Raw genomic sequence first — 49490 nt, 5'->3', positions numbered from 1 at the left:
CGAAGCCTGCGAGAAGGCCGCCAGCAGTTTATGTGTCGACTGGGTTTCGTAGATGACCTTACCGGGCACCCGCTCGCCGCTCATGCCGCTCTTGCCGTCGTAAATCGGATGGAAGTTGGTGTAAGGCACCCAGGCGGAGTCGAAGTGGATCGATGGCACCTCCAGCGTCTGCTTGATGTAGTCGGTGTTGTACAGCAGGCCGTCATAGGTGGAATTGGTGATCACCGCATGCACCGGCCAGGTGGCGTTCGGGGTCTCCTGCACCCGGGCGTCGATGCTGGCGCGGGTAAACTCGCGCTGCGGAATGCCGCCGAGAATGCCGTAGGCGTTGCGCAGCGGGCGCAAATAGATCGGTACGATATCGCTCATCATCAGCAGGTGGCACAGCGATTTGTGGCAGTTGCGGTCGATCAGCACCGTGCTGCCCGCCGGCGCTGAATACATGCCGACGATTTTGTTGGCGGTGGAGGTGCCGTTGGTGACCAGGTAGCTCTGCTCGGCGTTGAAGGTGCGCGCGATATACTCTTCGGCCTCGAGGTGCGGCCCGGTGTGATCCAACAGCGAGCCGAGCTCGGTGACCGAAATCGAAATGTCGGCCTTCAGGGTATTGGCGCCGAAAAAGTCATAGAACAGGCAGCCCACCGGGCTTTTCTGGAACGCGGTGCCGGCCATGTGGCCCGGCGTGCAGAAGGTGTACTTCCCTTCGCGCACGTAGTTGAACAGCGCCTTGGTCAGCGGCGGCGTAATGGTATCAATATATTCTGCGGTGTACTGCTGGATGCGCTGCGCGATATCGTCCGCCGCATTCAGGCCATACTCGAAGAAATAGAGCACCATGCGCATTTCATGCAGGCTGACGTCGAAGGTGGAGTGGGTATTGATAAAGGCGTACAGCGGTAGGTATTCGTTCAGCTCGTTGATCTCGCTGCACAGCTCCAGGCTGTAGTCGTCCCAGTCGAAGATCACCCCACAGATGCGGGCATTGGCTTCGATCAGCTTCAGCAGGTCACCGCTGTTTTTGGGGTACACCAGTTGGAAACCCATGGTGGCCAGCGCAGCGTGGAGCTCGCGGATCGGCTCATCTTTGTAGTAGACGCCCGTCGGGCCCATGATGGCGATGATATTCATCGGCAGCTCCTGTCAGTTAACGGCCAAGTCTCTATAACACCACGAAAATCCGGCGGTGTGTAGCCAAAAAAAAACCGCCCGGAGGCGGTTTCTTGCAGCGAAGAACAGAACTCAGCAGTAGCCGTAGTTCATCAGACGCTGGTAGCGACGGTTGAGCAACTCTTCGTCGTTCAGACCATCCAGATCTTTCAGATCGGCCAGCAGCTGCGCTTTCAGCGCGGCAGCCATCGCCGGCACGTCGCGGTGTGCAGAACCCAGCGGCTCCGGGATCACCGAGTCGATCAGCTTCAGCTCTTTCAAACGCGGTGCGGTAATGCCCATCGCTTCTGCGGCCAGCGGCGCCTTGTCGGCGCTCTTCCACAGGATAGAAGCACAGCCTTCCGGCGAAATCACCGAGTAGGTGCTGTACTGCAGCATGTTCACCTTATCGCCCACGCCGATCGCCAGCGCGCCGCCGGAGCCGCCTTCGCCGATGACGGTGCAGATGACCGGGATGTTCAGACGCGACATCTCACGCAGGTTGCGCGCGATGGCTTCTGACTGGCCGCGTTCTTCCGCACCCACGCCCGGATAAGCACCCGGGGTGTCGATAAAGGTGATCAGCGGCATCTTGAAGCGGGCGGCCATTTCCATCAGGCGCAGCGCCTTACGGTAACCTTCCGGCGCCGGCATGCCGAAGTTGCGGCGGATCTTCTCTTTGGTTTCACGGCCTTTCTGGTGCCCGATGATCATCACCGGGCGGCCATCCAGGCGCGCAATGCCGCCGACGATCGCTTTGTCGTCAGCGTAAGCGCGATCGCCCGCCAACTCTTCGAAGTCGGTAAAGATGTGTTTGATATAATCCAGGGTATAAGGACGGCGCGGGTGGCGTGCCAATTGGGCAATCTGCCAAGCCCCAAGATCGGCAAAAATCTTGCGCGTCAGCTCAACGCTCTTTTCACGCAGGCGCTGAACCTCTTCGTCCAGATTAATATCCAATTTTTCGTCTTGACGGCTGACTGCAGTCAGCGAGTCAATTTTCGCTTCCAGCTCTGCAATCGGCTGTTCAAAATCAAGAAAATTCAGACTCATAGCATTCCTATTTTAGTCAAATTCCAAGTCCACCTGCTCATTGCCTACCAACGTCCGCAAGTCTATCAACAAGCGGTCGGTGGGCGTCACGCGCCAGGTTGCGCCAAAACGCAGCTTGGCTCGTGCATCTTCCCGTTGATAGTAGAGATGCACTGGAATCGTCCCCGATCGATGGGGTTCCAACGACTGACGGAGACGGTTCAAAAGCTGGTCATCAATTTGCCTGTCAGTCAGCGAGATAGCAAGCCCGCGAGCGTATTTTTCCCGGGCTTCACTGATGTCCATTACCTCGCGGGCCATCATTTTAAGCCCACCGCTAAAGTCATCAAAGCTGACCTGTCCACTGGCGATAAGGATACGGTCTTTTTCCAACAAATGCTGGTATTTTTCTAACGCTTCGGTGAATAGCATCACTTCCAGACGGCCCGAACGGTCATCCAGCGTGCAGATGCCGATACGGTTGCCGCGCTTGGTCACCATCACCCGCGCGGCGACCACCAGCCCGACGGCGGTAGTCATTTTGCCCCGATCCGTCGGGTGCATGTCTTTCAAACGCTGGCCACCGGCGTAACGTTCGATTTCCTTCAGGTACTGGGTGATCGGGTGGCCGGTCAGGTATAGCCCCAGCGTCTCCCGTTCACCGTCCAGCACCACCTGCTCCTGCCAGGGGGCGATATTGGCGTAGGACTGCTCCACCTGCTCCGGCGCCTCCGCCAGCACGCCAAACATATCCACCTGGCCGATAGCTTCGGCTTTCGCATGCTGATCCGCCGCTTTCAACGCGTCGCCGAGCGAATTCATCAGCGCGGCGCGGTGCGGCCCAAGGCGATCGAACGCCCCGGACATGATCAGTTTTTCCAGAATGCGGCGGTTCAGTTTCTTGATGTCGGAGCGCGCGCAGAGATCGAACAGGTCTTTGAAGTAACCCTGTTCGCCGCTGTTGCGCGCCTCGATAATGGCCTCGATCGGCCCCTCCCCCACGCCCTTGATGGCGCCGATGCCATAAACGATCTCGCCGTCGTCGTTGACGTGGAAGTGATACAGGCCGCTGTTGATGTCCGGCGGCAGGATCTTCAGCCCCATGCGCCAGCATTCGTCCACCAGCCCCACCACTTTGTCGGTGTTGTCCATATCGGCGGTCATCACCGCCGCCATAAACTCGGCCGGATAGTGCGCCTTCAGCCACAGCGTCTGATACGACACCAGCGCATAGGCGGCGGAGTGCGATTTGTTGAAGCCGTAACCGGCGAACTTCTCCACCAGGTCGAAGATTTTCACCGACAGTTCGCCGTCGATGCCGCGCGATTTCGCGCCGTCTTCAAAGCCGCCGCGCTGCTTGGCCATTTCGACCGGGTTCTTTTTACCCATCGCACGGCGCAGCATGTCCGCGCCGCCCAGGGTATAGCCGGCCAACACCTGGGCAATCTGCATCACCTGTTCCTGATACAGGATGATGCCGTAGGTCGGTTCCAGCACCGGCTTGAGCGACTCGTGCTGCCACTGAATGTCCGGGTAGGAGATCTCTTCGCGGCCGTGCTTGCGGTCGATGAAGTTATCCACCATCCCCGACTGCAGCGGCCCCGGACGGAACAGCGCCACCAGTGCGATCATGTCTTCGAAGCAGTCGGGCTTCAGACGTTTGATCAGATCTTTCATGCCGCGCGATTCAAGCTGGAACACCGCCGTAGTTTCCGAGCGCTGTAGCATGTCGAAGCTTTTCTTGTCATCGAGCGGGATGGCGGCGATGTCGATCGGTTCCAGCCCGGTCTTGGCGCGCCGGGCGTTGATCATTTCCAGCGCCCAGTCAATGATGGTCAGGGTACGCAGGCCGAGGAAGTCGAATTTCACCAGCCCGGCGTATTCCACGTCGTTCTTGTCGAACTGGGTCACCGGGTGGTGCCCTTCGGCATCGCAGTACAGCGGCGCGAAGTCGGTGATCTTGGTCGGCGCGATCACCACGCCCCCGGCGTGTTTACCGGCGTTGCGCGTTACCCCTTCCAGCTTGCGCGCCATGTCGATCAGCGCCTTGACCTCTTCGTCGGCCTCGTAAATCTCCGGCAGCTGCGGTTCGGCGGCGAAGGCTTTTTCCAGCGTCATGCCCGGATCCGGCGGCACCAGTTTGGAGATGCGATCGACGAAGCCGTACGGGTGCCCCAGCACCCGGCCTACGTCACGGATAACCGCTTTCGCCGCCATGGTCCCGAAGGTGATGATCTGCGATACCGCTTCGCGGCCGTACATCTCCGCCACGTGCTCGATCACCTGATCGCGCTTCTCCATGCAGAAGTCGACGTCGAAGTCGGGCATCGAGACACGTTCCGGGTTCAGGAAGCGTTCGAACAGCAGGTCGAACTCCAGCGGATCGAGATCGGTGATTTTCAACGCGTAGGCCACCAGAGAACCGGCGCCGGAACCGCGCCCCGGGCCCACCGGCACGTTGTTGTCCTTCGACCACTGGATAAACTCCATCACGATCAGGAAGTAGCCGGGGAACCCCATCTGGTTGATCACCTTCAGCTCAACGTCCAGACGCTCGTCGTATTCCGGGCGGCGCTGCGCACGCACTTCGGGATCGGGGAACAGGAACTCGAGACGCTCCTCCAGCCCCTCTTTCGATTTGAGTACCAGGAAATCCTCGGTGCTCATGTCGCCAGTCGGGAACTGCGGCAGGAAGTATTCGCCGAGGCGAATGGTGACGTTACAGCGTTTGGCGATCTCGACGCTGTTCAGCAGCGCTTCCGGGATGTCGGCGAACAGCTCGCACATCTCGTCTTCGCTGCGCATGTATTGCTGCGGGCTGTAGTTACGCGGCCGTTTGGGATCGTCCAGCGTAAAGCCGTCGTGGATGGCGACGCGAATTTCATGGGCGTCAAAATCGTCTTCCACCAGGAAACGCACGTCGTTGGTGGCCACCACCGGCAAGCCGCGCTCGGTGGCCAACGTCACCGCCGCATGCAGATAGTTCTCTTCGTCCGGGCGGCCAGTGCGGATCAGTTCCAGGTAGTAACAGTCCGGAAAGTGCTGCTGGTAGAAGTCGAGGCATTGCTCCACCTGCGCCTGGTTGCCGCGCAGCAGGAATTTGCCGACGTCGCCCTGACGCGCGCCGGAAAGCAGAATCAGCCCTTCGCGATGTTCAATCAGCCAGTCGCGATCGATGGTTGGGCCGGCGGCGCCGTAGCCACGCTGATAGGCGCGGGAAATCAGCAGCGTCAGGTTCTGGTAGCCTTCGTTGTTGCTGGCCAGCACCGTCAGCTGAGCCAGTTCGTCGCCCAGCTCTTCGCTTTGCACATGGAAATCCGCGCCGATGATCGGTTTGATCCCGGCGCCGTGCGCGCTGCCGTAGAACTTCACTAGCCCGCACAGGTTGGTGAAATCGGTGATTGCCAGAGCAGGCATGGCTAACGCGGCGGCTCTTTTCACCAACGGCGCGGTCTTGGCCAATCCATCAATCATGGAGTAGTCACTGTGGACGCGCAGGTGAATAAAACGAGGTTCGGCCATCTCCAGATACCTGATTGAAGGGGCTCAGCAGGCTGAGCCCGGGTTAATGCTATCGTCGAGCCTGGTCAACCAGGCCCGCAGACTACAGCGCCAGCGCCCTTTTCACCGGCGCGAAGCTGCGGCGGTGGTGCTCGGTAGCGCCCAGCGCGGCCAGCCGCTCTAGGTGGAGGGCGGTCGGGTAGCCTTTATGCTGCGCGAAACCGTAGTCCGGGAACTCGCTGTCCAGCTCGGCCATTTCGCGATCGCGCGTGACCTTCGCCAGAATGGACGCCGCGCTGATCTCCGCCACGCGGCTGTCGCCCTTCACCACCGCCTGCGAACGCATCGGCAGCTTCGGGCAACGGTTACCGTCGATTAAAACCATGTCCGGCGCGATATGCAACCCGGCCACCGCGCGCTGCATCGCCAGCATGGTGGCGTGCAAAATGTTCAGCTGGTCGATTTCCGCCGGCTCGGCGCGCCCCAGGCTCCAGGAGAGCGCCTTGGCAACGATTTCGTCATACAGCGCCAGGCGGCGTTTTTCACTGAGTTTCTTGGAGTCCGCCAGCCCGACGATCGGCTGTGCCGGATCGAGGATTACGGCGGCGGTAACCACCGCGCCAACCAACGGGCCACGGCCCACTTCGTCCACACCGGCAATCAGCGTGGCAGTGGGATAGATAAAGGGTTCAATCATGCTTTCGCCAGCTCCAACACAGCCTGAGCGGCCTGTTCGTCAGCACCGCAACGGATGCTTTGGTGCAAGGTAAGGAAAGTCTGTTTCAGCGCTTCGGTTTCCGGGCTCTCTTCGAGCAGCGGCATCACGGCGGCGGCCAGCTTGTCCGGCACGCAGTCATGCTGCAGCAGCTCGGTGACGATTTCGCGCCCCGCCAGCAGGTTCGGCAGCGAAACGTAAGGCGTTTTCACCAGCTTCTGCGCCAGCCAGAAAGTGAACGGCTTCATGCGATAGCCCACCACCATCGGACACTTGGCCAGCATGCACTCCAGCGCCGCGGTGCCGGACGCCAGCAGCGCCGCGTCGCTGGCGATCATCGCCTCGCGCCCCTGGCCGTTCAGCAGGTGTACCGTCAGATCCGGCGCAACTTCCGCCTTGATGCGCTCAAACTGCTCGCGCCGTTTGGCGTTAACCAGCGGCACCACCACTTCCAGCTCGGGATACCGCGTGCGCAGCAGCTGCGCGGTTTTGAGGAAGTCGGCGCTCAGCATCTCGACTTCGGCACCGCGGCTGCCCGGCAGCAAGGCCAGGCAGCGCGCCTGCGGAGCGATACCCAGTTGAACGCGCGCCGCCAGCCGATCGGGCTGCAGCGGCATGGCGTCCGCCATGGTATGGCCGATAAACCGGCAAGGCACGTTGAAGCGATCGTAAAACGCTTTTTCGAAAGGGAGAAAGGCCAGCACCAGATCGGTGGCTTTGCCAATTTTGAAAACGCGCTTTTGCCGCCAGGCCCACACGGAAGGGCTGACGTAGTGAATGGTGCGGATGCCGCGCTGCTTGAGGCGACCTTCCAGCGTGATGTTGAAGTCCGGCGCGTCGATGCCGACAAACACGTCCGGCCGCAGTTCGCCGAAGCGGCGGGTGAGATCCTTGCGGATCTTCAACAGGCGTGGCAAGCGTTCGAGCACTTCCACCACGCCCATGACCGCCAGCTCTTCCATTTCGTACCAGGCTTCGCAGCCTTCGGCCTGCATCAGCGGGCCGGCGACGCCAACGAAACGCGCGTCGGGGATCTGCGCCTTGAGCGCGCGGATCAAACCGGCGCCGAGAATGTCACCGGAGGTTTCTCCGGCGACCAATCCGATAGTCAATGGACGATTCGACATAACTCAGCGAATGATGCCGCGGGTAGAACGGGTGAAGAAATCGAGGTACTGCTGCACCACCGGCTGCTCTTTGGCCAGGGCTTCGATTTCCGCTTTCGCTTCATCCAGCGTTTTCTCGCTGCGATACAGGATTTTGTAGGCATTGCGGATCGCCTGCATTTCATCCTTGTCAAAACCGCGACGCTTCAGGCCGACCGCGTTGACGCCGAACGGCGTCGCGTGGTTGCCCTGCGCGATGACGAAAGGAGGCACGTCCTGAGCGACGCCGGAACAACCGCCTACCATCACATGCGCGCCGATAATGCAGAACTGATGGATCGCCGTCATGCCGCCAATGATGGCGTGATCGTCGATTTCCACATGCCCCGCCAGCGTGGCATTGTTGGCCAACACGCAAGAATTGCCGACCACACAGTCGTGGGCAACGTGCACATTGACCATCAGCAGGTTATCGTTGCCCACTTTGGTCAGGCCGGTGCCCTGCGCGGTGCCGCGGTGAATGGTGACGCTTTCGCGGATGCGGTTGCGATCGCCCACTTCAACGCGCGTCGGTTCGCCTGCGTATTTCAGATCCTGATTCACTTCACCGATGGAAGCGAACTGATAAATCTGGTTATCGCAGCCAATCTTGGTAATGCCGTTCACCACCACGTGGGATTTCAGCACCGTGTCGGCGCCGATTTCCACCTGGGAGCCGACATAGCAGAAAGGGCCGATATGCACGTTGGCGCCGATCACGGCGCCCTCTTCGACTATCGCGCTAGGATGGATAAAGGCGGTTTGGTCAATCACGGATTAAGCCTCCCGGCTGCGGGCACACATCATGGTTGCTTCGCAGACAATTTTACCGTCAACGGTCGCTACGCCTTTGAAGCGAGTCAGGCCGCGGCGAGTTTTCTCGAAGGTGACTTCCATGACCATCTGATCGCCTGGCACCACTGGGCGCTTGAAGCGTGCTTCGTCGATACCGGCGAAGTAATACAGCTCGCCCGGCTCCAGTTTACCGACGCTTTTAAACGCCAGGATACCGGTGGCCTGCGCCATGGCTTCCAAGATCAATACGCCTGGGAAAATCGGTTTGCCAGGGAAGTGGCCCTGGAAAAACGGTTCGTTCACCGATACGTTCTTCACCGCACGCAGATATTTGTGCTCTTCAAACTCGAGGACGCGGTCGACCAGCAAGAACGGGTAACGGTGAGGAAGCAGATCCAAAATTTCTGCAATATCCAGAGTATGAGTGTCAGTAGTCAAAATACTCTTCCTGTCTCTAAAAACTGATGGCATCAACAACACGGCCTGCGCTGACCCCAAAAGGAGATCATCATGCAGGCCGCAAATTAACATCTCTTTGCGCTTTTGGTCTCACGACCAACGCGTTTCGTTTTGTACCCGCCAGGGCGGGCGGCAATGATTAGTCTTTTCCGACTTTACGTTCGACAGCTTTCAAGCGTTTGCTGATCTCATCGATATTCATCACCAACGCAGCGGTTTTACGCCAAACCTTGTTAGGCTGCAACGGAATGCCCGAAGAGTATACCCCAGGTTCGGTGATTGGTCGCATAACCATTCCCATTCCGGTAACAACAACCTTGTCGGCAATTTCCATGTGACCGTTGATCACGCTGGCACCGCCGATCTGGCAGTAGCGGCCGATTTTCAGGCTACCGGCCATGATCACACCGCCGGCGACGGCGGTATTGTCGCCAATCACAACGTTATGTGCAATCTGGCATTGGTTGTCGATGATAACACCATTCCCGATTTGGGTGTTATCCAAAGCGCCGCGGTCAATGGTGGTGCAAGCGCCGATTTCGACGCGATCGCCGATAATCACCGTGCCCAGTTGAGGGATTTTGATCCACTCGCCGCGCTCATTCGCATAGCCGAAACCGTCTGCGCCGATCACGGTGCCCGACTGGATCAGGCAACGCTGGCCGATTTCAACCGCATGATAAATCGTGACATTCGCCCACAGACGCGTTCCCGCACCGATGCGTGCATGTTTGCCGATGAAGCAGCCCGGGCCGATAACCACGTTATCGCCAAGCACCGCACCCGACTCAATCACCGCGTTCGCCCCAATGGCGACGTTCTGCCCCAGCTGCGCTTCAGGCGAGATCACCGCACTTGGCGCGATATCCTGGGCCGGCGACGGCGTGGTGTCCATCAGCTGCGCCATGCGCGCATAGGTCAGGTAAGGGTTCTTAACCACCAGCGCCGCAGCACGGCAGTGTGGTAAATCCGCTTCGGTAAGCACCACGGCGCTTGCCTGGCAGGAAGACAGCTGCTCTTGATAGCGGCTGTTTGACAAAAACGTGATTTGGCCAGGCTGTGCCGAATGCATAGAAGCAATGCCGGTGATGACGAGATCGCCATCACCGTGCAATTGTGCATCCAACTGCTGCGCTAAATCAGCCAGTCGAATTGAAAGCATGTGTTATTTAACCTGTTTCAGCACGTCAGCAGTGATATCTTTGGAAGAGTCTGCATAGGCAACGGCGTTGGCATCGATCACCACGTCATAACCGCCTTTGCTGGCGACAGATTTCACGGCATCCTGGATACGGCTCAGGATTTTGTTACGCTCTTCCATCTGGCGACGACGGTTGTCCTGCTCGAAAGCCTGCGCTTTCTGAGAGAACTGCTCGCGCTGCGCCATCACGTCTTTTTCCAACTTGCTGCGGTCGCTGGCTTTCATGGTAGCGCCGTCACGCTGCAGACGTTGCATTTTGGTCTGCAGGCTACGTTCCATGTTCTGGAGTTCGCTTGCGCGGCCTTTAAACTCGTTTTCCAGCTGTTTAGCGACCGCTTCGCGGGCCGGCAGCTGTTGGAAAATGCTGGAGACGTTAACGACAGCGATCTTATCTGCTGCCTGAACGCCAGCTGAAGCAGCCATTGCTAAACCGAGGCCTGCGGCACACAACCACTTTTTCACTATAAACTCCTTACCATCACCCATTTGTGTCATATGACACTGAAGTACACAATTTGCCAGACTTATCCCACCACACAATGAGAATCATCTCCCTCTGCCGGCAGGCGCCTGGCCATTGCGATTCTTAATAACTGTTATGCCCAGAGGCGAGACCCGTTACCAGGTCTTACCGATGTTAAACTGGAACTGTTCGGACTTGTCGCCTTCGTATTTCTTGATCGGGTTGGCGTAAGAGAACACCAACGGCCCCAGCGGTGACATCCACTGCAGCGCGATACCGGCGGAGGAACGAATATTGCCCGCTTTGCTGTAGTCAGGCACGCCGTACATCAGCGTTTCGTCGGTATTCTTCCACTTGGTATCCCACACGGTACCCGCATCGATGAACAGCGACGTCCGCACGGAATTGGCGTATTTCTCGCTGATGAACGGCGTCGGAGTGATCAGCTCCAGGCTGGCAACTGCCATGGCGTTACCGCCCACCGCGTCATCCGAGCTACAGATGCTCTGACGCGCGGTGGTGCTGCCGGCGTTGAACTGGCACTGGTACGAATTGGAGTTGTAGTACACCGCCTTCGGACCAATGGTGTTGGACTGGAAGCCACGCACGGTGCTTGAACCACCGGCATAGAAGTTCTCGTAGAACGGCATTTCCTTGCCGCCCAGCCCATCCGCGTAACCCAGACGGCCGCGCCCCAACAGCACCCAGGTGCGATCGTCGTTGATCGGCACGTACTGTACGCTGTCCAGCGTCACCTTGTAGTATTCGTTGTCCGAGCCCGGAATGGTGACCTTGCCGTTCAACGTGGTGCGGTTACCCGACGTCGGGAAGTAGCCGCGGTCCAGGTTGTTGTAGGTCCACCCCAGGTTCAGGGTAAAGTCGTCCGTCGAGTAGCTGGCGCGGTCAGTCTTGTTCGCATCCACGCCCATCGAGTCGAGATAACGCCACATGGCGATCTGCGGCTGCATGTTCGACAGACCGTTGTGGACGTAGCCCAGGCCGGTACGCAACGAGTTGTTTTCGTTGATCGGGAAGCCCAGCGTGCCGTCAACACCGTAACTCTTGTTGGTGTAGTCGGACAGGTCCGCGTTATCCGCTTTAAAGTCGTTGTAGAATACACGGCCGCCCAGGCTCACACCGTCAACGGTGAAGTACGGGTTGGTGACCGAGAATTCGGTATAGGTTTGGTAGTCGTTCTTGGTGCCGCTGATGCCGACCGAGTAGCCGGTACCCAACCAGTTGTCCTGCTGCACGCCGGCCTGGAAGCTGACGCCGCTCTCGGTGCCGTAGCCGACGCCGAAGTTAAAGGTACCGGTGTTGCGCTCTTTCACCTTGTAGGTTACGTCGACCTGATCGGCGGTGCCCGGCACGCGCTGGGTTTCCACGTCAACCGTTTCGAAGTAGCCCAAGCGGTTCAAGCGTTCTTTACCCTGCTCGACCTGTTCGTTGCCGAGCCAGGCGCCTTCCATCTGGCGCATTTCGCGACGCAGTACGGAATCCTTGCTGGTGTCGTTGCCTTCAAACTTGATGCGACGCACATAGAAGCGGTTGCCCGCGTCGACGTTGACGTGCAGCTTGACGGTTTTATCCGCGTCGTTGATCTCCGGCTGAGTGCCGACGCGCGGGTAGGCGTAACCATAACGGCCCAACATCGTTTTGATGTTGTCTTCCATTTTGGTCACCTTGCTGCCGTTATACAGCTCGCCCGGTTCGATCTTGGTGATCTGAGCAACTTCCGCCGAGTGGCCGGCCAGGTTGCCGTTCACGACAACATCGGAAAGCTTGTACTGATCGCCTTCGGTGATGTTGATGGTGATGTAGATGCCTTTTTTATCCGGCGTCAGGCTCACCTGGGTAGAATCGATGTTGAAGCGGGCATAGCCGCGATCCAGATAGAAGCTGCGCAGGGTTTCGAGATCGCCCGCCAGTTTTTGCTTCTGGTATTTGCGATCGCCGACCAGGTTCCACCACGGCACCTCATCACGCAGCTGGAAGCGCGAGATCAGTTCGTCGTTGGTGAAGGCATGGTTGCCGACGATGTTGATTTGTTGAATCTTGGCGGAGACCCCTTCCGTGAACACCAGCTTCAGGTCGACACGGTTGCGCGGCAGCGGCGTGACCACGGCTTTCACCGAGGCGCTGTATTTACCGACGCTGTAGTAGAAGTCTTCCAGCCCTTTTTCAATGCTGGAGATCGTGGTGCGGTCGAGCGCCTCGCCCACCCGGACGCCGGAGGCTTCCAGGTTCTGCTTGAGCATGTCATCCTTCACCGACTTGTTGCCGGAGAAGGTGATGCTGGCGATGGTAGGACGTTCCTTCACCTGCACGATCAACGTATTACCATCGCGCAGTACGCGCACGTCCTCGAAGTTGCCGGTGGCAAACAAGGCTCGGATAGTATTACTGATGTCATCGTCAGTGACGGTATCGCCGACGCGAACCGGCATGTTGAGTAACGCCGCACCGACGGCGACTCGCTGCAGGCCTTCGAAATGAATATCTTTCACTACGAACCCGTCTGCACCGTATACGGTGGCGCTGCCAAACAGCAGCGACGCTATGAGCAACTTTTTCATCGCCATCGTTGTTATGCGTTCTTCCTAACCTATCCCCGCCCCTAAAGGCGGGAAAAATCATTGAAAAGTGCAAGACCCATCAACAACACCAGCACGATCGAACCTATGCGGTAGCTGTAGTCCTGTACTCGCTCGGAAACCGGCCCACCCTTCAGCTTTTCTATCGCCAGGAAGAGGAGATGCCCACCATCTAACACCGGTAATGGGAACAGGTTGATGATCCCCAGGTTGACGCTAATCAACGCCAGGAACATCAGATAATACACGAACCCGACTCCGGCTGATGCCCCTGCTCCCTGTGCAATCGAGATCGGGCCACTCAGGTTGTTCAGCTTTACATCACCGGTTATTAATTTGCCCAGCATGTTGACCGTCAGCCGCATTAGCTGCCAGGTCTTGTCGCCGGCCTGATACAGCGCCGGGAACGGTCCATACTGGCGAATCGTCTTATACTCGTCCGGCAGCGGCAACACCTTTGGAATGATGCCTGCAAACCCCACCGATTTGTCTTTTCCCACCGGCTTTGTATCCGGTATCAGCGTCAAAGACAAGGGGGCGCCGTTTCTTTCAATCTCCAAAGCCAGCGGTTGCCCCGGGCCATCGTGGATACGCTTCACCAGCGTCTGCCAACGACCCAACGGCTGACCATCGACTTTAACGATCCTGTCCCCCGCTTGTAAACCCGCCTTTTGCGCCGCCGAGTCAGGCTGCACTTCCGCCAACACGGATTCAATCTGCGGGCCGCGCGGCATAATGCCCAGCGCAACAACGGGATCCTGCTTGTCCGGCTCAAAGTTCCACTGGCGCAAATCCAGGGTTTTGGTCACTACCTGCGAAGAGCCGAATGGCGCAACGCCGACTTCGGTTTGCGCATCGCCAATCTTCGCCACCAGCGCCAGACGAACTGACTCCCAATCAGGCGTTTCGATGCCGTCAACCGACTTTAGTTCCATGCCAGACGAAATTTCGGCCCTGGCGGCGATCGATTGCGGCGCGATTTCGCCGATCACCGGGCGGAAACTCGGCACGCCGATGATGAACACCAGCCAGTAGGCAAGGATAGCAAACAGGAAGTTGGCGATGGGACCGGCGCTGATGATGGCCGCGCGCTGCCAGACGGTTTTGTTGTTGAAGGCCTGATGGCGCATTTCCGGCGCCACCGACTCCACGCGCTCGTCCAGCATCTTCACGTAGCCGCCGAGCGGAATCAAGGCGATGACGTACTCGGTGCCCTGGCGATCGGTGCGGCGCCACAGCGCGCGACCGAAGCCGATGGAGAAGCGTTCAACGCGCACGCCGCAACGGCGGGCAACCCAAAAGTGTCCGAACTCGTGCACGGTTATCAAGATACCGAGCGCAATCAGAAACGCCACCAGGTTCCAAAGCACGCTGACCATCATCCCTCACTTTCCGTCATCGACGGATTAAAACACCAACAGCATCAGGCAGGCAAACACCGGCACCGCCGCGGTCAGGCTGTCGATACGATCCAGTATGCCGCCATGACCGGGGATCAAATGACCGCTGTCCTTGATGCCCGCCTCGCGTTTGAACATGCTCTCGGTCAAATCGCCCAGCACCGAAGCCAGCGCGGCGAGCACCGAGCAGACCAACAGGGTGGTCGGCACCACGTTCAGTGGCGCATAGCGGCCGAACAGCCAGGAAATGACCGCCGACGTCAACAACCCGCCGATCAGCCCTTCCCAGGTTTTGCCCGGCGAGACCTTCGGCGCCAGCTTATGCTTGCCGAACAGCTTGCCGAACAGATAGGCGCCGGAATCCGCGCCCCACACCAGCAGCATCACGTACAGCAGCCACCAGGCACCGGTAAACGGGTTTTGCTCGTAGCCGTACTGGCGCAGCGCCAGCATGCCCCAAAAGAACGGCACGATGGTCAGCAGGCCGAACAGCAAGCGCAGCGGGCGCGAGTTGCGCCAGATGGCGGCCGAACCGGGGTAAAACAGCACCAGCAGCAGCGCTGCCAGCCACCAGACCAGCGACAGCCACAGCGAGCCGCTTACCTGCGGCACGGATTGATGGTACGCGGGAACGCTGAGCATCATCAGCGCCAGTAGAAAACCGCACAGTATCGCCAGCCAGATGCGCTGCGAACGGGAGGTAAAACCGGCCAGTTGGCCCCACTCCCAGGCTGCTAACATGCACACGACGAGCGTTACCAGAGCAAAGGCCAGCGGCGGCAACAGGAACAGCGCCGCGATAACGATCGGGATTAAAATCAGAGCAGTTATGAGGCGATACTTCAGCAAAAGTTCTCCCTAGGACGCATCGGCGCCGATAGGTGTTGTTCCCCCGAAGCGGCGCTCACGTTGTGCAAATGCATTCAGCGCACCTTCAAAGACAAGTTCATCGAAATCAGGCCAGAGCACATCAGTAAAGTAAAGTTCAGCATAGGCGATTTGCCACAGCAGGAAGTTACTGATGCGATGCTCGCCACCGGTGCGGATAACCAGATCCACCGGCGCCAGGTCGCTCATGCAAACCCGCTCGCTCAATAATTCCTCGCTGATCTGATCCGGGTGCAACTCCCCTACCCGTACCCGTTCGGCCAGTTCCCTTACTCCCTGAATGATATCCCAACGGCCGCCGTAGTTGGCAGCGATATTGAGCGTCAGGCCATCGTTATTTTCCGTCAGCGCTTCAGAGCGGCGGATCCGCTCCTGCAAACGCGCGCTGAATCGGCTGATATCGCCGATCACTCGCAACCTGACGTTATGTTTATGCAGGCTTTTTACTTCACTATCCAAAGCGCGGACAAAAAGCTCCATCAGTGCGGAGACTTCCTGCACCGGACGGTTCCAGTTTTCGCTGCTGAAGGCATAAAGCGTGAGTGCATCTAAATGGTGGCTGGCGGCAAAACTGACCGCGCGGCGAACCGATTTCACCCCTGCTTTATGACCGAAGACACGTAACTTGCCCTGACGTTTGGCCCAGCGTCCGTTACCGTCCATGATAATGGCGACATGGCGCGGCCCCGGGGAAGATGGATTAGCCTCTTGTTGGTTTGCGGACGACATAACTCGTACTTATTTCCTCAATAGAAATATAACTGCCTTTCCGGAACATCAGGCCCTTACGCGCAAAAAAAGCCGTGTGCCCGACACGGCTTTCAACCAGCCCTCGCGATACCCGACACCGCCGGATCGCCATTGGCGCACAGAGCGCCAATCGGGCCATAATTCAACGGTATAACCGCTGACAGGTGGCGCAGACTATACCACCTCAGCGGGGCATGAACAAACGACCCCGCTGCGGCATACGCGAATTACGAGCAAAATCGGATAATCGCCGTGCTCAACTGCACAACGCGCGAACGCGCTGCTCGGCGACGGCGCGCGCCTGGCGGTCAATGTCTAAGACCGCTTCGATGCACGTCGGTTCCTGCAGCGCGAGGCGCTCGACGACCTGGCGGTTGACCGCGGCAATGTCGGTAAAGCGAATCTGCTGCTGCAAAAATGCCGCCACGGCAATTTCATTGGCCGCGTTCAGTGCGGTGGTCGCCGCCTGGCCGGCGTCGAACGCTTCGATTGCCAAATACAGGCAAGGATAACGTTCGCGTTCCGGTTCGGCGAAGGTCAGCGAACCGATGCGGCAGAAGTCCAGCGCTTCCACGCCGGAGTTTACACGCTGCGGATACGCCATCGCGTGAGCGATCGGCGTGCGCATATCCGGCGTACCCAGTTGCGCCAGCACGCTGCCATCGGCGTAGCGCACCATCGAGTGAATCACCGACTGCGGATGCAGGATCACTTCCATTTGCTCGGCCGAGGCGTTAAACAGCCAGCGGGCCTCAATGTATTCCAGACCTTTGTTCATCATGGTGGCGGAATCCACCGAGATCTTGCGGCCCATCGACCAGTTCGGATGGGCACAGGCTTGATCCGGGGTCATCGCGGCGAACTGCTCCAACGGCGTAGTGCGGAACGGGCCGCCAGAGCCGGTAAGCACGATGCGCGAAACGCCATGACTGTCCAGTGAAGAGTATCCCAACTGACGCTGAATGTTCTCAGGCAAACTCTGAAAAATCGCGTTGTGCTCGCTGTCGAGCGGCAGCAGCTGCGCCTGGCTTTGCCGCACCGCGTCCATAAACAGACGGCCGCAGGTGACCAGCGACTCTTTGTTGGCCAGCAGTACCTGCTTGCCTGCGCGGATCGCCGCCAGCGTCGGCAACAGCCCTGCGGCACCGACGATGGCCGCCGTCACTTGATCGACGTCATCCAACGCCGCCAGTTCGCAGGCCGCTTGTTCTCCGGCCAAGACCTCGGTAGCGACGCCGTTTTCCGCCAGAATGGCGCGCAGCTCGCGCGCGGCGCTTTCCTCTGCCATCGCGGCGAAGGCGGGCCGGAATTCCATGCATTGCTGCGCCATGACCGCGACGTTGCGGCCGGCCACCAGTGCTTTGATCGCAAAACGGTCGGGATTCGCCCTGACCACGGCCAGGGTGCTGGTCCCTACCGAGCCGGTCGAGCCAAGAATGGTCAGTTGCTTCATGAGTTCACTCTGAATAACTGTCTGATGAGATCGGAGGTGCTCCAGTGTGGAACCTTGGACACCGCTTGTCCATGATCTTTCAGTACGATGAAACGGGATCTGCGCCACAAAAAACAAAGCGCCGCCCAGGCGACGCTTTTTTTCTGCGCGATGCTGATTAGAAATCCATCAGCTCTTTTTCTTTCTCCGCCAGCGCGGCGTCGACCAGCTTGATGTAAGCGTCGGTCATTTTCTGAATGTCGTCTTGTGAACGACGTTCTTCGTCTTCGCTGATCTCTTTGTCTTTCAGCAGCGCCTTGACCTTGTCGTTGGCGTCGCGACGCACGTTACGCACCGCTACGCGACCCTGCTCGGCTTCGCCGCGCACGATCTTGATCAGATCCTTACGACGTTCTTCGGTCAGCGGAGGCAGCGGAACGCGAATGTCAGAACCGGCGGAAGACGGGTTGAGGCCCAGATCGGAGCTCATGATCGCTTTCTCAACGGCCTGGCTCAGGCTGCGATCGAACACGTTGATTTTCAGCGTGCGGGAGTCTTCCACGGTCACGTTGGCCAGCTGGCGCAGCGGCGTAGCGGCGCCGTAGTATTCCACCATGATGCCGTCCAGAATGCTTGGAGAAGCGCGGCCGGTGCGGATCTTGCTGATTTGGTTTTTGAATGCTTCTACGCTTTTTTCCATGCGTGAATCAGCATCTTTTCTGATTTCATTAGTCACGTTGCAAACCCTTGGAAGCTGGTTACTTGGCAGGCGATACTCAAGTATAGCCCGTAATCGTACTCGGAGAGCGCGCGGCGCCTGGCGTCACGCGCGCCGAAAAAGGGGTGTGAACAGCCTTATTTGCTGATCAGCGTACCTTCGTTCTCACCCATCACCACGCGGCGCAGTGCGCCAGGCTTGTTCATGTTGAACACGCGGATCGGCAGACCGTGATCGCGGGCCAGCGTAAACGCCGCCAGATCCATCACTTTCAGCTCGCGCTCCAGCACGTCCTGATAGGTTAATTGTTCATACAGCGTCGCATCCGGGTTTTTCACCGGATCGGCGGAGTATACGCCATCCACTTTGGTGGCTTTCAGCACCACGTCCGCTTCGATTTCGATACCGCGCAGGCAAGCGGCAGAATCGGTGGTGAAGAACGGGTTGCCGGTACCAGCGGAGAAGATCACCACGCGGTTGTTGCGCAGCAGGCTGATAGCCTCTGCCCAGCTGTAATTATCACATACGCCGTTCAGCGGGATCGCTGACATCAGGCGGGCGTTCACATAGGCACGGTGCAGTGCATCACGCATAGCCAGGCCGTTCATCACGGTAGCCAGCATTCCCATGTGGTCGCCCACTACGCGGTTCATGCCGGCTTGCGCCAGGCCCGCGCCGCGGAACAAGTTCCCGCCGCCAATAACTACACCGACCTGAATTCCCAGTTCGACCAGCTCTTTCACTTCCTGAGCCATGCGATCCAAAACGCTGGCGTCGATACCAAAACCTTCTGCACCTTGCAGGGCTTCGCCACTCAGTTTAAGCAGAATACGCTGATATACGGGTTTTGCATTGGTTGCCATGGTGTTCTGTCCTAAGAAGCAGTATTAGTATTGGGGATTTCAGCCGATGAAATGCGCCTGAGGTGAGTATCACGCTGCAGGGCCTGCCACCGGTGTAATTCTGGCTGGATAGTATGGAACCGCCAGACGGCGGTTCCATCGACAGTCATTAAGACTGTTTGCTCATCGCGGCAACTTCAGCAGCGAAGTCGGTTTCGACTTTCTCGATGCCTTCGCCCACTTCGAAGCGAATGAAGTTGGTCACGTCAGCGTTGTGCTCTTTCAGCACCTGAGCAACAGATTTGCTCGGATCCATAACGAAAGGCTGACCGGTCAGAGAAACTTCGCCGGTGAATTTCTTCATGCGGCCTTCAACCATTTTCTCTGCGATTTCTTTTGGCTTGCCGGACTGCATGGCGATGTCCAGCTGAACCTGGTACTCTTTTTCTACCACTTCAGCAGACACGTCTTCTGGCTTCACGAACTCTGGCTTGCTTGCCGCAATGTGCATTGCGATTTGCTTAACCAGCTCTTCGTCAGCGCCTTTAGCCGCAACCAGTACGCCGATACGCGCGCCGTGCAGGTAGCTGCCCAGCACGTCGCCTTCCAGGGAAGCAACGCGACGAATGTTGATGTTTTCGCCGATTTTTGCCACCAGCGCTACGCGCTCTTCTTCGAACTGTGCTTTCAGCACGTCAACGTCAGTGATTTTGCCGGCCATAGCGGCATCCAGCACTTTGTCGGCGAACGCCTGGAAACCGGCGTCTTTTGCTACGAAGTCAGTCTGGCAGTTAACTTCCAGAATGATGCCGTAGTTGCCTTCGATCTTGGTTTTGATCACGCCGTCAGCAGCTACGTTGCCTGCTTTTTTAGCGGCTTTGATCGCACCGGACTTACGCATGTTTTCGATTGCCAGTTCGATGTCGCCGTTGGATTCAACCAGCGCCTTCTTGCAATCCATCATGCCAGCGCCGGTACGCTCGCGCAGTTCTTTTACCAGGGCAGCGGTAATATCAGCCATTTATTTTTCCTCGGTTATCTCGCGTGGAGACAGTTCTCATTCAGATAAGCAAAGGGGGCCTTTACAGGCCCCCCTAACCAACATATGTCAATACCTGGTTAATAAGGGCTCAGTGACGAGCTTGCCTTATTATTCAGCTTCTACGAAGCCTTCTTCCGCCTGAACGGCCAGATCTTGAGAACGACCTTCACGCACAGCGGCAGCAACGGCAGTCAGGTACAGGTTTACTGCACGGATTGCGTCGTCGTTACCAGGGATGATGAAGTCAACGCCGTCTGGGTTGGAGTTGGTATCAACGATAGAGAATACCGGGATACCCAGGTTGTTGGCTTCTTTGATCGCGATGTGCTCGTGATCGGCATCGATAACGAACAGTGCGTCTGGCAGACCGCCCATATCCTTGATACCGCCCAGGGAGTTTTCCAGCTTGGCCAGTTCACGAGTGCGCATCAGCGCTTCTTTCTTGGTCAGCTTGTCCAGGGTGCCGTCTTGAGACTGGATTTCCAGGTCTTTCAAACGTTTGATGGACTGACGAACGGTTTTCCAGTTAGTCAGCATGCCACCCAACCAGCGGTGGTTCACGAAGAACTGGTCACAGCTGTTCGCAGCGTCTTTTACCGCTTCGCTTGCTGCACGTTTGGTACCAACGAACAGGATCTTGCCTTTACGGGAAGAGATCTTGCTCAGTTCAGCCAGAGCGGCGTTGAACATTGGTACGGTCTGCTCCAGGTTGATGATGTGAACCTTGTTACGAGCGCCGAAGATGAAAGGCTTCATTTTCGGGTTCCAGTAACGGGTCTGGTGACCAAAGTGAACACCAGCCTTGAGCATGTCGCGCATGGAAACAGTTGCCATGATTAAACCTCTATAGATTAATTGGGGTTATGCCTCCACGTATCCCATAACGCCGACCCTGGCGGCGACAAGTCACCTCAGGGCACCCCGGCGGATGTGCCGATACGTGTGTGTTATTTACACAAAATGAGTGCAGTTAAAGTATTTTCGGCCAATTCCTGCCAGGTCACAAGAACCAAGTCGCGGATCGCCGGCGCGCTTTATACCATAAACCCGCTGCAGACACCAACTTTTGTTGCTTTACGCCGGGCATCGGGAAATGAAATTTGGCAGCCTCCGGCCGGGCTGATACCATAAGTCACTGCTTCTTATTGTCGACGATAACGACACCTGCGGACGAATTTCATGGCAATCTCAATTAAAACACCTGATGACATCCAAAAAATGCGCGTGGCCGGCCGCCTGGCCGCCGAAGTGCTGGAAATCATCGAGCCGCACGTCAAACCTGGCGTGACCACCGGCGAACTGGACCGTATCTGTCACGAGTACATCACCAACGAACAGCAGGCCATTTCCGCCTGCCTCGGCTACCACGGCTTCCCGAAATCCGTGTGCATCTCGGTGAACGAAGTGGTGTGCCACGGCATCCCGAGCGACGACAAAACGCTGAAAGACGGCGACATCGTCAATATCGACGTGACCGTGATTAAAGACGGCTTCCACGGCGACACCTCAAAGATGTTCATCGTCGGCAAACCGACCATTCTGGGCGAGCGCCTGTGCCGCGTCACTCAGGAAAGCCTGTATCTGGCGCTGAAGATGGTCAAGCCGGGCATCCGCCTGCGCACCCTGGGCAAGGCTATCCAGCAATTCGTCGAGGCCGAAAAGTTCTCCGTGGTGCGCGAGTACTGCGGCCACGGCATCGGCGAAGTGTTCCATGAAGAGCCGCAGGTGCTGCACTATGATGCCGATGACGGCGGCGTAGTGCTGCAGGCTGGCATGGCCTTCACCATCGAACCGATGGTCAACGCCGGTGACTACCGCATCCGCACCATGAAAGACGGCTGGACGGTAAAAACCAAAGATCGCAGCTTGTCGGCGCAGTATGAGCATACTATTGTGGTCACTGATAACGGCTGCGAGATAATGACGTTGCGCAAGGATGACACCATCCCCAACATCATTACGCACGAGATGTAAGCACCGCGGTGAACGCCGCGTGCAGAATATCACCAGGCCGGCTTTTGCCGGCCTTTTTTATGGGCTGCGCACTATGTCTGACAATCTCCTTCAACAGGCGGCCCCGGCCGTGCCGATGCCACCCGTCTCTCCCAGCGCCTACGGCGACGACGAGCTCACCTGCCCGGTGCTGAAACAGCGGCTGGAGCAGTTCCAGCTGTGGCTGGCGGCGGCATTCGACGCCGGCGCCAGCGCCGAAAGCCTGGTGGCGGCGCGCAGCGACTTCATCGATCGCCTGCTGCGCCGGCTGTGGACCTTCTACGGTTTCGAAGATATCCCGGAAACCGCGCTGGTGGCGGTCGGCGGCTATGGCCGCGGCGAGCTGCATCCGCTGTCGGATATCGACGTGCTGGTGCTCAGCCAGCGCCGGCTGACTGAGCACCAGTCGCAGCGGGTGGGCGAGTTCATCACCCTGCTGTGGGATCTCAAGCTGGAGGTCGGCCACAGCGTGCGCACCCTGGAAGAGTGCCTGCTGGAGGGATTGGCGGATCTGACCGTGGCCACCAACCTGATCGAGTCGCGCATGATCTGCGGCGACGTCGCGCTGTTCCTGCAGATGCAAAAACATATCTTCAGCGACGGCTTCTGGCCTTCGCCACAGTTTTTCCACGCCAAGACCAACGAGCAGCAGGAGCGCCACCAGCGCTACCACGGTACCAGCTATAACCTGGAGCCGGATATCAAAAGCAGCCCCGGCGGCCTGCGCGACATCCACACCCTGCTGTGGGTGGCGCGCCGCCACTTCGGCGCCACCTCGCTGGACGAAATGGTCGGTTTCGGTTTCCTCACCCAGGCCGAGCGCAACGAACTGAATGAATGCCAGAGCTTCCTGTGGCGCATCCGCTTTGCGCTGCATCTGGTGCTGCCGCGTTACGACAACCGTCTGCTGTTCGATCGCCAGCTCAGCGTGGCGCAGCTGCTGCGCTATGAAGGCGAAGGCAACGAGCCGGTCGAGCGCATGATGAAAGACTTCTACCGCATGACGCGGCGCGTCAGCGAGCTGAATCACATGCTGCTGCAGCTGTTCGACGAAGCTATTCTGGCGCTGGACGCCACCGAGAAGCCGCGCCCGCTGAACGACGATTTCCAGCTGCGCGGCGATCTGATCGATCTGCGCGACGAAACGCTGTTCATCCGCGAGCCGCAAGCCATCATGCGCATGTTCTACCTGATGGTGCGCAACCGCGAGATCAAGGGCATTTACTCCACCACCGTGCGCCAGCTGCGCCACGCGCGCCGCCACCTGAAACAGCCGCTGTGCACCATCCCGGAAGCGCGCGATCTGTTTATGGCCATCCTGCGCCACCCCGGCGCGGTATCGCGCGCGCTGGTGCCGATGCACCGTCACAGCGTGCTGTGGGCCTATATGCCACAGTGGGGCAAGATCGTCGGGCAAATGCAGTTCGATCTGTTCCACGCCTATACCGTCGATGAACACACCATCCGCGTGCTGCAAAAGCTGGAGAGCTTCGCCGATGCGCAAACCCGGCCACGCCATCCGCTGTGCGTGGAGCTGTACCCGCGCCTGCCACACCCGGAACTGCTGCTCCTGGCGGCGTTGTTCCACGATATCGCCAAAGGGCGCGGCGGTGATCACTCGATCCTCGGCGCGGAAGACGTGGTGGAGTTCGCCGAACTGCACGGCCTCAACTCGCGAGAAACCCAACTGGTGGCCTGGCTGGTGCGCTGCCACCTGCTGATGTCGGTCACCGCGCAGCGCCGCGACATCCAGGATCCGACGGTGATCCAGCAGTTCAGCAGCGAAGTGCAGAGCGAAACCCGGCTGCGTTACCTGGTGTGCCTGACGGTGGCCGACATCTGCGCCACCAACGAAACCCTGTGGAACAGCTGGAAGCAGAGCCTGTTGCGCGAGCTGTACTTCGCCACCGAGAAGCAGCTGCGCCGCGGCATGCAGAACAGCCCGGATCTGCGCGAACGCGTACGCCATCACCGCCTGCAGGCGCTGGCGCTGCTGCGCATGGACAACATCGACGAAGAGGCGCTGCATCGCATCTGGAGCCGCTGCCGCGCCGACTATTTCCTGCGCCACTCGCCGAATCAGCTGGCCTGGCACGCCCGCCATCTGCTGGCCCACGACTCCACCCAGCCGCTGGTGCTGGTCAGCCGCCAGGCGACGCGCGGCGGCACCGAGATCTTCATCTGGAGCCCGGATCGCCCTTACCTGTTCGCTGCCGTCGCCGGGGAGATGGATCGCCGCAACCTCAGCGTGCACGACGCACAGATCTTCACCAACCGCGACGGTATGGCGATGGACACCTTTATCGTGCTGGAACCGGACGGCAGCCCGCTGGCGCAGGATCGCCACGCGGCGATCCGTCAAGCCTTGCTGCAGGCTATCACCCAGCGGGAGTATCAGCCGCCGCGCGTGCGCCGGCCCTCTTCCAAGCTGCGCCACTTCAGCGTGCCGACCGAGGTCACTTTCCTGCCGACCCACACCGACCGTCGCAGCTACCTGGAGCTGACCGCGCTCGACCAGCCCGGCCTGCTGGCTCGGGTGGGCGAAGTGTTCGCCGACCTGGGGCTGTCGCTGCACGGCGCGCGCATTTCCACCATCGGCGAGCGGGTCGAGGATTTGTTTATCCTGGCAGACGGCGAGCGGCGCGCGCTCGACCAAGAAACGCGCAGAAAGTTGGAGCAACGGTTGACAGAGGCCCTCACCCCCAACGATAAAATGTGATACAAGTAACTTTTTACCGACAACATCAGGAAAGAGAACAGCATGCAGCAATTACAGAACGTTATTGAAAGCGCCTTCGAGCGCCGTGCGGACATCACCCCGGCGAACGTAGACACCGTAACGCGCGAAGCGGTAAACCAGGTGATCGGCCTGCTGGACAGCGGCGCCCTGCGCGTCGCCGAGAAGATCGACGGTCAATGGGTCACCCATCAGTGGCTGAAGAAAGCCGTGCTGCTCTCTTTCCGCATCAACGACAACAAGGTGATGGACGGCGCGGAAACCCGCTACTACGACAAGGTGCCGATGAAGTTCGCCGACTACGACGAAGCGCGCTTCCAGAAGGAAGGTTTCCGCGTTGTGCCGCCGGCCACCGTGCGCCAAGGCGCGTTCATCGCGCGCAACACCGTGCTGATGCCGTCTTACGTTAACATCGGCGCCTACGTCGATGAAGGCACCATGGTCGACACCTGGGCCACCGTCGGTTCTTGCGCGCAGATCGGCAAAAACGTTCACCTGTCCGGCGGCGTCGGCATCGGCGGCGTACTGGAGCCGCTGCAGGCCAACCCGACCATCATCGAAGACAACTGCTTCATCGGCGCGCGCTCCGAAGTGGTGGAAGGCGTGATCGTGGAAGAAGGCTCGGTGATTTCGATGGGCGTATACCTCGGCCAGAGCACCCGCATCTATGACCGCGAGACCGGCGAAATCCATTACGGCCGCGTGCCGGCGGGTTCGGTGGTGGTTTCCGGTAACCTGCCGTCGAAAGACGGTTCTTACAGCCTGTACTGCGCGGTGATCGTCAAGAAAGTCGATGCCAAAACGCGCGGTAAAGTCGGCATTAATGAGTTATTGCGTACTATCGACTAAATTGAAATAGCGGGTGATTCACCCGCTATTTTTTTGTCTGCGTTTCGCTGGCAGTCACAGTCGCAGATCTCGCTTTCCGCCATAATTGCAGTCGTGGAATATAACGATCACATCTAAAGAGGGCGCAGTATGTACGATAACTTGAAGAGTTTGGGCATCAATCAACCGGAAGACATCGATCGCTATAGCCTGCGTCAAGAGGCCAACAACGACATCCTCAAGATCTATTTCCGCAAGGACAAAGGCGAGTTCTTCGCCAAGAGCGTGAAGTTCAAGTACCCGCGCCAGCGTAAAACCGTGGTGGCGGACAACGCCGGCCAGGGCTACAAGGAAATTCACGAGATCAACCCGAACCTGCGTTACGTGATCGACGAGCTGGATCAGCTGTGCCAGCGCGATCAGGTGGAAGTGGATCTGAAGCGTAAAATCCTCGACGACCTGCGCCATCTCGAAGGCGTGGTGTCGCACAAGATTGCCGAGATCGAATCCGATCTGGAAAAACTCACCCGCGGCAAGTAATGCGGATCGGTTGACCCGCATCATCGCCAAGGCGCCCTTTCGCGGCGCCTTTTTACATTATGACTGCAGCAACGTGCCCCACTGCTCGACCCACGGACAAGCGGCCACTTCCGGCTCCGGCTGTTCCATCGCATCGATCTCCAGCACTTCGCCAACGCGGGTGGCGCCCTGCTCTTGCAGCAGCGCGTCAAACGTGCGCCCCGCGCCACAGAAGTTGTCATAGCTGCTGTCGCCGAGGGCAATCAGCCCGTAGCGCAGTTCCGGCTGATAGCCAACCTGATCGCGAATGGCGTGGAACAGCGGCGCGATGCTGTCCGGCAAATCGCCCTGCCCGGTAGTGGAGGTGATCACCAGCGCGTAGTGCTGACGATAAAACTGCCAGGCCTCCAGCGTGCCCTCTTCGAACAGTTTGACCTCATGGCCCTGCTCGCTGAGGATGTTTTGCGCCTCTTCCGCCACCAGCAGCGAATTGCCGTAGACCGTTCCCACGAAGATACCAACCTGAGCCATGGCTCCTACTCCCTTCATTACCTTTAAAAATTGTCAGCTATCCTGACCGTTAGCCGCGCTAAACTCAACCCCGGCAAGTTCAGGGAATACCCCCGCCCAGCCGAACTGCGTCATCACCCCTTGCCAGTCTTCGTCCCAGCGCGCCGTCACCTGCAGCGGCTCGCCGGTCACCGGGTGCGTCAGCTGCAGATGGCTGGCGTGCAGCATCAGGCGCGGGCAGCCGAAATGCTGTGCCATCCCGCGGTTCTGCCGCAGATCGCCGTGCTTGCTGTCGCCGATGATCGGATGGCGAAGGTGCGCCATGTGGCGCCGCAATTGGTGCTTGCGGCCGGTTTCCGGCTGCAGTTCCACCAGACTGTAACGTGCGCTGTCGTAGCGGCCGACGGCCACCGGCATCTCTACCTGCGCCAACGGCCGGTAGTGCGTCACCGCCGGCTGCGGCCCCTTGTCGGCATCGGCATGTTTATCGGCGATTTTGTCCAGCTCCGCCGTCAGCGGGTAGTCGAGGGTCGCCCCCTCCTGCACGTAACCGCGCACCACCGCATGGTAGGTTTTCTGCACCTGATGCTGCTCGAACTGCTGCGACAGCAGACGCGCCACCTCGCTGGAGAGCGCCATCAGCAGCACGCCGGACGTCGGGCGATCGAGACGGTGCACGGTAAAGACGTGCTGCCCGAGCTGATCGCGCACCGTTTGCATCATGAAGCGAGTTTCATGACGGTCCAGCCAACTGCGGTGCACCAACCAGCCCGACGGTTTGTTCACCGCCACCAGGTGTTCATCCTGATACAAAATCTCAATCACATCGCTTTCCCAGATAAATAGCCGTTTCGGGCGCGAGTATAACAGGCGTGCGGCTCAGCGCTAGTTCACCCATTCGATGGTCACCAGACGCGTATCGGCGCGGCCGCGATCGTCCACCGCCCGAATGCGATAGCGCCCGTTGTTGATCGGCCGCCAGTCGATCGGCTTTTTGCTGGCGCTACTGCCGAGATAAATATCGTCAACGAACCAGTACACCGTCTTGCTGTCGGCGTCCGTTACCGCATTGAAGGCAATTTTGTCCCGCCCCTGCTGCGACTGGCGCAGGGTGTAGGTGGTATTTTTCAACGGCGAGGTGATGCGCGGCGCGTTGCCGCCGACGGCGATGCCGTTGTCCTTGCAGCGGTTGACCGGCGGTGCCCGCTTCGGCAGCCCGGCCTGGGCGAACACGTTGGCCAAATCGGAAGGCCAGAATTCAAAAATTTCGGTGCGGGTCTGCGCCGCGTCATACGGCGGACAGACGACCTCGCCACTGTGAATATCCAGCACCACCGGCCGATAGACGCTGTCTACCTTGATCGGCGACTTGCCGGGAATGAACCAGGTCTTGCCCTTCTGCTGGCACCACGGCGTTGGCAAATCGCCGCTGGCGAGACAAATCTCTACCCGCCGCAGCCGTTTGGGGAACGGATGTTTCGGTTCACGCAGGCCAGGGTAGCTGGCATTGACGCTGTCGATGATATTAAAGAACAGCGGCGCGGCCGCCTCGGCGCCGACCAACGCATTGTTGCCGCGCCCGTCGAAGTTACCTTCCCACACCACCAGCACGTAAGGGCCGAAAATCCCGACGCTCCAGGCGTCGCGAAAGCCCCACGAAGTCCCGGTCTTCCAGTACACCGGCAGCGAAGTAGAACGCTGTGCCAGCGTATCGCCCGGCCGCCGGTGCTGGCGCAGCATATCCAGCGTGATGAAACTGGCCTCCTCGCTCAACAGCCGAATCGGCGTCGGTTCGGTCTCGTTCAGCTGCATGCGAAGCGGCCGCAGCTCGCCGCGATTCGCCAACAGCGCATACAGCTTCGCCAGCTCCTGCGCCGTTACCTCGCCGCCGCCCAGCACCAGCGACAACCCATAGTGGCTCTCATTGGCCATATTGGCGACGCCGGTCAGGCGTAAGAACTGATAAAAAGTCGGCTGGCGCAGCTGCGAGGCGACATACACTGCCGGAATGTTGCGGCTGAAATTCAGCGCATCGGTGGCGGTCACCGGGCCGAGAAAGCGCCGGTCGAAGTTTTCCGGCGCATAGGCGCCGAACGACGAAGGCACGTCTTTCAGGATGGTCATCGGATGCAGCACGCCCTGCTCCATGCCCAGCGCGTAGATGAACGGCTTCAGCGTCGAACCCGGCGAGCGCTTGGCGTTGGTACCGTTTACCTGCCCCTGGATCGGCCGATGGTAATAGTCCGCCGATCCCACCAGCGCACGCACCCCCATATCGCGGCTGTCCACCAGCAGCACCGCGGCGTTTTGGATGCCGCGGCTGCGGTTGCGGGCGATAAACGCGTTGACCTGCCGCTCGACCAGCCGCTGCAACCCGGCGTCCAACGTGGTATCGACGCGCGTATCGCGCTGCACCAGTTGCTGCGTCTGCAGCCGTAACTGCTCGATAAAGTGCGGCGCGATATAGGGCACTTGCTCAGGCTGTCGCAGCGCCAGCGGCAGGCGGAACAGCGTTTGCTGGCTGGCGTCGGTGGGGTAAACCCGCTGCCAGCGCTGGAACAGACGGTTGCGCGCCTGCGTCAATGCAGCGCCGAGCACGCCGGTTTTCGGCTCCAGACGGTAGCTGGGCGACTGCGGCAGCACCGCCAGCGTCAGCGCCTCCGGCAGAGTCAAATCCTTCGGCGACTTGGCGAAATAGATCAGGCTGGCAGCGCCGATGCTTTCGATGTTGCGGCCGTAAGGGGCGTAATTCAGGTAGGCTTCCAGGATATCGTGCTTGGAGTAGCTGAGCTCCAGCTGCACCGCGCGCAGCACCTGCAGCAGCTTGCCGCCCGGCGTGCGGGTGTTGAGATGCCAGCGCATGCGCGCCAGCTGCATGCTGATGGTCGACCCGCCCTGCATTTTGCCGCCGGCGACATAGCTGCGCCAGAAGCCACGCATCAGGCTAACGGGGTTAAAGCCGGGGTTGTAGTAGAACCAGCGGTCTTCGTGCAGCAGCAGCCCACGCACCGCCAGCGGCGACACCTGCTCCAGCGGGGTCCACAGCCGGTAGCGGTCGTCGTTGGCCAACGTGATACGCAGCAGCGCGCCGTGCCTGTCGTAATAGACGGAAGACTGCGGCAGCCCCTGCCACAGGGGCGGATGCGGCCACAGCCGAATCGCGGTCAGCAGCAGCGCCAGTAAAAACGCCGCCATCAAGCCGTTTTGCAGCACGCGCCCGGTCAGGATCTTCATACGTTATCACCGCCCCGGCGCCAGACGCTGGCCTGGCGCCGGATCCGGCCTAGTCGTTGCCCGCCGGCACCACCACCAGCTTGCCGCCGCCGGCCGACATGGCCTGCACTTCTCGGTCATACATGGCTTCGCCATAGGCCGGTGGAATAATAAAGCTGCCGGTATTGGTGGCCTTGATCTGATAGACGAACTCCTGCACCTCGGTGCCGGCGCTGCCGTAGATAATCACCCGATCTTCACGGATATCGCTGTAATCCGGCGCCCAGGTGGAGCCGGTAGCGGCCAGCGGCGACTGCCAACCGCCGCGGCCTTCGCTCTCCTCGCCGGCGTCGGCCGGTTCCGGCGGCGTCTGCTGCACCACTTCGAACCCGCCCGGAAGCAGATCGACGATCGCCAGGTTGCTCTGCCCCTCTTTCGAGTTGGCGCGCACCTTCAGATGGACGTTGATCTTCTGCCCCAGCGTCACCTGCGTCACCGGTTTGCCCTGTTCGTCGGTGTAATCGCGAACGATCTCAATCCCGCGCGACAGCGCTTTTTGCGGCGCATTCAGGTCGTAACCGGCCTGCGTCACCACATACCAGGCCGGCGCATTGCCGCCGTTGGTGAAGCGCACAGCGGTAGCATCGGCGTTGAACTGCCCCTGCACGAACAACCCCTGCAGCTCACTGATGCGCTGCGGCTCGCCGCCGGCTTTGCCTACCTGCACGATGCCCAAGGCATCCGCATTGGCGGATTGCGCCGCCACCTGGGCCGAATAGCTTTCCAGCGCCAGAATGCTCATCGCGGAAGAGTAGGTGGTGTAACGCTCTTCTTTCAGCGCCTTGACCATATTCTCCAGCACCTGCGGCGGGATCGACGCCACTTTCTCCGGGAAGTGACGGGTAATCAGATACAGCCGAGTCGCATCCTGCACCAGCGGATCGAAATAATTCTGCGTCCACCAGGCACTGTCATACGCCTTGCTCAGCTGCTGCCAGCTCGGTTGCAGCAACGCGGCGGCTTCGTCGTCCATCTTCAACAGACGGTAGGAAGAAGCCAGATACAGCGCGCTCAGATCGGTTTTCCACCCTTCGCCATAGCGTTTTTGCAGCGTATCCTGCACCGCCGCCAGCGAGTTGGTGGTCACTTCGCCCTGCAGCGTCAGCAGGTAAACCGCCCAGCTGCGCAGGCGCAGCAGATACAGATCGTCGAATCCGCTGGCCGCCAGCTCGCGCAATGCGCCGTTGGCCTCGTCCAGCATGCCTTCCGGCAGGGCGTAGCCCGCCGCTTTGGCTTCGAGCAGATATTGCACCACATAAGGCGTGACGAAAGGATCGGCATCCGGCGACGAACGCCAGGCGCCGATCGCTCCGCTGTCGTTCTGGCGCGCGCGCAGCACGCCAAGCAGGTTGCGCAGCTGCTTGCTGACTTCCGCCTGGCTCAGGCTGCTTTTCATCTCTGGGTGGCGGCTCTGCAGCATCAGCGGAATGGAGCGGCTGACGATCTGCTCGGAACAGTAATACGGGTAATCCGCCAGGTATTGCGCCAGCCCGCTGGTCAGCACCAGCGGCGAATTCGACACCGCCGCCCGGCGCTGCGCGAAAGCGTCGAACATCTGGCGCAGGCCATCGACATTCTGGCTGCTGCCGCTCATGCGCCCCATCACCGACTGGGTGCGGTACGGCGCCGCCGGCCGCACCGAGGTGCTGACGGTGCGGCGGCTGGCCTGGTCGCCGTAACGGGCGTCGAACACCAGCGGTGCATCGCCCAGCGCGGATTTGGCGCGCAGACGGAAAGTGATCACACCCTCGCGTTTTTCCGCCAGCGTCAGGCTTTGCGTCGCGTTGCCCACCACCTCCAACTGCGGCGGCGGCGTCAACAGAACGTTGATGGCCACCGACTGGCCGTTCAACCCTTCGAGGTTGTTGCTGACGCCCACGCTGACGTCGAACTCGTCGCCCGGCGCCACCATCGCCGGCACGTTCGGCGTCATGATGAAGCTGTCGCGCACCGTGGCGGCGGTTTGCGCCTTGCCGATTTTCTCCGGCGTCACCGAAATCGCCATCACGCGGATCTTGCCGTTAAAGTAGTCCGGCACCGGGTAGACGAACTGCTTCTCGCCGCTGACCTCGGTAATGCCGGACCAATAGGCCACCGGCTTGTCGCGTTTGCGCTTGAACGGGTTGAGGTTGAGATCCAGCCCTTCGCCCGCGTCGCCGCCCGGCGCCGCGGTCAGCGCCATCAGCTTGCTGAACTCCGGCAGGATCAGGTCGAGGATCTGCGAGCTGCTCACGTTCAGTTCACGCTTGCTGAAGAAGAACTCCAGCGGATCCTTCAGGCGGTAGCGCGCCACCTGCAGAATGCCCTCATCGACGGCAAACAGCGCCACCTGCTGCGGCGCGTCGGTCTTGACCGTCATCGTCAGATTTTGGCCCGGCTTGATGACTTCCGGCGCCGTCACCTCGAGGCTGTTTTGCCGCGCCTGGGTGCTGATCTTGAACGGCATCACGCCATAGCTCAGCGGGCTCATGAAGATCTCGCTGGAGTTGATGTCGCGCACGAACTGCACGTTGATGTAGCCGTTGCCCTCCATGCCGGCCGGCACGCGGATCTTCTGCACCGAGCTGGTGGTGTCGGTGTGGAACCACTGCCAGGCGTAAACCTTGTCCTTCTCGATGGTGATCAAGCCGCTGCCGGTATAAGGCGCGTTGATCGCCACCTCGATCTCCTCGCCCGGCTGGTATTCCGCCTGGTTCAGTTTCAGCTTCAGTTCGGCGTTGCGATCCAGCGAACGGCTCAGGTTGGCGTTGCCGGCCACGCTGTAGGCGACGCGGTTAAGCGTCTTACCCTGCGCATCTTCAATCACCAGCACGAAGTCGCCCGGCTTATCGGTCGCCAGCCGCAGATCCGCGCCCTGCTCGCTCAGCGCCAGCGGCTGTTCCGACAGCTGCACTTCCTTCATCTTCGACTGGTATTTGTAAACGCCCGAATCCTGTTTGGTCAGCACCGAAATGTATTTCTGTTCGATCAGCACCTGCTTCAGATTCGGCATGGCGATCTGTTTCAGGGCCGGATCGATGGCGATCACATTCAGATGCCGCTCCGCGTCGCGATTGATGTAGCCCAGATCGCCGTCGGCCTTCACCCCAATCAGATAATCGTAAGGCGAAACCAGCGTACGGGCGGTAGCCGCCACCGAACGCCCGCCGCCGGCGACGAACGCCTCCGACAACAGCTGCAGCTGATAGGTCGCATCGGCGTAGGATTTCAGATCGAGCGGAATATCGGCCGCGCCATGCTCATCGGTGGTGCGATCTTCCAGCTCGGTTTCGAACCCGTCGCTGTTTTGCCGGTTTTCGTAGAACGCATAATCCGGGAAGCGATCGAAACTCGGATACATCGGCCGCAGCGTCAGCCTGGTGGTCACGCGGCGATCTTGCGCTGGGGTGCCGAACAGGTTCTGCACGTCGATGCTGGCCTTCAGCTCAGACGGTTTTACCCAGCCTTGCTGGCGGTCCGGCGTCAACGCCAGCTTCACTTTCAGCTGATCCGGTTCGAACTCCTTCACATTGACCGCGGTATGGCCGAGCAGCGTGGAGGTATCGTTGTTTTTGCCGATCAGATACAGATAGACGTTCCACTCGCCGGTCGGTGAGTTTTCATCGGTGGTATAGCTCAGCTCGTTGAAACCGCTGGCGCCCAGCGTCAGCGGTACGGTGGACATCAGCTTGTCGCGCGGATCGCGAATTTCGGCACGCACCGGCACGCCGGCCAGGCCAACGCCCCAGTCGGCGGCGCGGGTGATCAGGCCAATATTGAAAGTATCCCCAGGTCGATAAACGCCGCGATCGGAGAATAGATAACTGCTGAGGGTGCGCGGATCGGTCGGCGTTTGTTCACCGGCGACGTCGAAGCGCGAGAAGTCCAGCCCGCGATCGTTATAGCTACCGGTCGGCAGGAAGGAGACATCCCCTTCCTTTTCCACCAGGAACATCACCGGCTGGCGCTCGTTGGTGTACACGTCGAGCGCCGGGAAACGCACGTGGCCGTCGGCCCCGGTGGTTTGGCTGAGCAGCGTCACGCCGTTTTTGGCCACTACCGACACGGTGGCGCCGCTGACCGGTGCGCCGCTTTGGATCGACTGCACAAAAACATCGCGCGTCTTATCCTGCGAGCTCTTGGCGACGATGCCCAGATCGGTCACCACCACAAAGCGCGAATCGCCGACGTCGGGCTGATCATCCCCGGTGTTCTCGTCCGGTTCCTGTTCTGGCTCGGCGCCCGCCTCTTCCGCCGCCGGTTTCCGGTTCGGCTGCCATTCAGACAGCGTCAGCAGGAACACCCCGCGATGGGAGCTGGCGTTGGTGGAGAGATAACGGGAAAGATCGATGCCCTGATAGTTCACTTCCCCCGGCCGCTCGTTATTGAGCGCCGTCTGGTATTTGAAATGCTCGGTGAAATATTCGTCGTTGAGCCGGTTGAATTCCGTGGACGAGTAGTCCCGGCTTTTGAAGGAGACGATGTGCTGCAGCTGGCTCGGGATCACCCGTTTGATGTCCAGCCGCAGGCCCGCCACGTTGCGCGCCGCCACGCTGATCTGTTTGTCGCCGTTAACCGAGAGCAGCGAGCCCTGCGACATGAACTGCAGCGATTTCGGGAACTCCGGCACGTCGACCACCCGATAAACCTTCTTCGGCATTTTGTAACCGCCGACGGAGACCAGCTGGTTGTCTATCTCGAGCAACACAAAGCGGTGCGCCGGGGCGTCGAAACGGAAGCTGAACTGCGGTTGATAGGCCTCTTCCGCCTCGTTAAGCGTCAACGGCAGTGGCGTCGCCTGTGCCAGCACGTTTTTACCGACGCTATCGACCGTCCATTGATAGAAGTCTTCGGCATCGTTGGCGGCCTCGGCATCGCTCGGATCGTGCTGCGGCAGCAGCCAGGCTTTGGTGGCCCGCGCCAGCTCTTTATCCTTCACCGCATCGCTGAAGCCGACCACCAACGCACGCTGCCCTTTGCCGCCGTCGGTGTCCACGACCTGAGCGCTGGCGTCACTCAGCGCCAGGCTGTAGAGGGTGGGTACCTTGACCCAGTTGCTTTTCGCCTCTTCGACCGCGTTGCCGGCCGCCGTCGATTTAACCCCCTTACCGACGGTCAGATGCACCGCTCCGCCCTGATCCAGCGCCTGCAGCGGCTCGGAATGCACCCAAGCGTTCAGTTTTTTCTCGTCATAGACCAGAGAGAAATTAAGCTTCTTCTCGGACGCGGTGCTGCCTTCTTTCAATCCCAGCGAAATCTGTTTTTCAAAGCTGGCGACGTCGACCGGCGCGTTGAACTGCAGATTGAAAATCGCGCTGCGTTTCTGCGCATCCTGCGGATCGCGATAGTACTCGGCCTGCCCCAGGCGGTAGTCGAACGCAGGCACGGTGAAGGCATAGCGGGTTTTGGCCAGCTTGATCTGCGGCGCCAGCAACGTGGCGGGCTCGAGGGTCACCTCATATTTTGCGCCCATCGGCAACGGCTTTTTCGGCGTGAACACCAGCGTCGACTCATTGTTCCACGCCCATTGGCCTTCCGCCGTCGGTTTGAGGATGATACCGGCGCTCACGGTTTTACCCACCGCGGCGATTGGCGCGACCGACCCGCTGAAAGTCAGGCTCACCGTTTGCGGTGCCTGCCGGGCGGCGGCGTAATCTATCGGCTCGGGGTTGGTAAGCGATGCGCTGACCTCCTGAACTACCATTGGTGCAGGTTCGATAGGCTGTGGCCGGTTTTGCCACCAGTGCCAACCGTAAAACGCACCGCCCGCCGCGCCTGCCAGCAGCAGCAGGCCCAGACCGATCGCTTTCGGGTGTTTATCCACGCCGCTTTCGAGCCGCAAAAAACCGCGCGGCAGCGCAGCCCACCAGGCCGGCGCACGCCAGCTGAGGTTGCCGACCAGCGGTCTCAGCAACCGCCCCAACAGCGACAACGCCCCACCCAGCAGGCGACAAACGCCCTTAACCAAGGTAAAAGGCAAACGCAGGATAAACCTTAATAAATCCATTATTGCAGCACCTCATCATCCTAATGCAGCCCCCGGTCAACCGCTGCGGTTAAACCGAGCCGAAAGACGCCGTCGGCTCTCCTGCCCGGCATCCGCGCGAGTACTCTACACTGCCGGGCGGCAAAAATCTGCGCGCCGCCGGCGGATTACGGCTCTTTATTCAACATCAAATCCAGCTGTTGCAGCAGCACCAGCAGCGGCAGGCTGCTCGGCTCACGATCTTTCAGCGCCTCTTCGAAATAAGGCGTGATGGCAAAGCGCGTCGGCAGCGGCGCTTGGGCGTCCAGCAGCGCATACATACGCGGCAGAAACACCCACTGCAGCCAGGCTTCGGCCGACATGCTGTCGATGCAGAACGGCTCGGTGCTGGAGAAAGCCTCATGCTCAGGCGGCGCGGCCTGCCACAGCGCCAGATCGCGCATGGATTGTTCAATCGCCTGCAAACTGCGGCGCACCTGGTTATGTATACTCATCTGCATTCCCGATCTCTTTTCATCATGGTATTCAGCGCGCTGGCTGAAAGGCGGCAAAGCATAGCATTTTTATAGCCCAAATTCGGCGCGCCTGAGACAGCCCGCCGTTTTTATCTGGTGGCGTTCGCCACCGCGCGGCACAATAGGCCCACCGAGTTCCCCACACAGATAAAGATTCATGTCCGTAATAACAGAGAAAAAAAACCACGCGACGCCCGGTAAAGCCATGCTGGCTTCGGTCACCGGGTATGCCATGGACGGGTTTGACCTGCTGATCCTCGGCTTTATGCTGCCGGCCATCAGCATCGAATTAGGATTAACCTCATCGGCCGCCGGTTCACTGGTCACCTGGACGCTGATCGGCGCGGTGCTGGGCGGCGTGATCTTCGGCCACCTCAGCGATCGCTTCGGCCGTATCCGGGTGCTGACCATCACCATTCTGATGTTTTCCCTGTTCACCGGCCTGTGTGCCGTGGCGCAAGGGTATTGGGATCTGCTGGCCTATCGCACCCTGGCGGGCATCGGGCTGGGCGGCGAATTCGGCATCGGCATGGCGCTGATCGCGGAAGCCTGGCCGGCGGAGAAGCGCACCGCGCTTCGGCTTACGTCGGCATGGGCTGGCAATTGGGCGTGCTGGCTGCCGCCTTCCTGACGCCGTTGCTGCTGGAGCATATCGGCTGGCGCGGCATGTTTTTGGTCGGCCTACTGCCGGCGCTGGCGTCATTCCTGATCCGCCGTACCCTGAGTGAGCCGGAAGCATTCGTGCGGCAGAAAGAGGCCGGGCAACCGCTCTCCTTCCTGCAGCGTTTACGCCTGCTGTTTAAGGATCGCGCCACCAGCAAGGCCAGCATCGGCATCTTCATTCTCTGTTCAGTGCAGAACTTCGGTTACTACGGGCTGATGATCTGGATGCCGACTTACCTGGCGAAAAACTTCGGCTTCTCACTCACCAAGTCCGGCCTGTGGACGGCGGTGACAGTGGTCGGCATGACGTTCGGCATCTGGCTGTTTGGCGTGCTGGCCGATCGCTTCGCCCGCTGGAAGATTTTCGTGCTTTATCAGATAGGCGCGGTAGTGATGGTGATCGGTTACGCCCAGTTGAGCGATCCGATGCTGATGCTGTTCGCCGGCGCCGTGATGGGCATGTTCGTCAACGGCATGATCGGCGGCTACGGCGCATTGATTTCCGATACCTACCCGGTACAGGCGCGCGCCACCGCGCAAAACATTCTGTTCAATTTGGGGCGCGGCGTCGGCGGCCTGGGGCCATTGGTGATCGGTGCGCTGGTGACGCAGGTGTCATTTACCGCCGCGATCAGCCTGTTGGCGGCGATCTACCTGTTGGATATCTACGCCACGCTGTTCCTGCTGCCGAAAAAACAGGGCGCTGGCGATACGCTGGGCGCGATTGGTTAACGCTGAAGAGGGATTAAGGCGGGGCGCACGCGCAGCGGGATCAAACAAAAAGTTGGGGGCACTGCGTTAACAGTGCCCCCGGTTCGTTTTATAGCTATCCCGCTACACAGCATGCTCCCTGCTCAATCCTTGAAAACTTTTCCTGCGGCCATCCTGACCAAGTGGTCCTTGCATCATCCTGCAGCATCGTCCTGACGCGGTTCCTCAGCCTTCCTGACCCGCCGACAGTCCTGTGCCGGCTCTCAATCTCCGTCCTGGAGGTGTCCCTGGTTTCTATCCTGAAACATCCTGGGCATCTCCTGACGCCATCCTTCGCTCTTGCCTGAGCGCATCCCTTTCTTCTTCCTGAAGCTGCATCATCCTGATGCTTTCCTGCTCCGCCGGTTCCGTTCCGGTAACGATAAGATCGCTTAAATTCCCCGGAATCACAAGGGTTTGGGAGGTGTCTCACACTAAATTAAGCCTAAGAGTTATCCTAAAGAAATTCTAACCAATTGATCTGGATAACAATAATCTCATAGCCTGGAAAAAGGTGGGAAAAATTAAGAGCGATATCTCACAGCCCGTGTGAGAGATCTCTCACACGGGCGACGGCGAATCCGTCGCGATTCAGTCCAACACCGGACGCAGCGCATCGAGGAAATTCCCCAGCGTCGCCGCCAACAAGGTGCGCTTATCGCTGCCGAACTGCTCCAGTACCACGTTGCCGCTGACGTTGCACAGCGACACCATCGTCATCTCGGATTCGGTGGTCGCCAGGAAGAGGGTCGGCGACAATTTGAGGCGCTTTTGCGTCACCAGATGGCCGATCAGGTTCTCCTGCAGGCGGATAAAATCCTCTTCGCTCCAGACCTGCAGCAGGCTCAGGCGATGCTCGCCGAACTGCGCGCTCATGTCGCCGGCGTATTGCTGCGTGTAGAAGCGATGCGCATCCGGCTGCAAACGCAGCTCCAGCGCGGTCTCTACCTTTTCCAGCGTCGCCGCAGGTTCGAAAGGCTGCGGCAACCACAGCACTTCGTCCTCGCGGTTCTCCACGATGCAGGGCGACGGCACGCCGTACAGCGCCTGGCTGGCCGGCGCGTGGCCGCGCTCTTGCTGCCACAACTCGACATAGCGTTGAGTGAATTCACGCAGAGCGTGCGATACATCATGGTCCATATTCTTTCTCGCATACGTTAAACTGACGGCCATTGTACCTATCTCTGACCGAGGTGACAGCAGATGTCCTCATATCAAGACCACCAGGCCCTGTCGGGGCTGACGCTGGGCAAACCCACCGCCTACCGCGATCGCTACGACGCCACGCTGCTGCAGGCGGTGCCGCGCAGCATGAACCGCGAGCCTCTGGGCCTGTATCCCGACAACCTGCCCTTCCACGGCGCGGACATCTGGACGCTGTACGAGCTCTCCTGGCTGAACGCCAACGGCTTGCCGCAGGTGGCAGTCGGTGAAATCAGCCTCAACGCCGACAGCCTGAACCTGATCGAATCGAAAAGCTTCAAGCTGTATCTCAACAGCTTCAACCAAACCCCGTTCGCCGATTGGGAAACGGTGCGCAGCACCCTGCAACGCGATCTGTCCGCCTGCGCCCAGGGCGAGGTCAGCGTCACCCTGTTCAGCGTCGAGCAGCTGGAAGGCACGCCGATCGCCCGCCTGGTTGGCGGCTGCATCGACCAGCAGGATATCCGCATCGACAGTTATGAGTTCAACGCCGACTACCTGCTGAACGCCGCCGGTGAAGAGGTAGTGGAAGAGCAATTGGTCAGCCACCTGCTGAAGTCCAACTGCCTGATCACCCATCAACCGGACTGGGGCTCGGTGCAGATAAGCTACCGCGGCGGCAAGATCGATCGCGAAGCGCTGCTGCGCTATCTGGTTTCCTTCCGCCACCACAACGAATTCCACGAGCAGTGCGTCGAGCGCATCTTCAACGATCTGATGCGCTATTGCCGGCCGCAAAGCCTGACGGTCTATGCCCGCTATACCCGCCGCGGCGGACTGGATATCAACCCGTGGCGCAGCAACGTCGCGTTCGCTCCCGAGCACGGCCGCCTGGCACGCCAATAAGTGCGAAACATTGCTCAACAACTGAGCTAACGAGCGGTTTGTGTTGGTAAAAGCACAGGGACGGCGGTAAGGTTAAAACGAGGCTGCGGCCGGGCAGCGCGCCCGCTTCGCCGCAGCACGCCAACCATAACGAGATGCTGTTTTGCTGCGTATGGATTACTACCGCCCCGCACCGGGTGCAAAGGAGTTACCTTGATTACACACATCAGCCCGCTTGGCTCTATGGATTTATTGTCGCAGCTGGAAGTAGACATGCTGAAGCGCACCGCCAGCAGCGACCTGTACCGCCTGTTCCGCAACTGTTCGCTGGCCGTGTTGAACTCCGGCAGCCAAACCGACAACAGCAAACAGCTGCTGTCGCGCTATGAAACCTTCGACATCAATGTGCTGCGCCGCGAGCGCGGGGTGAAGCTGGAGCTGGTCAACCCGCCGGAAGAGGCGTTCGTCGACGGGCGCATCATCCGTTCGCTGCAGGCCAACCTGTTCGCCGTGTTGCGCGACATCCTGTTCGTGCACGGCCAAATCGCCAGCGCCGGCCGTTTCCAGCACCTGAACCTGGAAAACTCGGCCCACATTACCAACCTGGTGTTTTCGATCCTGCGCAATGCGCGCACGCTGCACCTGGATGAAGATCCCAACATGGTGGTGTGCTGGGGCGGCCACTCGATCAACGAGAACGAATACCTGTACGCGCGCAAGGTCGGCAGCCAGCTGGGCCTGCGCGAGTTGAACATCTGCACCGGCTGCGGGCCGGGTGCCATGGAAGCGCCGATGAAAGGCGCAGCGGTCGGTCACGCGCAACAGCGTTACCACAACAGCCGCTTCATCGGCATGACCGAGCCGTCGATCATCGCCGCCGAGCCGCCTAACCCGCTGGTGAACGAGCTGGTGATCATGCCGGATATCGAAAAACGTCTGGAAGCGTTCGTGCGCATCGCGCATGGCATCATCATCTTCCCTGGCGGCGTCGGCACCGCCGAAGAGCTGCTGTACCTGCTGGGTATCCTGATGAATCCGGAGAACAGCGAACAGGTGCTGCCGCTGATCCTGACCGGGCCGAAAGAGAGCGCCGACTACTTCCGCGTGCTGGACGAGTTCATCATGAACACGCTGGGCGACGCGGCGCGCCGTCACTACACCATCATCATCGACGATCCGGCGGAAGTGGCGCGGCAGATGAAGAAAGCCATGCCGCTGGTGAAGGAAAACCGCCGCAACACCGGCGATGCCTACAGCTTCAACTGGTCGATCCGCATCGCACCGGATCTGCAGCTGCCGTTCGAGCCGACCCACGAGAACATGGCGAACCTCAACCTCTATCCGAACCAGCCGCCGGAGCAATTGGCCGCCGCGCTGCGCCGCGCGTTCTCCGGCATCGTGGCCGGCAACGTGAAGGAAAATGGCATCCACGCCATCGAGCAGTTCGGCCCGTACAAGCTGCACGGCGAACCGCAAATGATGAAACAGATGGACAGCCTGTTGCAGGGCTTTGTCGCCCAGCACCGCATGAAACTGCCGGGCAGCGCCTATGTGCCCTGCTACGAAATCGTCGCCTGACCCTCAATCCCGGGCGGCGTAACAGCCGCCCTGTTTTTTCTGACCTTATTGCCCATGATGATACACCTACTGATTGTCGACGCCCTGAACCTCATCCGCCGCATTCACGCCGTGCAGGGCTCCCCTTGCGTCAACGCCTGCCGCCACGCGCTGCAGCAGCTGATCCAGCACAGCCGTCCGACCCACGCGGTAGCGGTATTCGACGAGGACGATCGCAGCGACAGCTGGCGCCACCAAATTCTGCCGGACTATAAGGCCGGGCGTTCGCCAATGCCGGAAAACCTGCAGCAGGAGATGCCGCAGCTGCGTGAGGCCTTCGCCGAACTGGGCGTCGCCAGCTGGCATTCGCCCGGCAACGAGGCGGACGATCTGGCGGCCACGCTGGCGGCGAAGGTCGCCGGCGGCGGACACCAGGTGACCATCGTATCCACCGACAAAGGCTACTGCCAGCTGCTGGCGCCGAACGTGCAGATCCGCGATTACTTCCAGAAACGCTGGCTGGATATGCCTTTCGTGCAACAGGAATTCGGCGTGCAGCCGCAGCAACTGCCGGACTATTGGGGGCTGGCGGGGATCGGTAGCAGCAAGATCCCCGGCGTGGCGGGCATCGGGCCGAAGACCGCCGTGCTGCTGTTGCAGCAGTCGGGCAGCCTGGACGGGCTCTATCAGCACCTGGAGCAGGTGCCGGAGAAATGGCGCGGCAAGCTGGAGCAGCACCGCGAGCTGGCCTACGTCAGCAAACACGTCGCCACGCTGCGCACCGATCTGTCGCTGGACGGCAACCTGCAGCAGTTGCGCCTGCCGGTACAATAAGGGCGCTGCAAGCAGCGCCCTTCATCAGGCTTAACGCGATTAATCGCGCTCGTCGCGCCGGCCCGGCACCGCCGACCACATGCGGCGCACGTGTACGGTGATCTCTTCGCGGTCGTGATACAGCTGCTTGGCATGCACTTCGACGCTGATGCCGGCGGCACCCAGCGCTTCGCGGATGCTCATCAGGTTTTGCGACACTTCCTCATAGCGCTTTTTCATCGGCAGTTTGAGGTTAAAGATCGCTTCGCGGCACCAGCCTTTCACCAGCCACTGAATCATCAGGCTGGTCACCTTCGCCGGTTTCTCCACCATGTCGCACACCAGCCAGTAGATCTTGCTGCTGTTCGGCTCGAACTTGAAGCCGTCGGCGCGGTGGTGCGTCACCTGGCCGGTTTCCATCAGGCTCGGCGCCATCGGGCCGTTATCCACCGAATGCACCATCATGCTGCGTTTCACCAGCTGATAGGTCCAGCCGCCTGGGCAAGCGCCCAGATCGACCGCGTGCATGCCGCTGGCCAGGCGTTCGTCCCATTCGTCGGCGGGGATGAACACGTGGAACGCTTCTTCCAGCTTCAGCGTCGAACGGCTCGGCGCATCGGCCGGGAAGCGCAGACGCGGAATGCCCATGTAGAACGGCGAGTTGTTGTTGCTGTAGGAGTAACCGACATAGCAGCAGCCCGGCGCGATGAAGAACACGTGCACCACCGGGCGAGTCGGGTTCTCGCGCGCCATCAGCACCTTCTGCTCGCGCATCGCGGCGCGCAGCGGCACCGTCAGCTTGCGACAGAACTTCATCAGCTCTTTGCTTTCGTTGGTGTCCGGCACTTCCACCCGCAGCTCGCCGCCGCGATCAACCACGCCGATCAGCATGCCAACAATCGGCGATACCCGATCTTCCGGCGGCAGATCGCGCAGCAGCTCACCCACCACGATCATCTGGCGGGCGAAAATCAGTTCGCGGAACGGAATCTCCCGCGCCAGGCGATCGGCATCGTCCGGCTGATAGCATTCAAACAGCACGTAACCGCTGTGCTCTTTTACCCGTGCAAAGCCGTAAATCTCCAACTGGGCGGCTTTGTCGGTGATCTCTGCCGCACATTCTTTTTCAAAGCCGGGGCGGCAGTACAACGCAATCTTATTCATGGCGCTCGGCCTTTTTCCTCAGACGCAAAGCGCCAATCAACATCAATATCCAGCCGATCAGGAAGCACACGCCGCCAACCGGCGTGATATATACCCAGACCTTCAGGTGCGACAGCGCCAGGCAATAGAGGCTGCCGCTGAACAACACGGTGCCGAGCGCCAACAGCGCTCCGCTCCAGTAAAACCACAGGCTCACGCGGCGCTGCATCGCGACCGCCAGCGCCAGGATCGCCAGGGTGTGGAACCCCTGATACTCCAGCCCGGTGCGGATCCAGGCCATTTCATTGGCGCCGAGCGTACCGCTTAACACATGCGCGCCGAATGCGCCCAACGCGACAAACACAAAGCCGCTGATAGCGGCGAAAACCAGCATGGAACGGCTGCTCATCGTGATCTATCCCATTAAAAATCACCGGCCGCGGCAAGGCGGCGGCCGGCCTTATTGTTCGTAGCGGAAGCGGAACTTCTCTTGTTCGCTGGCGGCACGCGCCAGGATCCACTGCCGGAAGGCGGCTATTTTACCCAGTTCTGCCTGGCTGTCATGACATACCAGATAAAAAGCGTTTTTACTGACCAACACATCGTTGAACGGGCACACCAGGCGACCGGCTTCAATCTCGGTTTGCGCCATCACGTTGTTCACCAGCGCCACGCCCTGACCGTGCACCGCCGCCTGCACCACCATGGCGCTGTGGCTGAAGATCGGCCCCTGCTGCACGTTGATGTGCTGCAACCCCAGCTGGCGCGTATAGGCCAGCCAGTCGCGGCGTGAAACGTCATGCAGCAGCGTATGATAAGCCAGATCCTCTGCGGTTTTCAGCGGATGATCGCCGGTCAGCAGGCTCGGCGAACACACCGGCAGCAGATATTCCGCATACAGGCGCTCGGCGCGCAGCCCCGGCCAGTTGCCGCGGCCGTAGAAAATCGCCACGTCGACGTCGTCCGCCAGCTTGTCCTCCTCGCGGTCCACCGCCTGGATGCGCACGTCGATCCCCGGATAAGCTGAGTTAAAGCCGGACAGGCGCGGCACCAGCCACTGAATGGCGAAGCTCGGCGGCAGACTGACGGTCAATGCCCCCTTGGCGCTGCGCGCCTGCAGCTTGCGCGTCGCCTCGTTGATCGAAGAGAAGATCTCCTTGATATCAAGGTAGTAACTTTGGCCCTCTTCGGTCAGCAGCAGCGAGCGGTTGCGCCGGCGAAACAGCTTCAGCCCGAGGAAGTCCTCCAGCGACTTGATCTGGTGGCTCACCGCGGCCTGGGTCACGAACAGCTCTTCCGCCGCCTTGGTAAAACTCAGGTGGCGAGCGGCCGCATCGAACACACGCAGTGCATTGAGGGGAGGTAAGCGTTTAGACATTAAATTAGCTACTTTTGTGTAACATTAATCCGAATGATTCGGCGCCGAAAATCGGGCGGCTTTGTGTAGCAAGCCATCGGTAAACGCTAACGGCGTATTGCCATTAGTTTTTTTAATCCGAGCCATTATAATTTGTCCGTTGAGGATGCGCCAGCAAATACCTATAGTGGCGGCACTTCCCGGGCCGGAACGAAAAGGGAGTGGGTGTCGAGGACGCCGATGAACTTTTGGCTTGTGGTTGTGATGTTGTGTTTGCAAATTGTCCGGCGATTCCGGACATGGTAGCTAGGCTACTGTTTTTTCACTTCCTGTACATTTACCCTGTCTGTCCATAGTGATTTTATGCAGCACCGCAAAACTTGCGGTGCTTTTTTTTTGCCTGACGGTTACTGGTTGCTTTCAACCATCTCTTTCACATCGGCACGGTTGATCTGCTGCTCGACGCCGTTGGCGTCTTTATAGCTGATCATGCCGGTATCGTTGTCCACTTTAGGCTTGCCGTCAGCGACAATGGTGCGTCCGTCATTGGTATGCATCACGTAGTTGCTGGAACAGGCGGCCAGGGTGAACGTAAGCATCAGGGCAGAGAGAACTGCAGCTGTTTTCTTCATTGAGGACTCCTTTGTAGTTTTAAATGCTGAAAAATACCTTTTATGTGTATAGATGCGATTAATTAGCGCACATTTAATAGCATAACAAACTTTCCCAATTTTGCCAGCCGATAAGTCCTAATCGGCGGGAGCGCTTGTCACCGGCGGCAAAATAGGACAGGATCACCCATCGACTCAAGCCAGTGACAATCAGGGTATGACGCCTTTTAACCCCAGCCTTTTTCGCCAACAGTTTCCCGCGCTCGCGCAGGACGGCATCTATCTGGACAGCGCCGCCACCGCGTTGAAACCGCAGGCGGTCATCGACGCCACGCTGCAATTTTATCGCGATGACGCCGCCACCGTGCACCGCAGCCAGCATCGGGCGGCGCAGGATCTGACTGCCCGCTTCGAGCAGGCACGCGGCCAGGTGGCGCAGCTGATCAACGCGCCATCGGCCGACGACATCATCTGGACGCGCGGCACCACCGAGGCGATCAACCTGGTGGCGCAGAGCTACCTGCGCCCGCGTCTGCAACCGGGCGATGAAATCCTGGTGAGCGAAGCGGAACACCACGCCAACCTGATCCCCTGGCTGATGGTGGCAGAGCAAACCGGCGCGCGGGTGGTGAAACTGCCCATCGGCGCCGATCGGTTGCCGGACTTGACGCAGCTGCCCGCCCTGCTCAACGACAAAACCCGTCTGCTAGCGCTGGGGCAAATGTCCAACGTCACCGGCGGCTGCCCGGATCTGGCGCCGGCGATCGCGCTGGCGCATGCCGCCGGCGCACGCGTGATGATCGACGGCGCGCAGGGCGTGGTTCACGGCCCGGCCGACGTACAGCGGCTCGACATCGATTTCTACGCCTTCTCCGGCCACAAGCTGTATGGCCCGACCGGCATCGGCGCGCTGTACGGCAAAACCGAGCTGCTGGCGCAAATGGCGCCGTGGCAAGGCGGCGGCAAGATGCTGACCCAGGCGTCGTTCGACGGCTTTACCCCGCAAAAACCGCCGCACTGCTTCGAAGCCGGCACGCCAAACATCGCCGGCGTGCTGGGGTTGGCCGCGGCGGTCACCTGGCTGAGCGAACAGGACATGGCGGCGGCGGAGCGCTACAGCCGCGAACTGGCTGATCAGGCGGAACAACGGTTGGCGCAGCTGCCGGGCTTTCGCAGCTTCCGCAGCTCCGGTTCCAGCCTGCTGGCATTCGACATCGCCGGCGTACACCACAGCGACATCGTCACGCTGCTGGCGGAGCAAGGCATTGCGCTGCGCGCCGGTCAGCACTGCGCGCAGCCGCTGATGGCTGCATTAGGCGTCAGCGGCACGCTGCGCGCGTCGTTCGCCCCCTACAATACGCAACAGGACGTCGATACGCTGGTCAGCGCGTTGACTCACGCCCTCGATCTGCTGGCCGACTGACTTGACTCCCGGAGACGCTATGCTCGCCCCCCATCCTTTTGGCCGAGAGATCACCGCCGAAGCGTTGATTGCCACCTTCAGCGCACTGAAGCAGTGGGAAGACCGCTACCGCCAGCTGATTATGCTCGCGAAGCGGCTACCGCCGCTGCCGGAGGCCTTGCGCAGTGAAGAAATGGCGTTGAACGGGTGTGAAAACCGCGTCTGGTTTGGGCACCAGTTGCTGGAAGACGGCACGCTGCACTTCTATGGCGACAGCGAAGGCCGCATCGTGCGCGGCCTGCTGGCGGTGCTGCTGACCGAAGTGGAAGGGAAAACGCCGCAGCAGATCGCCGCATTGGATCCGCTGGCGCTGTTCGATCGGTTAGCGCTGCGCGCGCAGCTGAGCGCCACCCGCGCCAGCGGCCTGGCGGCGTTGGCCGCCGTCGTAAAGGCGATCGCCGCCCGTTACGCCTGACGCGCCGCCTTCGCCACCATCTTTTTTAGCGTGTGCGAGACGGCGACGAAGCCGAAGGTCGCGGTGACCATGGTCGCCGCGCCGAATCCCGCGCTGCAATCCATCCTTTTCGGCCCTTCCGCCGTGCTGCGCGAAGCGCACACCGAACCGTCCGGTTGTGGGTAAACCAGCGGCTCGCTGGAGAAGACGCAGTCGATACCCAGCTTGCCCTTGCCGTTTTTCACCACGTTGAAATCGTGCTTCAGCCGTTCGCGCAGCTTGGCGGCCAGCGGATCCTGGATGGTTTTGGCCAGATCGGCCACTTCGATCTTGGTCGGATCAGTCTGCCCGCCGGCACCGCCGGTGGTCACCACCGGGATCTTGAAGCGGCGGCAGTATGACAGCAACGCCGCCTTCGGCCGCACGCTGTCGATCGCGTCGATGACGTAGCTGAAGTTATGGTCCAGCAGCTCGGCGACGTTGTCCGGGGTGATAAAATCGTCGATGCAGGTCACCCGGCATTCCGGGTTGATCGCCAGGATACGCTCCGCCATCACCTCGGTTTTCGATTGCCCGACGTGCTGGCGCAACGCGTGGATCTGGCGGTTGGTATTGGTGACGCAAACATCATCCATGTCGATCAGGGTGATGGCGCCGATGCCGGTGCGCGCCAGCGCCTCAGCCGCCCAGGAACCCACGCCGCCGATGCCGATCACGCAGACGTGCGCCTGCGCGAACACCGCCAGCGCCTGCTGGCCGTACAACCGCGCCGTGCCGCCGAAACGCTGCAGATAGGCTTCCGAATAAGCTGTGCTCATAACGCTTTAATTACCTTCGTAATGCAAATGATAAGGGCCGGAAAATCCGGCCCTTGCGGGTCAATCTTTTCACGCCGTATGCGTTTACCGAGTGGCCAGCAATGCACCGCCGCCGGTTGACTGATTGGCGCTGAACAACTGACCGCCGCCGTTGTTCTTCAACACCCAGACGCGGCCATAGTGGTTGTAGTACCCCGCCGAGTGGCCGGCTTCCGGCCCGATGCCCTGATACATGTCAAAATGCTGGCCCTTGATGGCGCCACCCACGTCGAGCGCGACCATCAGGCGCATCTCGTATTTTCCCGTGAATTTACCCTTGTTGTCCAGCAGCGGTACTTCGGCCAACAGCGTGGTACCCGCCGGGATCAGCGAACGATCGGAAGCTACCGAGGCTTTGGCAACCAACGGCACCGCGCTGGCGCCCTTCACCGGCGCAAAAGCTTCCGGACGGAAGAACACGAACGACGGATTCTGTTCCAGCAGCTCACGCACCTCTGCAGCGCTGTGGGTATCCGCCCACTGACGGATCGCCTGCATCGACATGTCCGCCTTGGCCACTTCGCCACGATCGATCAGCACCTTGCCGATGCTGCGATAGGCGTGACCGTTCTTGCCGCCATAGCCGAAGAACACCAGCGGCTGGCCGTTGCCGTAGTCGACATAGCCACTGCCCTGGACTTCCATCATGAAGTTGTCCATCAGCGAATTGGTGTAAGCGATGATATAGCGATCGTCGAGCGCGCCGGAATAGATGCCCGCGCGATCCGGCAAGCGGCCTCTGCCCTTCGGCGGCATGCGGTACAGCGGATAGCGGAACTCGCCCTGTTGGGTATAGCGCGCCTGCACCACCGGCGTGTAGTAGCCGGTAAACTGCACGTTACCATAATTGTCGACGCCTTCCATCTGGTAAGCGCTGAGGCCGTACTGGCTCAGCATGCGCGTGTCGGCGCCGGACGCCATCCAGCTTTGCACCGCCTGATAGGTGCTGTTGTTGCGGTTAAACAGCGAAGGCGACGCGTACTTGATCTCCATCAGCTGATCCGAGTAATCCTTGGCGTTGACCGGCGAACCTTTGGCATTGGGCTGATTGACCAGCTCCAGCGATTGATCCAGACGTCCGTCTTTATATTGCTGACCCCGATCGGTCGGCTTGGACGAACATCCCGCCAACACCGCCACCATCAACCCGCCCAGCAGGTATTTGCCCCAACGTCCTTTCATCGCGCACACTCTCAAACTGATATGATCTACCGGCTGAACGATAACAAACGCTCATTGATAAAGGAATCGCTGCAAATAAAAAAAGCCGCGCGGAGGATGGTGATGAAAAAGAAGGCAAATTGCGGGCAAATCCAGCAGAAAAACGGGTTTAGGCCAATAAAATGCAAAAAGGGTTTGCAACAAAACGCACGGAGAGTATAGTGCGCATCCA

Annotated in this window: 40 protein-coding genes and 1 pseudogene; 10 read left to right on the top strand and 31 right to left on the bottom strand. The window is 59.8% G+C overall.

What is annotated here, in order from left to right:
* The 18 genes from FUU19_RS18195 to rpsB form a co-directional block, all read right to left on the bottom strand.
* A partial coding sequence (locus tag FUU19_RS18195; protein WP_304622319.1) for an Orn/Lys/Arg decarboxylase N-terminal domain-containing protein occupies window positions 1–1128 on the bottom strand: 1128 nt, incomplete at its 3' end.
* A 111-nt stretch (window positions 1129–1239) separates the two neighbouring features.
* Window positions 1240–2199, bottom strand: coding sequence for an acetyl-CoA carboxylase carboxyl transferase subunit alpha (accA, locus tag FUU19_RS18190; protein WP_019455765.1), 960 nt, complete (start codon window positions 2197–2199; stop codon window positions 1240–1242).
* A gap of 12 nt (window positions 2200–2211) precedes the next feature.
* Window positions 2212–5700 carry a DNA polymerase III subunit alpha gene (dnaE, locus tag FUU19_RS18185; protein ID WP_141966986.1) on the bottom strand — a complete coding sequence of 1163 codons (3489 nt, stop codon included), beginning with the start codon at window positions 5698–5700 and terminating at the stop codon, window positions 2212–2214.
* 82 nt (window positions 5701–5782) lie between these two features.
* Window positions 5783–6376: a ribonuclease HII gene (gene rnhB / locus FUU19_RS18180; RefSeq protein WP_141966984.1), complete on the bottom strand. Its 594-nt coding sequence runs from the start codon at window positions 6374–6376 to the stop codon at window positions 5783–5785.
* The gene (gene lpxB, locus FUU19_RS18175) at window positions 6373–7521 is read right to left on the bottom strand and encodes a lipid-A-disaccharide synthase (RefSeq protein WP_230491010.1); all 1149 of its coding nucleotides are present in this window, start codon (window positions 7519–7521) and stop codon (window positions 6373–6375) included. The genes rnhB and lpxB overlap by 4 nt, the downstream gene beginning before the upstream one ends.
* A 3-nt stretch (window positions 7522–7524) precedes the next feature.
* Complete coding sequence (lpxA, locus tag FUU19_RS18170; RefSeq protein WP_230491009.1) at window positions 7525–8313, bottom strand: acyl-ACP--UDP-N-acetylglucosamine O-acyltransferase; 789 nt, start codon at window positions 8311–8313, stop codon at window positions 7525–7527.
* 3 nt (window positions 8314–8316) lie between these two features.
* Window positions 8317–8772 carry a 3-hydroxyacyl-ACP dehydratase FabZ gene (fabZ, locus tag FUU19_RS18165; RefSeq protein WP_004931962.1) on the bottom strand — a complete coding sequence of 152 codons (456 nt, stop codon included), beginning with the start codon at window positions 8770–8772 and terminating at the stop codon, window positions 8317–8319.
* A gap of 160 nt (window positions 8773–8932) precedes the next feature.
* On the bottom strand, window positions 8933–9955 hold the full coding sequence (gene lpxD / locus FUU19_RS18160) for a UDP-3-O-(3-hydroxymyristoyl)glucosamine N-acyltransferase (RefSeq protein ID WP_025304030.1): 1023 nt from the start codon (window positions 9953–9955) through the stop codon (window positions 8933–8935).
* A 3-nt stretch (window positions 9956–9958) separates the two neighbouring features.
* On the bottom strand, window positions 9959–10456 hold the full coding sequence (skp, locus tag FUU19_RS18155) for a molecular chaperone Skp (RefSeq protein ID WP_004931958.1): 498 nt from the start codon (window positions 10454–10456) through the stop codon (window positions 9959–9961).
* Window positions 10457–10612: 156 nt separating this feature from the next.
* Window positions 10613–13039, bottom strand: a complete 2427-nt coding sequence (gene bamA / locus FUU19_RS18150; RefSeq protein ID WP_141966976.1) for an outer membrane protein assembly factor BamA — start codon at window positions 13037–13039, stop codon at window positions 10613–10615.
* A gap of 35 nt (window positions 13040–13074) precedes the next feature.
* Window positions 13075–14430, bottom strand: coding sequence for a sigma E protease regulator RseP (rseP, locus tag FUU19_RS18145; RefSeq protein ID WP_038878816.1), 1356 nt, complete (start codon window positions 14428–14430; stop codon window positions 13075–13077).
* Between the two features lie 27 nt (window positions 14431–14457).
* Window positions 14458–15300, bottom strand: a complete 843-nt coding sequence (gene cdsA / locus FUU19_RS18140) for a phosphatidate cytidylyltransferase (RefSeq protein WP_141966974.1) — start codon at window positions 15298–15300, stop codon at window positions 14458–14460.
* A 9-nt stretch (window positions 15301–15309) separates the two neighbouring features.
* Window positions 15310–16068 carry a (2E,6E)-farnesyl-diphosphate-specific ditrans,polycis-undecaprenyl-diphosphate synthase gene (gene ispU, locus FUU19_RS18135; protein ID WP_141966972.1) on the bottom strand — a complete coding sequence of 253 codons (759 nt, stop codon included), beginning with the start codon at window positions 16066–16068 and terminating at the stop codon, window positions 15310–15312.
* Window positions 16069–16345: 277 nt separating this feature from the next.
* On the bottom strand, window positions 16346–17542 hold the full coding sequence (ispC, locus tag FUU19_RS18130) for a 1-deoxy-D-xylulose-5-phosphate reductoisomerase (protein WP_197834274.1): 1197 nt from the start codon (window positions 17540–17542) through the stop codon (window positions 16346–16348).
* A 157-nt stretch (window positions 17543–17699) separates the two neighbouring features.
* Window positions 17700–18257, bottom strand: coding sequence for a ribosome recycling factor (frr, locus tag FUU19_RS18125; RefSeq protein WP_073533691.1), 558 nt, complete (start codon window positions 18255–18257; stop codon window positions 17700–17702).
* Window positions 18258–18376: 119 nt separating this feature from the next.
* Window positions 18377–19102 (bottom strand): UMP kinase, encoded by a 726-nt coding sequence (gene pyrH / locus FUU19_RS18120; RefSeq protein ID WP_004931940.1) that lies wholly within the window; start codon window positions 19100–19102, stop codon window positions 18377–18379.
* 148 nt (window positions 19103–19250) lie between these two features.
* A complete protein-coding gene (gene tsf / locus FUU19_RS18115; protein ID WP_033644872.1) occupies window positions 19251–20102 on the bottom strand; it encodes a translation elongation factor Ts in 852 nt (283 codons plus the stop codon).
* A 129-nt stretch (window positions 20103–20231) separates the two neighbouring features.
* Window positions 20232–20957: a 30S ribosomal protein S2 gene (gene rpsB, locus FUU19_RS18110; RefSeq protein WP_016929891.1), complete on the bottom strand. Its 726-nt coding sequence runs from the start codon at window positions 20955–20957 to the stop codon at window positions 20232–20234.
* A gap of 345 nt (window positions 20958–21302) precedes the next feature.
* Between rpsB and map the strand changes: the two genes are divergently transcribed.
* The 4 genes from map (at window position 21303) to FUU19_RS18090 (ending at window position 26220) form a co-directional block, all read left to right on the top strand.
* Window positions 21303–22097 (top strand): type I methionyl aminopeptidase, encoded by a 795-nt coding sequence (map, locus tag FUU19_RS18105; RefSeq protein WP_004931936.1) that lies wholly within the window; start codon window positions 21303–21305, stop codon window positions 22095–22097.
* A 73-nt stretch (window positions 22098–22170) separates the two neighbouring features.
* Complete coding sequence (glnD, locus tag FUU19_RS18100) at window positions 22171–24834, top strand: bifunctional uridylyltransferase/uridylyl-removing protein GlnD (protein WP_141966966.1); 2664 nt, start codon at window positions 22171–22173, stop codon at window positions 24832–24834.
* A 42-nt stretch (window positions 24835–24876) separates the two neighbouring features.
* The gene (gene dapD / locus FUU19_RS18095) at window positions 24877–25701 is read left to right on the top strand and encodes a 2,3,4,5-tetrahydropyridine-2,6-dicarboxylate N-succinyltransferase (protein WP_004931932.1); all 825 of its coding nucleotides are present in this window, start codon (window positions 24877–24879) and stop codon (window positions 25699–25701) included.
* Window positions 25702–25830: 129 nt separating this feature from the next.
* Entirely contained in the window at window positions 25831–26220 is a 390-nt protein-coding gene (locus FUU19_RS18090) for a DUF3461 family protein (protein ID WP_230491008.1), read from the top strand.
* 57 nt (window positions 26221–26277) lie between these two features.
* Here the strand turns inward: FUU19_RS18090 and FUU19_RS18085 are convergent, their stop codons facing one another.
* From FUU19_RS18085 to FUU19_RS18065, 5 genes are all read right to left on the bottom strand, one after another.
* Window positions 26278–26730: a flavodoxin gene (locus FUU19_RS18085; RefSeq protein WP_103830293.1), complete on the bottom strand. Its 453-nt coding sequence runs from the start codon at window positions 26728–26730 to the stop codon at window positions 26278–26280.
* 33 nt (window positions 26731–26763) lie between these two features.
* Window positions 26764–27534, bottom strand: a complete 771-nt coding sequence (truC, locus tag FUU19_RS18080; RefSeq protein WP_043139895.1) for a tRNA pseudouridine(65) synthase TruC — start codon at window positions 27532–27534, stop codon at window positions 26764–26766.
* Window positions 27535–27594: 60 nt separating this feature from the next.
* Window positions 27595–29943, bottom strand: a complete 2349-nt coding sequence (gene pbpC / locus FUU19_RS18075; protein WP_230491007.1) for a penicillin-binding protein 1C — start codon at window positions 29941–29943, stop codon at window positions 27595–27597.
* Window positions 29944–29992: 49 nt separating this feature from the next.
* A complete protein-coding gene (locus FUU19_RS18070; RefSeq protein ID WP_230491006.1) occupies window positions 29993–35968 on the bottom strand; it encodes an alpha-2-macroglobulin family protein in 5976 nt (1991 codons plus the stop codon).
* Window positions 35969–36114: 146 nt separating this feature from the next.
* Window positions 36115–36441: a YqcC family protein gene (locus FUU19_RS18065; protein ID WP_025304043.1), complete on the bottom strand. Its 327-nt coding sequence runs from the start codon at window positions 36439–36441 to the stop codon at window positions 36115–36117.
* Window positions 36442–36619: 178 nt separating this feature from the next.
* Between FUU19_RS18065 and FUU19_RS18060 the strand changes: the two are divergent.
* Window positions 36620–37857: pseudogene (locus tag FUU19_RS18060) on the top strand (MFS transporter).
* Window positions 37858–38466: 609 nt separating this feature from the next.
* Here the strand turns inward: FUU19_RS18060 and syd are convergent.
* On the bottom strand, window positions 38467–39015 hold the full coding sequence (gene syd / locus FUU19_RS18055) for a SecY-interacting protein (protein WP_141966959.1): 549 nt from the start codon (window positions 39013–39015) through the stop codon (window positions 38467–38469).
* Window positions 39016–39078: 63 nt separating this feature from the next.
* On the opposite strand from syd, the gene queF reads away from it, so the two are divergent.
* From queF to xni, 3 genes are all read left to right on the top strand, one after another.
* On the top strand, window positions 39079–39924 hold the full coding sequence (gene queF / locus FUU19_RS18050) for an NADPH-dependent 7-cyano-7-deazaguanine reductase QueF (RefSeq protein WP_230491004.1): 846 nt from the start codon (window positions 39079–39081) through the stop codon (window positions 39922–39924).
* A 192-nt stretch (window positions 39925–40116) separates the two neighbouring features.
* Entirely contained in the window at window positions 40117–41481 is a 1365-nt protein-coding gene (gene ppnN / locus FUU19_RS18045; RefSeq protein WP_049206164.1) for a nucleotide 5'-monophosphate nucleosidase PpnN, read from the top strand.
* 54 nt (window positions 41482–41535) lie between these two features.
* Window positions 41536–42294 carry a flap endonuclease Xni gene (gene xni, locus FUU19_RS18040; protein WP_141966955.1) on the top strand — a complete coding sequence of 253 codons (759 nt, stop codon included), beginning with the start codon at window positions 41536–41538 and terminating at the stop codon, window positions 42292–42294.
* A 39-nt stretch (window positions 42295–42333) separates the two neighbouring features.
* Here xni and rlmM read toward each other — a convergent pair whose 3' ends face one another.
* The 4 genes from rlmM to FUU19_RS18020 all read right to left on the bottom strand — a co-directional run bounded on the left by rlmM (window position 42334) and on the right by FUU19_RS18020 (window position 45405).
* Window positions 42334–43437 (bottom strand): 23S rRNA (cytidine(2498)-2'-O)-methyltransferase RlmM, encoded by a 1104-nt coding sequence (gene rlmM, locus FUU19_RS18035; RefSeq protein WP_019455735.1) that lies wholly within the window; start codon window positions 43435–43437, stop codon window positions 42334–42336.
* Window positions 43430–43825 (bottom strand): DUF423 domain-containing protein, encoded by a 396-nt coding sequence (locus FUU19_RS18030; RefSeq protein ID WP_025160235.1) that lies wholly within the window; start codon window positions 43823–43825, stop codon window positions 43430–43432. Before FUU19_RS18030 ends, rlmM begins: the two co-directional genes overlap by 8 nt.
* A 51-nt stretch (window positions 43826–43876) precedes the next feature.
* Window positions 43877–44794: a transcriptional regulator GcvA gene (locus FUU19_RS18025; protein ID WP_025304049.1), complete on the bottom strand. Its 918-nt coding sequence runs from the start codon at window positions 44792–44794 to the stop codon at window positions 43877–43879.
* A gap of 386 nt (window positions 44795–45180) precedes the next feature.
* Window positions 45181–45405 (bottom strand): YgdI/YgdR family lipoprotein, encoded by a 225-nt coding sequence (locus tag FUU19_RS18020; RefSeq protein ID WP_025304050.1) that lies wholly within the window; start codon window positions 45403–45405, stop codon window positions 45181–45183.
* A 196-nt stretch (window positions 45406–45601) separates the two neighbouring features.
* Between FUU19_RS18020 and csdA the strand changes: the two genes are divergently transcribed.
* Window positions 45602–46807, top strand: a complete 1206-nt coding sequence (gene csdA / locus FUU19_RS18015) for a cysteine desulfurase CsdA (protein ID WP_141966951.1) — start codon at window positions 45602–45604, stop codon at window positions 46805–46807.
* 19 nt (window positions 46808–46826) lie between these two features.
* Window positions 46827–47261: a cysteine desulfurase sulfur acceptor subunit CsdE gene (gene csdE, locus FUU19_RS18010; RefSeq protein ID WP_230491003.1), complete on the top strand. Its 435-nt coding sequence runs from the start codon at window positions 46827–46829 to the stop codon at window positions 47259–47261.
* Here the strand turns inward: csdE and tcdA are convergent.
* The 3 genes from tcdA to FUU19_RS17995 form a co-directional block, all read right to left on the bottom strand.
* Window positions 47252–48058 (bottom strand): tRNA cyclic N6-threonylcarbamoyladenosine(37) synthase TcdA, encoded by an 807-nt coding sequence (gene tcdA / locus FUU19_RS18005; protein ID WP_230491002.1) that lies wholly within the window; start codon window positions 48056–48058, stop codon window positions 47252–47254. The genes csdE and tcdA overlap by 10 nt on opposite strands.
* Before the next feature lie 84 nt (window positions 48059–48142).
* Window positions 48143–49279 carry a murein transglycosylase A gene (gene mltA / locus FUU19_RS18000; protein ID WP_129993593.1) on the bottom strand — a complete coding sequence of 379 codons (1137 nt, stop codon included), beginning with the start codon at window positions 49277–49279 and terminating at the stop codon, window positions 48143–48145.
* Between the two features lie 26 nt (window positions 49280–49305).
* The coding region (locus tag FUU19_RS17995) for a hypothetical protein (RefSeq protein ID WP_230491001.1) at window positions 49306–49490 on the bottom strand (185 nt) is incomplete at its 5' end.

The sequence above is a fragment of the Serratia montpellierensis genome (assembly GCF_020858655.1).
GTDB lineage: Bacteria > Pseudomonadota > Gammaproteobacteria > Enterobacterales > Enterobacteriaceae > Serratia > Serratia montpellierensis.
The sequence above is the reverse complement of the archived record's forward strand: the minus strand, read 5'-3'. Positions and strand labels throughout refer to the sequence as shown.

What these genes read in the sequence shown, in the direction of transcription:
- accA (WP_019455765.1), bottom strand. Translation starts at nt 2,199, where the DNA reads ATGAGTCTGAATTTTCTTGATTTTGAACAGCCGATTGCAGAGCTGGAA.
- dnaE (WP_141966986.1), bottom strand. Translation starts at nt 5,700, where the DNA reads ATGGCCGAACCTCGTTTTATTCACCTGCGCGTCCACAGTGACTACTCC.
- rnhB (WP_141966984.1), bottom strand. Translation starts at nt 6,376, where the DNA reads ATGATTGAACCCTTTATCTATCCCACTGCCACGCTGATTGCCGGTGTG.
- lpxB (WP_230491010.1), bottom strand. Translation starts at nt 7,521, where the DNA reads ATGTCGAATCGTCCATTGACTATCGGATTGGTCGCCGGAGAAACCTCC.
- lpxD (WP_025304030.1), bottom strand. Translation starts at nt 9,955, where the DNA reads ATGCTTTCAATTCGACTGGCTGATTTAGCGCAGCAGTTGGATGCACAA.
- bamA (WP_141966976.1), bottom strand. Translation starts at nt 13,039, where the DNA reads ATGGCGATGAAAAAGTTGCTCATAGCGTCGCTGCTGTTTGGCAGCGCC.
- rseP (WP_038878816.1), bottom strand. Translation starts at nt 14,430, where the DNA reads ATGGTCAGCGTGCTTTGGAACCTGGTGGCGTTTCTGATTGCGCTCGGT.
- ispU (WP_141966972.1), bottom strand. Translation starts at nt 16,068, where the DNA reads ATGTCGTCCGCAAACCAACAAGAGGCTAATCCATCTTCCCCGGGGCCG.
- ispC (WP_197834274.1), bottom strand. Translation starts at nt 17,542, where the DNA reads ATGAAGCAACTGACCATTCTTGGCTCGACCGGCTCGGTAGGGACCAGC.
- pyrH (WP_004931940.1), bottom strand. Translation starts at nt 19,102, where the DNA reads ATGGCAACCAATGCAAAACCCGTATATCAGCGTATTCTGCTTAAACTG.
- tsf (WP_033644872.1), bottom strand. Translation starts at nt 20,102, where the DNA reads ATGGCTGATATTACCGCTGCCCTGGTAAAAGAACTGCGCGAGCGTACC.
- rpsB (WP_016929891.1), bottom strand. Translation starts at nt 20,957, where the DNA reads ATGGCAACTGTTTCCATGCGCGACATGCTCAAGGCTGGTGTTCACTTT.
- map (WP_004931936.1), top strand. Translation starts at nt 21,303, where the DNA reads ATGGCAATCTCAATTAAAACACCTGATGACATCCAAAAAATGCGCGTG.
- glnD (WP_141966966.1), top strand. Translation starts at nt 22,171, where the DNA reads ATGTCTGACAATCTCCTTCAACAGGCGGCCCCGGCCGTGCCGATGCCA.
- dapD (WP_004931932.1), top strand. Translation starts at nt 24,877, where the DNA reads ATGCAGCAATTACAGAACGTTATTGAAAGCGCCTTCGAGCGCCGTGCG.
- FUU19_RS18090 (WP_230491008.1), top strand. Translation starts at nt 25,831, where the DNA reads ATGTACGATAACTTGAAGAGTTTGGGCATCAATCAACCGGAAGACATC.
- FUU19_RS18085 (WP_103830293.1), bottom strand. Translation starts at nt 26,730, where the DNA reads ATGGCTCAGGTTGGTATCTTCGTGGGAACGGTCTACGGCAATTCGCTG.
- pbpC (WP_230491007.1), bottom strand. Translation starts at nt 29,943, where the DNA reads ATGAAGATCCTGACCGGGCGCGTGCTGCAAAACGGCTTGATGGCGGCG.
- FUU19_RS18070 (WP_230491006.1), bottom strand. Translation starts at nt 35,968, where the DNA reads ATGGATTTATTAAGGTTTATCCTGCGTTTGCCTTTTACCTTGGTTAAG.
- FUU19_RS18065 (WP_025304043.1), bottom strand. Translation starts at nt 36,441, where the DNA reads ATGAGTATACATAACCAGGTGCGCCGCAGTTTGCAGGCGATTGAACAA.
- syd (WP_141966959.1), bottom strand. Translation starts at nt 39,015, where the DNA reads ATGGACCATGATGTATCGCACGCTCTGCGTGAATTCACTCAACGCTAT.
- queF (WP_230491004.1), top strand. Translation starts at nt 39,079, where the DNA reads ATGTCCTCATATCAAGACCACCAGGCCCTGTCGGGGCTGACGCTGGGC.
- xni (WP_141966955.1), top strand. Translation starts at nt 41,536, where the DNA reads ATGATGATACACCTACTGATTGTCGACGCCCTGAACCTCATCCGCCGC.
- rlmM (WP_019455735.1), bottom strand. Translation starts at nt 43,437, where the DNA reads ATGAATAAGATTGCGTTGTACTGCCGCCCCGGCTTTGAAAAAGAATGT.
- FUU19_RS18030 (WP_025160235.1), bottom strand. Translation starts at nt 43,825, where the DNA reads ATGAGCAGCCGTTCCATGCTGGTTTTCGCCGCTATCAGCGGCTTTGTG.
- FUU19_RS18025 (WP_025304049.1), bottom strand. Translation starts at nt 44,794, where the DNA reads ATGTCTAAACGCTTACCTCCCCTCAATGCACTGCGTGTGTTCGATGCG.
- FUU19_RS18020 (WP_025304050.1), bottom strand. Translation starts at nt 45,405, where the DNA reads ATGAAGAAAACAGCTGCAGTTCTCTCTGCCCTGATGCTTACGTTCACC.
- csdA (WP_141966951.1), top strand. Translation starts at nt 45,602, where the DNA reads ATGACGCCTTTTAACCCCAGCCTTTTTCGCCAACAGTTTCCCGCGCTC.
- csdE (WP_230491003.1), top strand. Translation starts at nt 46,827, where the DNA reads ATGCTCGCCCCCCATCCTTTTGGCCGAGAGATCACCGCCGAAGCGTTG.
- tcdA (WP_230491002.1), bottom strand. Translation starts at nt 48,058, where the DNA reads ATGAGCACAGCTTATTCGGAAGCCTATCTGCAGCGTTTCGGCGGCACG.
- mltA (WP_129993593.1), bottom strand. Translation starts at nt 49,279, where the DNA reads ATGAAAGGACGTTGGGGCAAATACCTGCTGGGCGGGTTGATGGTGGCG.